Source organism: Acrocarpospora macrocephala (genome assembly GCF_009687865.1).
Taxonomy (GTDB): Bacteria; Actinomycetota; Actinomycetes; order Streptosporangiales; family Streptosporangiaceae; genus Acrocarpospora; species Acrocarpospora macrocephala.
Map to the genome: position 1 here is coordinate 137713 of NZ_BLAE01000008.1, position 57671 is coordinate 195383.

The following is a 57671-nucleotide window of genomic DNA, read 5'->3' on the forward strand; positions in this document are numbered from 1 at the left end:
ATCGCGACAACAGGACCTTCGGGACGATGATCCCGATACTGCCCATAACGCGCCACCAACCGCGCAATCCACTCCCCCCGGGTCACCTCGTCCTCAACGATCGACGCACGCCCATCCGCTCGCACCCACCACAGCCGCGTCCAGTCATCCTCATAGTGATCGACCAGCAGACAGACCCGCTCATTACTCACAATGTTCCGCAACCGACGAAGATCCATCGTCCGCTTCGGCTTGTGATCGACCGCGAACGCGATCACATCCCCCTCAACCGCGAACACGATGGGCACAAGATGAGGACTCCCCGTAACATCCACAGTGGCCAACTTCGCCGACCGCGCCGCCACAAACCTCTCCCGAGCCACACGTTCATCCACAGAGCTAGACCTACCCTCCCCCAGCCGGACGCCGCCCTTCACCAACTCAACCAAGCTCGACCGACGCCCTAGCTGCCTCGACGACCCGGAACACCAACTCCGACCAACATCAGAGTTCGTCGTCGCCCAGAACTCAGATTGATGGGCGATCATCCGTTTGATGGGTCCCGGACCGTCTCCTGGTGGTGGCGTCGCGATACCGAGTGGCGCGATGACCTACGCTGTTGCTACGGTGTACGAGCCGGACAGAGCCGCGGCCAGCTCTAAACATGCAGGTCAGCGACTAGATTCACGGGGCCTTAGCTCAGCTGGCAGAGCGCCTGCTTTGCAAGCAGGATGTCAGCGGTTCGAATCCGCTAGGCTCCACCAGCCAAAACGCCCCGCTCTCGATCACGAGAACGGGGCGTGGGTGTCTAACTGGGTGACTAAGCCTCCCGTTCGTCTCCGAAGAGGTCATCCATGGCCATGGCTCCCTCCTGCATCACCGGGCGGATCTGGAGACGGTAGACGGTTTCGGTGACCACGGTGTTGGCGTGGCCCACCAGGCGAGAGATGTGTTCGATCGGGACGCCCGAGGCTGAGAGCAGCGACACGAAGCTGTGGCGCATTTCCCTGGGTGTCCAGTCCTTGTCGATCAGACCGGCATCCTTGAGGACCCTCCGGAAGTCGCGCCGGACGTTGCCAGCGCTCAATGCCGTTCCGTTCTTCGTGCAGAACACCAATCTGCTTCCGACGTCAGCGGGCTTTTGCCCGTCGTCTTCCCAGAGCTGTTGGAGTGCTTCGACGCACTTTTGAGGCAGCTTGAGGGTTCGCCGAGACTTGACGGTCTTCGTGTCGCCGCTGCGCCGTACCGACCGCCAGACGTAGATGGCGTATTCGGTGTGATCCCAGCCCGCTTCCTCGACGGAAACCCACTCCTTGCGCGTGTCATCGAACGCCACCAGGTGCGACCAGTTCAGCTCTCGGAGTTCCTCAGTGCGCGCTCCCGTTAGCAGCGACAGAACGACGTAGCAGCGCATACGCACGTTCGCCCGATCAGCAGCGGCCATAACAGCCACGGCCTGGGCCAACGTGAGTGCCTTCGATTTGCGACCCGCACGACCTTCCGGGACCTCGCAAAGATCCACGACGTTCCTCTTGACCTTGTCGCGAATCATGGCGTTCTTCACCGAACGGTTGAGAATGCCGTGGATCATCTTGAGAGTGCGCGTGCTGAGCCCTTGGGCTTTGCCCGCCAGCCACCGGTCAACATCTTCCACTGAGAGGTCACGGAGCTTGCGCGCACCGAGCGCAGAGATGACGTGATTCTCGGCGAACTCGGTATAAAGGGCGACCGTGTTGCTTCCCCGCCCCTTCAGGCCATGCTGAAGCCAATACCTGACGGCATCAGCCACGGTGTAGCCGCTCGACTCGACAGCCAAGCCGTCTTCGTAGTCACGAATGATCTTTTTGAGCTTGGTATTGGCCTCGGTCTTGGTCTCCCCGCTGGCCTTCTTAACGATCCGCTTTCCGGCTGGGGTGTAGCCAACAGTGACCGAGGCGATCCACCGCTGACGCTTTTCGTCCCAGTGCAGGCCGCCGTCTCCCCTGCTACGTCGCTTGGTCATCAGGCAGTCCTTCCTTCTTGTTCGAGCAGCGCGACGTAGTCAGCGATCGCCGACGCGGGGATGAGACGTACGCGACCTTCCTTGACGGAGCGAAGCCGCTTCCCGCGGATCAGCTCGTATACCTTGCTCCGCCCCAAGCCGAGGACCTGAGTGGCTTCGGCGACGCGGTACATCTGGCGATTCATGAGCATCAGGCCTCCTCATTGGTGATCTCGTATCGGTCTGAGCCATCAGGCGAGACCGACGCGAGAGACGGGCATTCAGGGGACGGATCGTGGGACAGGCCACTGGAGAGGCCGGAAGCCAAGGCGAATTCGCCCGGCGTGTAGCCCTGGCCCGCGAACTTCCAGTGCGCGAGAACGAGCGTGGTGCCAGGGTCGAAAGCTCGCTCATGGTCGGCCCGCTGGGTAAGGCGGTAGTCGACACGGGCTTGGCGCAGGGCGCCCAGGGTTGTGGAGTAAGCGCGAGATCGGGTCGAGAAGTGGCCTCGGAAGCCGAGCATGTGAGCCCAGTCGCGGAGCCGGAGGTGGGCGAGGTCAGGTCGGGCGAGGGCGTTGCCGAGCCGCCAAGCTGTGCGGATAAGCCGGATGGTGTGGTCGGGGATGCCCATCGTGTGGAGTCGGGGTATCTCGTGTATCTTGATGGCCCGGTCGAGGGTGCCCGATGTTTCAGCCGATTTTGTGGCGTATTTGGCCACGTATCCGGCCACGGCTCGTTCGCTGAGCGCGGTTCCTTGGCCAAGTGCGCCGGGGCTGATCGTGGCGACGTCGACTTGCTGGCCCCAGGTGAGTGGCCCGTACTCGGGCACATCGACCCGCACGGCCGCGACCGCTGACCTGATGGCACCGCTCAGCAACTCGACCGTGGCCCAAGCGGGCGGAGAGACGAGCATGCCGCCGCAGGACCGGCCGTCGAGGCGGATCACAGCGTGGAAGTGGACGACTCCGCGTGTCTGGTATTCGGCGACCTTGGCGAAGGAGAGCCGTACGAGGTTGTTGAAGGCTTTGCGGGTGAGCCCTGCGGCGGCGGCCATGTGCCGCCGGAGGTAGATGGTGAAGCGTCGCCATAGGTCGCCTGCGTGGGCGTTCCACAGGACGTGCCCGGCGTAGTCGTACGTCTCTTGGTCCAGGGGTTGGCCGATGCGCTGGTCGCCGGTCTTGTGCCAGGTGAAGCAGGCCGGGCCGGTCCGGCGGGGATGGCAGACGATGGTCTTGCCGTCCTTGCCGGGGCCACGGTGGACCGGCCCGAAGGAGGGCGCGGTGAGGGTGGCCAGGACGCGCGGGTGCGCCCGCACGCTTTCCGGCACGCCCTTGTCTCCGCCGAGGAGTCCGGAGCGGATCAGGTGGAAGGTGTCGCGCCGGTAGGTCTCGGCGCAGGCCGGGCAGCGGGAGGCGCGGCGGTTGCCGCAGCGGATGAGAAGTTGCCCGTGCGGTTCGGCCTTGGTGCTGTACCGCGTGAGCACCTCGCCGGTGTTGCCGTCGATGGTCGTTCTATGGCCGGTGAGCCGGAGGGGCTCGCGGCAGCCGCCCAGCCGGTGGACCTGGTCGAGCCAGCGGGTCAGATCGCGGCCGGAACGCCGGGCCAGGTCGCGGATGACCGGGCCGACGAGGTCGCCGACCGGGACGGGAAAGTCGGTGGCGTGGGTCATCGGGCCACCGTTCCCGTGCCGACGCAGACCGGGCACTGGACGCAGACGAGGGCGCGGGAATCGGTGTCGCGGATGACGACGGCGGCGAAGCCGTCGCATTCCGGGCAGAGGCGAAGCAGAACAGGCGTAGCCATAGTGATTCTCCAGGTGAGCGATATGGGATACAGCCGGGCGAGGCGGGGAGCTGGCAGGCGTGAGACCGCCTCGCACGGGTTGAGTTAGAAGGTGTGGCCGGTGCCGTCACAGTCAGGGCAGGTGACGGCGTCGCCCTGGTCGTCGTTGATCAGGCCGGTTCCGCCGCAGGTGCAGCACCGGTAGCGGATGATCACAGGAGGGTTCACCTCCCCTCCGGGGTGTGGCCGGTGCCGTCGCAGTCGAAGCAAAACGCCCACGTGTCCAGGCGGGTGGCGTTCTTGCCGCGACCGACGATCAGGAAAGCTTCGGTCTGGCCCTCACCGGCGCAGGTCGGGCAGACCGGTGGTGAGGGCGGGAGCTTCTTGGTTCGGGCCATGAGGCTTCTCCTTGATCAGGCTTGGAGTTGAGTGAGGAGGTCGGCGGCGAGATCGGGCGTGACGCGCAGACGCTTGCTCAGTGCTTCGCGGGTGATCGGCTTGCCGTGCGTGGCCGCGTGCTCGTTGGCCACGTGCCGGGCGAACGCGATGAGCGGGTCATCGCTCCTAGGAGTCGGGTGGTTGGCGGGCTCGGCCGGAGCTGGTTCCGCGGCTGGTTCCTCAGGCGTGCGTACGGGAGCGTGGCCGTGGCCGGCGCGGCGTTCCAGCATCGACACCGCGACGAGGAACGCTACGGCCGGGGTCGCGGCGGTGATCCATCCCCAGGGGGAGGGTTCGGCCTGGGCGAGGTTGGCGGCCAAGGTCAAGACGATCCCGCCCGCCAGGACCAGACCGGGCCAGGAGACCAGGCCACGCCGGGGACGGCCGGTCCTCTTGTCGCGTTGGAGTTCGCGGGCGGCCATCACGCACATCAGGTCGATGCACACCGCGACGGCCCAGGCTTGCCAGCCGTCCTGGCCGTGGTCGGCGGCGAGTGAGCTGATGTGGGTGAAGGAGCCGACGGCGGCGATCAGGGCCAGGACGAGCACGGGGCCGGAGTCCAGCGGCCGGAGGCGTTGGCGGCGCATCAGGTTCCCCCTGTGAGGGTCGATGGACGTGACGGGGTAGGGACGTGGCGTGATGTGGGCTCACGCCAGCCCGGGGACCGGGTGGTCAGGACACGTCGGGCTCGAACTGCTCGAACTCGGTGTCGGTGACCGGCTCCACGCTGACGGTCGTGATCTGCGCCCAGGTCGGCCGCAGGTGCGCGTTCGCGGTCGCGGCGGCCTCGGCCTGCTTCTCCGGGACGTACGCCGAGCGCGCCCGATACCAGCGCCCGTCGGAGGCGGCGAAGATGGCGGCGCCGGGCATGTCGGCGGGGATCAGCCGGGCCGCCTGGAGGGCGGCGGGGTCCATGTCGCCCAGGGTCATGTTCGCGGTCTCGGGATCGTTGACGCGGTGGCAGATCCGGCCCGACAGCTGGGCGCGCAGGGCGGTGACGCCGGGACCGAGGTCAGAGCCCACCCGCTGCCCGCACACCAGCAGATACAGCCCGAACGCCCGCCCGAGCTGGGCGAGCCGGATCAGCTGCACGGCTGTCGCGGAGATCTCCTCCTTCTCGGACTTGTCGGCCATCAGGAACAGCTCGGCCACCTCGTCGACCAGCAGCACGACCGGCATCGGCCGGGCGTTGTCCGGAAGCTTCCAGATGTCGCGGACGTGGTGGGCCCGGCACAACGCCATCCGGAGTTTGATCTCGGTGATCAGCTTGTTCAGCACGGCCACGCAGTGGCCGCGTTCGGTGGCCAGCTCAGTCAGCCGCGCCGCATACGGCGTCAGTTCGACGCCGCCCTTCAGGTCGAACCCGATCAACGCCACCGGCTGTGCTGCCAGGCCGGTGATGAGCGCGTTGAGCAGGGTGGACTTGCCGGACTGGGTCGCGCCGGTGATGAGCCAGTGCGGGATGGTGGTGAAGTCGATGACCCAGGGCGCGGCCGTCTCCAACTGGCCCACCTGGACCCGGAGCAGGCCGTCATCCTTGACGGGTGTGGTGATGCGGTTGAGCGGATCACGCACGGTGGCCTGCAACCTGAGGCGGCCGGGCTTCCAGTCCAGGACGCGCACGGAGTGGACCCGCCAGGCGTGGGAGAGATTGACCAGCTTGGCGGCGTAGTGGTCGGGGGTCTGGCCGTCGTCGAGCCGTACCGCCATCCGGAAGCCTGTCGCCAGCGGGCGGATCAGGCCGAGCCGGGGTGGTGTGTCCACGGTGACGCGGCGCAGCTTGCGCGTGGGCGGGATGACATGCGTGGTGGTGATCAGCGCCGGGCCGAGAACGGGAACCCCGTCCAGGGTGAGCCGCCAGCGGCGCCGCTTGCGGGCCAGGCCGCAGCCCGCCGACACATTGGTCCAGGTGAGGTAGACCGCCAGGGCCTTGTACGGGAAGCCGACCGTCAGCCAGAACGAGACCGGGTGAAGCCGGTTCCATACGGCCAGGGTGGCGGCGAATGCGGTGAGAATGCCCAGGTAAGGGGCGAGGGTAAGAAGCAGGTGAGTCATACTGGTGTCTCTCTTCGTGAGCGAAGGGAAGGCCCCGGAAGCGGCGGAGCTGGCAGGCGTTGAGGCCGCTCCCGGGGCGCTAACGTGCGGGTGGATCAGGCGGCGGCGCGCGTCTGCGCCGGAACGATCGCCTCGGCGCGAAAGCCGAGCCCCGCGCGGCCGTTCATCTGCCAGAAGAACGCCGCCAGTCCAACGGGCCGGACCTGAACGCCTTCCGGGATGGACGGGAAGTTCTCGGACGGGAAGGTCACCACGATCACCGGGTTGCGGCGGTCGTCGTTTGGCTTGGGAAGCAGCGGGATCGTGTACAGGTCCCGCCCTTCGGCGTCCTTCTTGACCTCGCCGGTGGCGCGGTCAACGATCTTCGGCTCGGGCTCACCGGCGACGATGAAGGCCAGGGCGGACAGATCAACAGGAATGTTGCGCATGGTCGAACTCCTTGAGTTGGCTATGTTGCCTAGACAACTTCTGATGAGTTGATGTTGCCTGGGTTGGCTAGCCAAGTCAAGAACATCGGAACAACTAGCCTAGCCAGCCTAGGTGCCCTAACCTGATTCGTATGAGTCTCGACCCAGATGACCCCCGCCCGCCGTACCAGCAGGTGGCCAACGCCCTCCGCGCGGCGATCCTCACCAAGAAGTTCGAACCCGGCCAGAAACTCCCGTCCGGCGTCGAACTGGCCAAGACCTACGGCGTCGCCCGAATGACCGTTCAGCAAGCGATTCGCATATTGCGAGATGAAGGCCTGATCGTGTCCCGCCAGGGGAGCGGCGTCTACGTCCGGGAACGCACCGAACGCCCGGTCGAGCTACGCCCGCACATCGAGCATGCCTTCGAGAAGCCGAACGTCGGCATCGACTTCGCAGGCTTCTCCGGCGAAACCCTGAACGGCATGCTGCAAGAGCCGCTGGACAAGATCCGCATCGGACGGCTCACGCCCGAATCGATCACCATCCGCATCCTGGTCCCCGACATGACCCAGTCCCTCGCGCTTCCCGTCAGCGCCGAGGACGGCAGCCACGACCCGGCCATCAGAGAACGCGCCCGCCGCATCATGCGCCGCAGCATCGGAGCCATTCAGGACGCCGTCCACGAACTGGCCGACCTGGGTCTGGTCAAGTCCACGACAGTTGAAGTACGCGCCTACCCCGGCACCCCAATGTTCAAGATGTACGCGATCAACGCCGAGCACGTGTTCTTCGGCTTCTACCCCGTGGTTAAACACGCGGTACGGATCAAGGGGGAGCCTCACGAGGTGTACGACGTGATGGGCAAGGACGCCGTCCTGTTCCATCACGCCGCCAACGAGGACACCGGCTCAATGGCATCACAGTTCGTCGACCAGGCGCGGATGTGGTTCGACAGCGTGTGGAACACGATCAGCCACGAGGTAGAACTGTGAACCTGAATGAGCGGTTGATCGACCTCTTGAACGAGGCGAAGGCGCTGTTCCTCGACTTCGACGGACCGGTGTGCGACATCTTCTCCGGGCTGCCGGCTCCGGTGGTGGCCGAGCGGCTCAAGTCGTTGCTTGTCGCAGCAGGGGCGCAGTTGCCACCTGAGGTGGCCGAGCTGGACGATCCGCTCAAGGTTCTCCGCCGAACGCCGGACTTCGCACCTGACCTCCTCGATGTTGTTGAGCGCGCGTTCATGGCGCACGAGCTTGAGGCTTCCGAGAGCGCCCGCATCACGCCGGGTGTGGATCAGGTCATCAAGGAGTCGGTGGACAGCGGGCGGCCTGTCGTCATCGTGAGCAACAACTCCGAACCCGCCATCAAGGCGGTATGCGAGCGCGCGGGATTCGCTGACAAGCTCAGCGGCATCGTGGGCCGCCCGATCGGCTACCCCGGCCTGATGAAGCCCCATCCGAGGCCGATCTTCGCCGCGTGCGGGATCGTGGGCGTTGATCCATCCGAGACCGTCCTCATCGGAGATTCGGACTTCGACATGCGGTCCGCGGCTGACGCCGGTGCCCCCTCAGTCGGCCTGGCCCACTCACCCCAGAAGGCCGAGGCGCTGAAGTCCACAGGCGCCGCCGAGCTGATCGGCGACATGAACGAGCTGGCCCGGTCGCTGACCCAGGTTTCCGATTGGTAGCCCGATCAGGCTCGTCTACTAGCGCGGTGGTTACAAACTCCTTTACGGGTTCAAGCCGCCGCCCTGCGGGCGACGGCGGCGCGACGCGGCCAGTCGCGGCCGGGCGTGCGGCCTCTTCGGGCCGGTCCCGGCCGCGCCGCCGCTCACCGCGCCCAACCAGGACGACGACCAGATCACGTCAGGACATAGACCAGGTCGAACGACAACGCCGAGCGGAGCGCGGCGGGGAGCCCAGCGAGCGGCCTGCCCAACGATCAGGGCTTTGTTGCCTCCGGCGGGGGATTCCGGCCCCGAGGTGATCCCGGCTGCAAGACGCGCGGACCGTAGGGGGTGGCGGGGGCTGATCACCCCGCACACCGTCGCCCCAGGCAAGCCCAGCAGACCGGCTCCTCCGGCTCAAGCCCGGCCTGTGCACGTAGGGCAACCAGCTCGTGCGGAAGGTCACCGGGCACATGTACACGCAAGGCCGGGCTTGCCCCTCCGTCCCCGGCCCGCTGCCCCTCCGGGGTGGGACGACGGCGCACGAGGTGATCAGGGCTCAACCGTGCAGGCTGCGACAAGACCCCGGCTCAGACAAAGGTGATCAACAACAAGCCGCTTTCGTTGGAAATGAAGATTCCAACAACCACCAACATTCGGGAACCGAGAATGCCGAAACCCTCCCAACCCGTTCAGCCAAGCGAATCACCATGGCATCTCCTGGGCGCGGCCATCCGGCATTGGCGCGAAGACGTTAGGTGCATCAGCCTGAGAACAACCGCCCAACGGATCTACGCCGACCCGTCGGACCTGTCCAGATGGGAACGGGGCCTTACCCACCCGCACATCAGCGCCGTTCAACGCCTCGATGACGCATTGGATGCCAAGGGCCAATTGGCGGCGCTCCATGATGCTGTTTCGGATCTGGATCGTCTGCGTACCCTGGAAGGAAATGCAGCGCTGACCGAGGAGACCGCCACGGAACGTCGTCGCTTGATCCAACTGGCGGGCAGCCTCGCTCTGGGAGCTGTCGGCGGATCTGAAACTGTCCGGCAAGCGCTCGACCACGAGCCCGGCCGCAGCGTCGAGGAGTGGGAGGTCACCTGTGCCGACCATCTCCACGCACTGCGTACGCGCCCGCCCACCCAGGTAATCGCTGATCTCACCGTCGATGTGCTGGCTCTGCGGCGCCAGGCACAGTCCACGGCACCTGCCGATCTCACGGAAGTGCAGCGCACCACAGCAGCGCTTTCGGCCATCTTCGCCAACGCGCTCACCCGATTGTCCGATCATGGGGCCGCTATTCGGTGGTGGCGCACTGCGAGGCAGGCCGCTGATGCGTCCGGTGACCTGTCATTGAGCTTGCTGATTCGAGGAGAGGAAGCCGGGCACGGGCTTTATGGTCAGCGCAGCCCAGAGACCGTCCTCAATCTGGTGAACGCAGCTCAACACCTCGCGAAAGGGCCGAGCGTGGACCTGATGACCACCGAAGCCAAGGCACTCAGCCTGCTCGGCCGCCACCAGGAGGCAGTCAACGTGATTCGTCGGGCAATGGCTCAGGCTGGAACGGTGAAGGGTGATTCGCTGGGGTTCTGGAGCCCCGATATTCTCCGCTTCGCGGCTTCGTGGATCTTCTCCGCCGTAGGCGAGGAGAACCAAGCCAGCGAGTCGGGAACAACCGTTCTGGCCTCGACACGTGATTACGTATATCGCACGAACATCGTGCTGCACCGATCATTGTGCACGGTCGTCAACGGCGGAGTCACCGAAGGCACACAGCAGGCCGCAGCGGTGATCGCCGAAGTGCCACCGGCATATCGCAGCGGTCATGTCCTGGCAACCGGCCGTATGGTTCTGCAAGCCGTCCCCCTCGACCAGCGCGACCATGCAGGTGTGGACGATCTCAGAGAGCAACTGAAACTCGTCTAGCCCACCCCCGAACCAACGGCTCCTCCACTCCCACATGTGGGAGATGTCAACCACGGGCTCTTCCCCACATCAATTCCTTAGATTCGCCGCCAGTTCTCTCCAATATGAGATGAGAACTCGATGAAACCTGAGCACAGGTGATCATCAAAGCGGATCTCTGGATTTGAGGGTGAGGACTGGGCCTATGTCACGGATTAACGGCGCCGGAGGGTCGCCGACTTCCCTGCGGAAAAACGGCGACCCCAGATCGACCGGACCAGGAAGAGCGAAGTTCCTTTCGCGGGAATCCGCACAGCCCGTGGACGAGACCAGGGCACGCTATAAGGAAATCGCTAAGACGCTGGCCAGCCAGATCAAGAGCGGCGACTTCGCACCCGGCGCGCCCTTCCTGCACCAATGGGAATTAATGCGGAACTACCGCATAGACAGCAGCACAGCCGCGCTGGTTTGCATGGAGCTCAAGAAGCAAGGTCTCATTCGCCATTGGAACGGCCGCGCCTACATTGTCAACCTCCACGCGAAGGCCAGGGACGCCGCCCCTATCGTCGCCGCCATCATCGAGAAGATCCAGTCGGGGGCGATCGGCCCGCACCAGCGGGTTCCCAGCCTGACAATCGTGCAGAAGGAATACAGCACAACGATCTGGACCGCCCGCAGGGCAATAAACGCCCTGATCGAAAGCGGCTGGGCATACCGAATTCCTTACCGGGGCACATTCTCTGTGCCCGAGCACCTGTGGCCGGCCAAGAGCACGTACGGGATCTCTCCCGGAAAGCCGGATCTCTCTGACTGCCACGGCATAGCCGACCTCGAAAATCGGCTTGCGGTGCATCTGGGCTTCCCTGAGGCACACGAAAGACGCTCGTAGAAGCCGCACCCAAGGCTGGGCATTCGCTCCCTCCTTCGCCTGCTGCTCTCCGGATGGACAACGGCGTACGAGGTGATCAGCGGCCTACTGTGCGAGCGCTCTCCATGACCTCCAAAGCCCCACCCCGGATTCCGCACGAATGCATGGTTCGAAACCAAGATCCAACAAGCATCGACAACCTGGAGACCGAACATGTTGAACACCCCCGATCAAGCCCACCCCGCCAAAACGCCGACCACCGAGCCGCCACCTCTGACCTTGGACTCGACCAGCACGATGCTGGGCACCATCGAACTCCCCGGGAACCTCGCCGCGGCTTCCAACGCTCGCACCTTCGTTCACGGCCTGCTCACCGGGTGGGCCGATGACCGGCTCGAAGACGCGCTCCTGCTGGTTACCGAACTCGTCTCCAACGCCGCCCTCCACTCCGACTCCGGCCGCGACCCGAACGGGACGACAACGCTCCAGGTCACCAACACCGACGGGTTTATCCATATCCAGGTGACCGACCAGGGGTCAGCGCGCAGCCTGCCCTACCTGGTCCCCGACCCTGAACAACGAGGCAGCGGATTTGGGCTACGGCTGGTGGACCAGATCGCCTCCGAATGGGGACACGATTACGAATACGAAGGCAAACGCGGGGTGTGGTTCACCCTGGCCCCGCCCCCCGAAGACGGCGAGAGCGCAGGTGGTCAGAGGCTGACTTGGACCGAGCTGATGTGCCAGCGCGCAGGCGACCAACTCGATCTCTACGTGGACGCCGGACTCATCAGCCTGCCTCCCGGCATGCGCCCCACCCCACCCGCCAAGCAAAGAAGGCCACACCGAAGCGAGCAGGCAGCACACTGGGAACAGATCGCGGAGAGCCTGGCGAACCGGATCACCAGCGGTGAACTCGCCCAGGGAACACCGATCCCCACTCTTCACACCCTGATGGACGAACACGAGATCTCACTAAGGCTGGCCTCACAGATTCAGCGTTCACTGCGGGATCGGGGCCTGGTCCGCCTGATCCCTGGCCACGGCTACGTAGCCGGTCCCCCCGGCCCACCACCCCAACCCCAGCGTCCTCCGGTGCGGGAACAGATCGTCCACGTCGCCGCCGTGCTGGTAAGGAAGATCCGCCGCGGAGACATCGCCCCGCACGCACGCGTCGCCACATTCCCGGAACTGGCAAGGGAGCACGGCCTATCCAAGCACGCGGCCTGGGACGCGCTATGCCTGGTCCGCTCCCGCGGCTACGCCTACGACACCAAGCACAAAGGCACCAGAGCCACCACCTTCGACAAATGGCCCCCCGAAGACACATCCCTGGAGAGACGCAACCCGCCCCCCAACCACGTACGCGAGCCCCGCCGCCGAAAGCCACAACTGGCACTCGTTCCCAACGATTCGGGAGTTGAGTCGCGTGAATGGGTGAATAACAGCGAGCAAGGCCACCGTATCGAAGTCGGCTCCTAGCCCGTCAGCACGCACTGTACCTATGGAGTGCCGTGGCCACGCAGATGTTCGCGAACTCGTTGAAATCCTTGAGAGTGACCCGTCGACGATGCAACGGTGACGTAGACAGACGTGTCGGCATGCGGATCTCGCCCGCGATCATCCCGTCAACGCACGGATGCCAGGATAGGCCGATGGCTCCTGAGGGAGATAGTCCACCCTTCTCGCCTAAGTCGATGCTGACACAGGGGACTGGTTTCGAATAGTAAGAACGCACGCCTCCTTACTTTGCATTGCGAATAATGAAAAATAGGAAGCCGGCGATAGATGTTGCAGTGCCCAGCACGGTAACGAAAGTCTGCAGCCATGTCGACCCAAAGAAGGCCTGTATCACTAGGACGGAGAGGGCAACGCCCGCTGTTACAAAGGAGAGCTGGCGAAGTGTCAGAAAGTTTGCCAGCATTCGCTTTCGGGCGATTTCAACATGTCGACTGTCGCCCAGGCTGCGGTATGTGAATTCCGATTCATCAAGTGCATGAATTAGGTCGGACTCGTCATAGTTGGGGGACTTGAGGAGCTCGAAGTTGTAGACGCGAATGCAGCCGCGTGAAAGAAGTAGCGAGACAACATCAACCAAGAGGTTCTTTTTCAGGCTCGTCACATCAAAGATGGATGATCCTGTAGTAGAGAAGATCTTCAGCTTCTCATCTAATTCGACCCAGGGAATAACCTCATTGCTAGTAGAGATCGAATCGAGCTTGTCTAGGCACTTCTCATAAACTGCGGCCGCAGGCTTATCGTCAGCAGCTAAACGATCTCTAAGGCTGTGGAGATATGCATGGATTCCTGCAGTGATCGAAATAAGCCGATCATTCACCTGTTCTGCTGAATATCCGTGTTCCCGAATGGAAATATAGTGAACGGAGGATATGGGGCGAGTCCGGAGGACGTGAGCAAGAACATTAACGTAAGGATCGGGACGCGCCGACGTCACGAAAATGTAAAGCTCTTGCCCGTCCGTCCGGGTACTTCCGCCGATCATTCTGCTGCCTCAACGGGAAGGACGACCTGATTTTTGCCCATCAGTTTGGCTCTGTGTAGATTTTCGGCGGCTTCTCTAGGTGATCTCCCAATACCGACGCTCATAGTTCGCCCCGACAATCGATGGAAATCTGCCGCTATCTCATTGATTGTTTTCAACGATATAGACCCTCGTGGCCAAGAGACGATTAGATCGTCGCCGCCACAAGCTATGACATCGCTAACACCCGCCGCCTCTAGCATCTCTCGAACTCGATTGAGAGCCTTGCTAACGGAGAGACTGTACGTCCGTGCTTCCTCGATCTCATTGTCAAGGAGCCGTAGCTCAAGCTGAGGGCCAACATCGTCGCCGTCGAAGTACGCGTAGATCACCTGGGCGGAGTGACTTAGCTGAGCCATAATGATCAGCCTAGAGGAAGCTCAAGCGCTCTCGAGCCCGCGCGGTGGGGACTGCCGACATCGACATGATGATCAACTATCTAGACGTCTTAATGTGGGCCACGGGATTCGTGGAGCGGTACCGCCCGCGTTCATCTGGTAGCAGGTGACCTCGGGCCAGTTACTCGGCGACGCTGACCTAGGAGCACCATTTGTGTGCACCCGGCGACACTTCTGCCCCTCGCCGACCCAGCTCGCCCTTACAGAAGCCGCAGGGGTCAGAACCCATGCGGGCCTCGGTTCTCACCGTCGCGGTAGCCGGGTGGAGCGCCCCGCGAGGCGCCGCAGGAGCAGAAGTAGACGTAGGTGCCGACGCCCGGGTAGAACATACGGTCGCGCCGCACCGAGTGGCCGAGGCGGAAGATGTGCCAAAGGGCCCAGATCACAGATGCCACCTTAGGCGACCACGACAGCTCGGTCGAGCAGCTTATCCAAACGACCAGCGCCAGCGCCCGGCACTGCGTGCCTCCCCCGGGAACGCGTGGAGGGGCGGGTGAACGCCTGCGTCGACGTCTTCCTGAGAGTGGCTGAAGGTAGGACGCGGACGGGTGCACGGCACGCCCTCGGCACTGAGGTCGCCATGGCGACTGCTGGCTGCTGGCGAAGGCACTCATCTGCCGCGAAGAGGGCACTGCACGCGGGCGCTGGTTACCGCTACGGCGAAACATCCCGGCGACAGCTTGAGCATGGCTGGAGGTTATCGGTCAGGACATATCACAACGTTGATGTGCACCTGCAATGACGTCCCGTGCTCACGACCAGTGACGCGTAACAGTCGAGGACGCGGACACCTCAGCGGTGGAGGCCAAGCTGCGGAAGCGGCTGTAGGCGCCGGTCGCGGGCTAGATCATGATCGGCAGGAGTGGCGGCGGAACCGGCAGGCGAGTACGGCATACGGGGCCGCCCCAGGTCGTACCGCCGCCCGTCCACTCGCGGCCCTGAATCTGGACAGGTAAGGGGGCTACCCGCGCCGCCAGAGACTCCGTCAGGGCACATCGGAGGACCATAACCATGGCGTGGGTGACGAAGTGGGTGACAACGGGGGCGGACACCGCTGGACGTGTTTGGATGTTGGCGGGCCGTTCTCGCAGCTCAGCACACATAAGACCGCAGACAGGCCGACCATGATCCTTGCTTTGCAAGCAGGATGTCAGCGGTTCGAATCCGCTAGGCTCCACTCACACAAAAGCCCAGGTCAGGGACGATTCCCTAACCTGGGCGTTGATCTTTTTTCGGGCTTCTCCCGCTTCCGTGCCCGATCCCTTTGAGAGCGCCCCTTCGATGAGATCACCGAGCTGTGCCAGCGGGGTGACCGTTCGGTCGGGCAGGTGGTTAAGGACTTCGATCTGACCGAGACCGCGGTGCGGAACTGGGTCCGCCAGGCCGAATTTGCATCACGGATCATGCCAACCGCGTCCAGCAGATGCTACGAGTTGCCGTGTTCGGCCACCTGTCCGGGCGTCCGGGAACCGGCCAGCGCCGTGAGCTGGGCCATGTCCACCCCGTCGCAGGTGAGCTCCGTCGATGCGAGCGTGGCGCGGATGACGGGATCAGCGGGTCCCGGCACGGCCACCGTCGCGGTCTGCATCGCCGCCCAGTCGCGGAGCGCGTCGATCGACGGCTGCGGCAGCTGCGGCGAGTACTGGACGATCAAGGCGTTGTCCCGGACGAGGAGGTGCTCCAGGCTGCCGCCGGTGGGCACATCCTGGTCGGCCGGGGCGTAGAAGGACTGGTCGGGGTGGCGCCACTCGGTTTCGCCGGGCGCAGCCAGAGCCGTACGCGGCCCTGATTCGCAGGTGACCGCCCCCGGCGGAGAACCGTCCTGTGCGCCGCACGCGGCGCACAGGACGAGCGCGGCCACGGCCGGGATGAGAGAGCGGCGCATCAATCCACTCCTGATTGGTCGCCAGGCCGGTGGCCCGAAGCACTCGGGCCACCGGCGGTGAGACGGACGGGTCAGTTGACCCGCAGGACCGCCGAGCGCGAGATGATCTCGCCGGTCGGGTCCGACGCGCGGACCCGATACTCGGAGCCGGCCAGTTCCGGCGTCGCGGTGACGGCGATCGCGAACGAGGTCTGACCGGGCACGTCCGCCCAGTCGGCCGAGCCCGGTGCCTTGACCTGCCACTGGTAGGCGACGTTCTGGCCGTCGGCGGGCGCCGCGAAGACCGCGTCGTCACCGGGCTGGTGGATGGCCGGCACCGGCTCGGACAGGAAGCGCAGGATGACGGCGTCGTCGGCGAGCACCTTCATCCACTCGGCGAGTTCCTTGGCGCGCTCCCGGATCGGGGTGTTGTCGGGCCCGGCCAGGTTGGCCTTGACCTCCCGGCGGACGACCTTGGCCTGCTCCATGGCCTCGATGTAGTCCTTGACCAGGTACGCGTTGTACGAGGCGTCGATCGCGCCGTTCAGCGTGGCGGCCAGACCGGCCCCGACGGACCCGTCCGCCACTCCGGCCGCGACCAGCCCGCGCATCTCGATGTGGGTGGAGCAGTTCCCGGAGGACGCGCCGGCGGCCCACTTGATGCCTTCCAGGATGTTCTTCTGGAAGATCGGGTCGGCGGTGTTCTGCCAGTTGTGCAGGAGCGCCTGGGTGAAGGAACGCCCGCCGTCGTAGTTGGCGCACCACGAGATCGGGTGGTCGGGACCCTCGATCCGGCCTGCGCTGCTGCCGATGCCGCCCGCGTAGGTGGACTCGGTCAGCGTCTGCAGAACGTGCACCTTCTCGCGGGGAAGGAATCCCCGCCAGTTGTAGAGCTCGTCCGAGATCGTCATCTTCTTGGCAAAGTGACGGGTGGCCGGGTGGGTGTTGTCCTCGGTGACCAGTTCGCCGACGACGCAGCCGCCACAGGTGTTTTGGATGCCACCGCCGTTGGAGCCGTGGTTGTCGAACTCGCCGCCGACCAGGTTCTTGTACCAGTCCCAGTTGTGCATGGAGTCGGTGGCGCCGTGGATGGCGACGAAGCCGCCGCCGTTGCGGATGTAGGTCTGCAGCGCGGCCTGCTCGTTGACCGTGACGGCGGGGTTGTCCGTCGAGGGGCGGTTGGTGACGAACACGTCGTTGCCGACGCTGGAGACGCCGACCAGGGCGTCGTACTGGGACAGGCGCTCGGCGCTCTCGAACGGGTTGCCCGGAACGGACACCTCGGGGCTGAGGTAGTCGTAGACGTCGACGTCGAAGGAGTTGGCCCGGCCGAGGTCCTGGATCACCGCCATCGTCAGCGGGATGTGCTCGTGCCGGAAGGCGCCCGGCCGGTTGCCGAACAGCAGGATCTTGAACTTGGGCCGCTTGTTCCGTACGGCCTCGCCCGGAGCCCGGAACGGGTAGCGGTCCATGCCCTTGCCCGCGCTCACCGCGACACCGGTGACGACGTCGGGGTGGTCGACGCCCTGCAGTTCCTCCACCAGGTAGGCGGCGTCCTTGACCAGCGAGTCCCGCATGTAGCCGGCGGGCGTCACCTTCGCGGCCAGCGTGCCGAAATTGACCAGCGCCGACTCGGCGGCGCCGCCTTCGGCCTCGGTGAGCAGCGCCAGCAGGCGAGCACCGTTGGGCGAGGAGACCTTCCCTGCGGTCACGTACCGCTGGACCAGGGCGCGCAGGTCCGGGATCGAGGTGGTGATCTCGAAGGTCAGCGTGTACTTGGCGCCGTTGCCGGCGGAGTCGCCGATGTTGACGGCCCAGGTGTGCTCGCCGACGGCGAGGGTGGCCAGGTCCAGCGGCATCGGGTAGGTCCAGACGCCGTCGATCCACATGTCCCGCACCGCCGCGCCGCCCGAGCCGGGGGTGGGGTCGGTACGGGTCGGTGTGATGGCACTGGCGAGCGCGCTGTGCGCGACCTTGCCGTTGGCGATGCCCGGCCAGGCCGCCACCGGCACCTTGGTGTCGATCCGTACGGTGATAGTCCGGGCGGCCGAGGCGTTGCCGGCCGCGTCGACGGCGACATAGCTCACATTGCTGTTGCGGTCACCGCTGATCACGTACGCGGCCGTGCCCCGGGTTCCGTTCTGCACGGCCGGCACGTTGACCGTGCTCCCCGCGATGGTCACCCGGAACAGGGCGACGGCGTCGTCGTCGGTCGCCGACAGGTTCAGCGTGACGTCGTTGCCGGTGAACCAGCCGCCGGCGCCGGTGGCGCTGGAGGTCACGTACGCGTTGTTCGCCACGCCGTTGTAGTTCAGGACGGGGTCCACCGGGGAGAGCGTGGCCACGTCGAGGACGGGCGGGGCTCCGGTCTCGGCGGCGATGGCCACCCCGGGCGTGCCGATCAGCAAGACAGGCACTGCGAGCAAGGCAGTGGTTAACGATCGTGTGGTGGGACGTGGGCGAGAGGACGGCATGTCGCTCCTCTTATCGGGTCGTACAGGGACTCCACCGCGCGTCTGGTGCCGACCCAATCCCTAACGCGATGAATGTCGGAAGTGTGAGCTTCGTCCCACCCATTTGTCAATGATCATACGAACTTGTGATTTTCATCGGCGAAAGTTTCCACCTAAAAGTTTCGTTCGATCATCCGCCGTACGCGGCCCCGGTCCACGCCCAGATGGTCGAGGGCTCCGCCCGGCATGGGATCCTGGCCTGGCCGCCTTGTGGGAGTGGTCTGGTGCGTATCGGCAAGATGATCCCTGCCGAACTCCTTGCCGTTGTGACCCGGCTGCTGGATTGGCCCTGGAAGTGGGTGATGGCTGACCGGGCGCGGCACGCTTACCCCTCGAAACGCGGGTCGGCACCGGGCCGCGGCGAGTTCGTACTCCTAGGCTCCACCAGCCAAGACGCCCCGCTCTCGACCATGAGAACGGGGCGTGAGTGTCTAGCTGGGTGGCTAAGGGCACCCTCCTGCATCACGGGGCGGATCTGAGGCGTGCTGCTTCCTCTGATCTTTTTGGCAGATCGAAGTTATTTGATGGCCTGGTGCAAGGGAGGAGCCGTGTGAACCCTGGGTTCCGCTCTGCTGTCCCGCTGCCAGGCGAGCAGTGCGATGACAACAATGCTCTGTACCGCCAGGATGAGTGCTTGCGTCAGAGGTGAACTCACGCCCAGCAGCGCCATTGTGGCGTTGACGCCGAAGTGAACTGCGATCGACGCGACCACACCGGCGCGTTCGTAGGCGTACCCAGTCAGCAGTGCCATCGGGATGACGCTGAGTGTGAACAGCAGGCCGCTCCAGCTGATCAGACCGAAATTGCTCTGGACGGTTCCGGAGATGAAGAACAGCGGCAGATGCCAAATTGCCCAGACGGCTCCCAGTACCAGACTGGCTTGAACGCGGTTGAGCGACGCGCGTAGGCGGGGATATGCGGTGCCGCGCCATCCGGGTTCCTCGGCCAACGGGCCGGCGACCAGCATGCTGACGACGAACGGCACGGGTCCGCCCATGGTCGCGATCAGGCTCTGCCCCGCGGTCAGGCTCACCGCAGGGTCGCCCAGGAGGTGTGCGAGCAGCGCACCGGCCAAGACGGTCGCCGGTGCCATCACCAGCAGGAGCGGCACCCAGAACAGGCGCGTGCTGAGCCGGAGTCTCACCGTATGAGCAGGGACGGATTGACGGAGGCGGGCCCGGCGTGCGCGGATCACGATTGCGCCGATCACGGGGCCGAAGCCGCCGAGGAGGTAGGGGATGACGGTGGGGAAACTCATTGGCGATCCACCGAGTGCGATCGCGGTAAGCCAGAATGCCCAGGTCGTAGCGAATGTGACAGTGAAGAAAAGAGCAAGGCCGCTTTTCTGGCCGGCGGGGGGTGTGGCGGTCACGCTTTTCCCTTTCATGGATACCGTGTGAAGGAATCTCCGATTCCATCCACAGCGGCGAGCGGAATCCGTAACTGAACCAAGAGCAACGAGGTCAGGGACTTTTGCTTTGCGCAGAAGGGTCCGTGAACTCTGTGGCGTGAATCTCCTGCGGCCGGAGTCGGTGGGCGAGCCAGGCGGCCACCTGCGTAAGCAGGTCGGGGTCGATCGGCTGGCGCAGTAGCCGAGGGTAAGAGCGCACCGAGGCGGGGCCGGGGTCACGACGCAACAGGTGGGTGAGGTCGGGGATCAAGTGGATCTCGACCGCACCGGGCACTAGTCTGCGGATCTCCGCCAAGTCCGCGGGGTCGACCTGGATGTCCTTGCCGCCGGTGATCGCCAGGACGGGGGCCTTGATGGCCGCCAGGTCCGGGCGGGGGTCATGGACGAGCAGCTCGCGCATCCACCGCGCGTTCACTGGCAGCCCGGCGACGCGGGCCACGTCTGTGCGGGTCGTCTTGATCCGAGCCAGGCACCGGGCGGCGAGGGCTCGCAGAGCCGGCATAAGCGGTTTCAGGATCGCCGGGAGATCGCGGGCGAGCATGCCGGCCTGCCAGCGCAGGGCGCTCTCGCCCGGGCGGGCGAACCCGGCCAGCAGCACTACCGCTGCGACCTCAGAGTGGGTCCCGAGGGACATGGCGTGGAGCGCACCTTCGCTGTGCCCGACCACGCCGATGGCGTCGGCCCGGATGTCGGGTCGTGCGGCCAGGGCGCGTAGAGCTGCGGCGGCGTCGCGGCGGTTGTCGGCGAATCCGGTCGCACGCCAGTTGCCGGGTGTGGCGCCGACGCCACGCCGGTCATAGCGCAGCGTGGCGATCCCGTGGTCCGCGATCGCGGCGGCCAGCGGTGGTCCGAGCGCCATGCGGAGCCGGTCGGTGTTGGCGTCGCGGTCCAGCCGGCCGGATCCCTGCAGGAGCAGGACGGCCGGGTGCGGGCCTGGCCCCGCGGGCAGGGTCAACGTGCCGGCCAGCGGCAGTCCGTCGGCTGCGATGGCTGTCATGTCGACATCCCGCATGTCTCGCTCACCATCCCTCTCATTTTTGGTGACGTTCTCAATATTGAGAACGTTATCGTATGTGAGAGAATTCGCCTATGGCAACCGCAGACCTTCTCCTGCACCCCGTACGGATGCGCATCCTGCAAGCGCTGTTCGACGCCGATCCGCTGACTACCAACCAACTGCGTGACCGCCTGCCGGACATCGCACCGGCGACGATGTACCGGCACATCGCCCTGTTGACCGACGCGGGGGTGCTGGAGGTGGCGGGCGAGACACGCGTGCGCGGCATCGTGGTGCGCAGTTACCGGGTTCGCGCGGAGAAGGCGGTGGTCGACCCGGCGGCGCGGGCAGCCATGACACAGGATGATCACAGACGGGCGTTCACCGCGTTCGTCGCCTCGTTGCTGACGGATTTCGAGCGCTACCTTGGGCTCGAAGACGCCGATCCCACCTCGGACGGCGTGGTCTACCGGCAGGCGGCGGTGTACCTGACCGACGACGAATTCGCCGCGATGATCGAGGAGATCGAGCGGGCGGTCGTCACCCGGGTCGGTCATGCCCCGGGTGACGGCCGCACACGTCGCATCGTCAGCCTCGTTGTCCTGCCGGACAAGAGCGCAACGGAGCCTCGGCCGGCGAGCGTTGCCGAGTGACCAGGGGTCAGTGGCGCGGCAGGGTGGCCAGCACCAGGTTGGGGTCGGTGGCGGTGAGGTAGGCGGCGCTGAGCACGTAGAGGGTCCGGCCGCGTACGGCTACCGAGGTGGGGTTCTGCAGTCCGGCGATGGGAAGCGTGTTGGAGTGGCCGTCCGCATCGATTCGTACCACCTTGTTCGGCGCGTTGAGGGTCGCGATGACCTGATCGTCCGGGGTTCCGGCGAAGGCGATGTCGTCGATACCGGCCAGCCCGGCGGCCTTGACCTGTACGGGTCCGGGGCGGCCTTGCCTGATCGGGATCCGCAGCAGGGTGCCCAGGTCGAGATTGGTGGCCCAGACCGCGCCATGCCGTACCTTGATGCCGTTGGCACCGAGGAATCCGGTTGCGGCGAGTTCAGGTGCCGACGACCAGACCCTGGCGTTGCCGCCGTTAAGGGGCACCGTGGAGATGGAACCGAGAACCGAGTCGGTGAGGTAGAAGGTCTTCGCCGGTTCGTCGTACGCCAGGCCGTTGGGCAGCCCGGTGGCCGGCAGCGCGGCGATGCGCTGTGGCTGCTGCCCCGGACGCAGCCGGTAGAGGCCGGTGGTCGCGGCGTCGCCACTGGCGTACAGGAAGTAGAGCGTGCCGTCGGCAGTACGGACGATGCCGGTGGTGAGCGCGAACCCCAGGGCCGGAGTGTCGGCACCCCCGTCGGCGGGCGCAGCAAGGGTCGCCAGGATCCGAATGGCGCCGGCTGGGCTGATCGCGGCAACCTGGCGGGCGGCCGCGAAGGTGACGTACGCCGTACCGTCCGGACCGAGCGCAACATTTTCCGGCAGTTGCCCCTTGGCCAGGTCGAAGTGCACCGCGATCCGTGATGTCACCGACGGGCGGGCCTGCGCCGCGTTCGACGTCGGTACGGTCACCAGTCCGATCCCGGCGGCGACCGCGAGGGCGAGCATTCTGTTGCGCATTTCTGGTCCTTTCTGCATGGCTTCGCGAACGTGGAGTTCATGGGCGCGCGACATGGGACGCTCCGTTCGGAGCGTCTGGGAAACGTGGGGAAGGAGTCAGCCGGTCATTTCCGCGTCGGCGCATCGCGCCGAGGGTCCTGAGCGGAGGCACGCCCGGTGACCACGCTGTGGACGAGCAGTGTCATCGCGGAGTGTGAGGGCGAGTCGGGTTCGGTGGTCGCGACGACCACCGCCTGGTCGTCGGCGGTCCGCAGTGTCTGCTGGGTCACCTTCATGGTGCCCACCAGCGGGTGCCGCATCTCGTAGATCGCGTCGCCGCCGGCCTTGACGCGGTGGTCGGCCCACATCGCGGCGAATTCCGGGCTCTTGACCGTCAACTCCCCGATCAGCGCGGCCAGCAGCGGGTCGTCCGGGTGGCGCCCGGAGGCCATCCGCAGGGTCGCCACCACGCCCTGTGCTTTGGCGGCCCAGTCGGCGTACAGGTCACGGGTGTGCGCGTCCAGAAACACCAGGCGCGCCATGTTGGGCCGCCGCTGCGGTGTGTCCGGGCCGTCCGGGTCCAGATGGCCGGCGTATAAGGCATGGCCCAGGGTGTTCCACGCCAGCACATCGCTGCGCCGGCCGAGCACCACCATGGGCACATCGCCGAGCACCGTGATCAGCTGACGTGTCACCGGGCTGACCCGTTCGGGAACGGGTCGGCGCCTGGCGCCCCGGCGGCGGCCGCCGGAGGCCAGTTCATGCAGGTGGCGACGCTCCGCATCGTCCAGGCGCAGCGCTCGGGCCAGCGCATCCAGTACCTCGGGCGAGGCATTGGAGGCCTGACCCTGCTCCAGCCGTGAGTAGTATGACGCGCTCACCCCGGCCAGCAGCGCCAGTTCCTCTCGACGCAGCCCGGGGACCCGGCGTTGGCCACCGTACGTGGCCACCCCCACGTCCTCAGGTCGCAGCTGAGAGCGCCTTGTTTGAAGGAACTCCCCGAGCTGCCGTCTCGTGTTCATGGCTCACAGTATTCGCGGCCGGTTCACGACTCAGCCACACTCTGCCAGTGATAGGCACGGCAGGACCTTCTGTCGAGCCCCGATCGGGGAGGTCAGGCATCTTCCGGCAGCGGTTCGCCGGTCTCCAGCAGCGACTTCAGGCTCGCCACCACGTTCGGCCAGCCGTGGCTGACCATCTCGGCCAGGCTCGATCCGGGCTCGAAGCTGTCGTGCACGACGGTGAGCTTCACGACCTGCGCGGCGGCCTCCTCAATCGTGAAGGTGACCTTCGAGCGGGCCTCGCCGGACAGCCGGGTGAGCAGCTCCTCGTCCCAGCCGAAGCGCTTGGCGAGCTCCGGGGTGATGGCGTGCCAGGTGTAGGAGAGCCGACTGTAGGGTTCGGCCTCCAGCACGACCTGCTCCGGGTCGCTGATCAGCACGCCGTGGTTGTCCCAGGTCATCGGCGAGCCGACGGACCAGTCCGTGGTGAACTCCGTGGCCCAGTAGCGGCGGGTGAAGGCGGGCTCGGTCAGCGCCTGCCAGAGCTTCTGCGGGGTGGTGCGGATGTAGGTGGTGTAGACGAAGGTCGGCGCGTCCATCGGGGTCTCCTCCAAGGCGAGTTTCAGGTCCGCCAGGGCTTGGACCCTGGCCTGGTCGTAGCGGCTGATCCACCGGTGGGCGATCTCGTGCACGGGCGCGGCGTTGAGGTAGTGCAGCTTCTCCCGGCCCCGCCGCACCGTGGCGACGAGCCCGGCCTCCTCCAACACCGCGAGGTGCTTGCTGACGGACTGCCTGGCCATGTCGAGTCCGGCGCACAGCTCGCGCAGCGTCTGCCCGTTGCGGGCGTTGAGCGAGTCGAGCAGCGCGCGCCGGCTCGGATCGGCCAGCGCCTTGAACACCTCGTCCATGCCCGCCCCCGTACCCAGGTTGCCGCCTGTCGATATGCAGCCTTTCGGCTGCCTTTAATTTAGGCAGCCAAATGGCTGCCTGTCAAGAAGTGCGGCTACGGGTCCGGCGCAAAAGGACTCTACCCAATGAGTATACTCGCCAGGTATAGTCGTCGGCATGTCCGTTCCGTACACGCTGCTGGGGCTGATCGAAGAGAACGCTCGCCACGGCTATGACCTGAAGCAGTCCTACGACCGCCGATTCGGCGATGCCAAGCCAATTAGGTTCGGCCAGATCTACCGCATCCTCGCCCAGTTGGTACGCGATGGGCGGGCCGAGGTCGTCGGTGTGGAACCGGGCGCGGGACCGGACCGCAAGCGGTATGCGATCACTCCGGATGGTGTGGCCGATTTGGACCGCTGGCTGGCCGAGCCGGAGGATCCGCAGCCCCAGCTCCAGAACGTGCTGTTCGCCAAGGTCGTGCTGGCGCTGATCTCCGGCCGCTCCGCCGAGGGATTTCTCGACGCTCAGCGGGAGCGCCACATGGCCAGAATGCGTGAGCTGACCAAGCTGCGGCGCGAGGCGACGGAGACGCACGCCGCGCTGCTCGCCGACTACCAGCTCTTTCACATCGAGGCCGACCTGCGCTGGATCGACCACGCGGCCGGTCGGCTGGGCGCGCTCGCAGCGGAGGTGCGGTGATGATGGACGCGCTGGCCTGCCGCGACCTGCACAAGAGTTTCGGCCTCACCCACGCATTGCGCGGCGCCAACCTCTCGGTGAGTGCCGGGGAGGTGCTGGCGGTCATGGGCCCCAGCGGATCCGGCAAGTCGACGCTGCTGCAGTGCCTGGCGGGCATTCTCACCCCCGACTCCGGCGAGGTGAGCCTCGACGGCATGCGGGTCGACCTGCTGGGTGACGACCGGCGCACCCGGCTGCGACGGACGATCTTCGGTTTCGTCTTCCAGTTCGGGCAGCTGGTGGCCGAGCTGCCGGTGGCGGAGAACATCGCGCTGCCGCTGCTGCTGGCCGGGGACCGCCGCCGGGCCGCGCTCTCCGCCGCCCGGGATTGGCTGCCGCGGCTGGGTCTGGACGGGCTCCACGACCGGCTGCCCGGCGACCTGTCGGGAGGGCAGGCGCAGCGGGTGGCGATCGCCCGGGCGCTGATCGCGGGTCCCCGGGTGCTGTTCGCCGATGAGCCGACCGGGGCGCTGGACTCTGTGGCGGCTGACCAGGTCATGGAGGTGCTGATGGACGAGGTTCGGGCGCAGGGCACCTGCGTGGTCATGGTGACCCACGAACCGCGGGTCGCCGCCTATGCCGATCGGACGGTCACCGTACGAGACGGACGGGTCGTCCACCCCGCCAGGGAGTGGGAGTCTGTGTGATGAGTGCGCTGCTCGGGTTGAGGATGGCGCTTACCGGCGGGCGAAGGAGCCTGCCCGGGCTGGTGCTGACGGCTGTCGGCGTCGCTGCCGGGGTCATGCTGCTCCTGTTCGGTCTGGCTGCCCAGTCCGCGCTCCAGGGGCGGCTGGAAAGGTCGGCGTGGCAGGACACGGAGGCCTCGACCGAGGCGACGGCGCCCGATCCGGCGCTGTGGCTCGCGGTCAGCGATCATTACGCGGACAGGCCACTGCACCGCGTCCATGTGGCGGCGCTTGGGCCGCGTCCCCCTGTCCCGCCAGGACTGGATCGGCTGCCATCGGCGGGCGAGGTCGCCGTCTCACCCGCGATGCATGACCTTCTCGCGGCCACGCCGGACGATCAACTCGACGACCGTATCCCCGGCCGGGTCACCATGATCATCGGTGCTGCTGGGCTCCGCCATCCGGATCACCTCGTGGCGGTTATCGGCCATACGCCCGAGGAACTGCGCCGGCTCGGCGGAGCCCAGGTGGTGCACGGGATAGAGACGCAGTCTCTCGACCTCCTCGACTTCCTCAAAGCCGGCCTCATGATGGCGACGATCCTCATGCTCTTCCCGATCCTGATCTTCATGATCATGGTCGCCAGGCTCGCCGCCGCCCGCCACGAGCAGCGCCTCGCCACGATGCGCATGGTCGGGGCGACCAGGCTGCAGACCGCGGCGATGGCAGCCGCGGAGACCGGGCTGGGCGCCGTGGCCGGCACCATCGCCGGATTGCTGGGCTATCTGACGGCGCGGCCGATCCTGGCGAACATCGTGGAGTACGGCGGCTATCAGGGAGGTCACTTCTTCCCCGCCGATCTCGTCGTGCCGCTCGCCCAGCTGATCGTCGTCCTTGCCGGTGTGCCGGTGTTGGCGACGCTCACCACGGTCCTCTCGCTGCGCCGGGTGCAGATCACCCCGCTGAGAGTCGGCAGCCGCGTATCCCGGAGGCCGCCCACGGCCTGGCGGGCGCTGCCGCTGGCAGTGGGTGTCGCCGGGTTTGCCGTCGACTCCGTCGTGCTGCACAACTGGCCCGACCTCATGGCCGCGAACGACTGGGTCATCAACGCCCTGCTGCTGTGCAGCCTGACAGGTGCCGTCGTGATCGGGCCGTGGGCGTGCCTGGTCGTCGGCCGGGCCATGGTCCGGTACGGCCGGCGAGCCACCACCCTCATCGCGGCACGGCGCATTGCGGGTGACCCATGGGCGGCCTACCGGTCGGTCGGCGGTGTTGCCGTGGCTGTGTTCGTCACCACGTTGGTGGCCAGCTTCCCCGGTATCGGTTCCACTGGGGCGGCTGGCGTGTCGTCCGATGTACGGCTCCGCCCCGGCGTGGTGGAGATCTACGCGGGCGGCCAGCCCGCCACCGCGCTGGCACCGCTGATGTCCAGCGGGGTGGTCGTGGCAGGTGCCGTACCCGGTGGCGGTGTTGCCGTGGCCTGTGCCGAGCTGGCCCGGGTCGTCCGCGTGACCTGCCCGCTGCCGTCGGAATTCCAGATGCCCAACACCGCCGCCATGGGGATGTGGGTCACGAGTGGGCGGGTGGTCGAGCCCGGGCCCGATGCCGCCGGCCTGCCGGTGCACGCCCTGTACGTGCAGACCGACGGCAGTGTCGCCGCCGAGGAACGCATCCGTACGCAGGCATCGTCCCTGCTGCCGCGGGCGATCGTCAGCACCAGCCGTGACGTCTTCCGCCAGACCGTCGAGTTCCGCGTCTTCTCCGACATAGGCACCGGGATGCGCGTCGCCATGCTCTTCGTCCTCCTGGTGGCGGGCTGCAGCCTGACGATCTCTCTCATCGGCGGGCTGACCGAACGGCGCCGGCCCTTCGCGCTGCTCCGTGCCGCCGGGCTCGGCCTCGGCGAGCTGCGCCGCATCGCGCTGCTGGAGACGACCGTGCCTCTGGTATCCATGGTGCTCCTGGCGGTCGGGCTGGCGTCGGTGCCTCCTGTGGCGATCTCGATCATCGCGGCGCAGCCGTACGCAGCGCCCGGCTGGGATTTCGCCGCGCTCCTCGGCGGCGGCGTACTGGCGGCCTTGGCCATGACGACGCTGACGCTACCCCTGATCGATAGCGCCACCAGGCATGACGCCGTGCGCTTCGAGTAGAGAAGGCCCTAAGGGCAAGAGCCGCAACCTGGTCGAGCGCTGCTTCGCCAAACTCAAGCAGTGGCGCGCCATCGCCACCCGCTTCGACAAGCTCGCCAGCCGCATCTCGCGGGCGCTGTCATCGCGTCCTTGATGCACTGGCTCCGGGTGGCAGACCCTCCCCGGCCTGACCCCCGCCCTGCCCAGACACGAAGCCCGATGGACGCAATAGATATAAACAAATAATGACTTCCTATTTCCATCTATGCGTGATTAAAAATTTATCTTCGTATGATATGATGTCCACCAGATCAAATTTATGCGAATAGCATCGTCATTCAAACGGCTAGAGAACTGCGAAAGGGAATCAGCCGATGAATGACGAAGAGCCGAGCCAGAGCGCGCTCATGGCGGCGGCGGGCCGCGCGGCCCATCTGATCGTGGACCGGGAACCCTTCATCTTCGAGGACACCGTCGCCCACGCCCTGCTCGGCGATCAGGCCGAGGAACTGATGGGCTACCACAAGGCCTACGGCGACCACCCGATCCTATCCGGCGTCCGCGCACAGGTCACCGCCCGAAGTCATTACACCGAACACCGCCTGGCCGAACTCGCCGTCCAGGGCCTGACTCAGTACGTGATCCTCGGCGCCGGACTGGACACCTTCGCCTACCGCTCCCCCTTGGTCGGCCAGGTCACCGTCTACGAAGTCGACCACCCAACCACCCAGCACTGGAAGCGCGCCCTCCTGGCATCCGCGGGAATCACCCCGCCAGACAATCTGTCCTTCGTCGGAATCGACTTCGAAACCGACACCCTCCCCGACCGCCTCACCGCCCACGGATTCGACCCCAACAAGCCCGCCCTGGTCAGCTGGCTGGGCGTCAGCATGTATCTGACCACCCCAGCCATCACCACCACCCTTACCGCGATCGGCCACCTCGCCCCCACCACCGAACTGATCATGGAGTACGCCCTGCCCCCCGCCCAGCGCGACGAAAAGGGCGCCGCCTACGCCGACATCGCCATGACTGCCACAGCCGAGCGAGGCGAGCCCTGGCTGACCTTCTTCACCCCCGAGGAACTGTCGGCAACACTGGCCGACCACGCCTTGGACGTAGCCGAACACATCCGCCAGCAACAGGCGATACCTTCCACACTCTGGCAACGCCATGACCCACTGGTACCCGTCGACGTCTGCCGCCTGGTCCGCGCAGCGGTGAGGGCCAAGCCATAGTCCCCACCACATCGCACAAAAGCCGAGCCGGGGAACTGCCGACTCAGATGGCGATGAAGAATTCCAGCAGTTCTGGGGCGAGGGACTGAGGGGCCACATTATGCGTCTGGCCCTCCAGGATTCTGTGCACCGCTCGGGGTACGGTTGCAGCGACCGCCTTTCCCGCGTTGGTCATCCACGCAGGGCTGTTCTCGCCGATCAGCACGAGCGTGGGCTGCGTGATCGAGGTGAGAAGTTCGGTGGGCAGGGCGTTGCCCGGCCCCATGAGAGCAGCCTCGTACGCCAGGGTGTGAGCGATCGCTTCCACTCCTGACCAGGAGGAGTGGGCGCGCATCGCGGTCACCGTCTCGACGGGGACCTCGGCAGCCTCGACCATGAACAGCTCGACCGCCTCCGCCCGCAGGCCCTGTTTGACCAGGATTTCCAGTCGCGATGCGAAGTCGTACGACAGACTGGGTGCGCTGTCGTCAACGTGGTACGGAGGCTCCCACACGGCGAGTCTCGAGATGGCCGGGTTCCGGGCCGTGGCCTCCAGCGCCAGGGCGGCGCCGGAGGACCCACCGAAAACCATGGCCGACCCGCCCGCCGCCTCGATGAGGGCGGACAGGTCCTCGATCTCACGCTCAACGGCATACGGCTGGGTGTCGCCGCTTTCGCCGCGGCCACGACGGTCATAGTTGAAAACCGTGAACCATGGGGCCAGGGCGGCCGCTACGCCGTACAGCGTGGGATGGGTCTTGTCGGTGAACGCGCCGTGCACCAGGACGACCGCCGGCCCGACGCCGGATCGGTCGTACGCGATGGAGGTCCCGTCGGCCGAGGTCACCCTTCCGGTCATCATCTCGTTCATGGCGCGCATTCCTTCAGCCTGCCGGTGCCACCAGGCACAGGGCCTCCCAGTGGTGGCCGTCGAGGTCGGTGAAACCGCGCTGGTACCGGTAGCCGTCATTCCTCAGATCGCCGACGGGGGCGGCACCCGCCGCGAGGGCCTTGTCGAACAACTCGTCGACCTGAGCGGGGTTCTCGACGCCCATGACCAGGATCACCTGGGTGCTCTTGGTGGCGTCGGCGACATCCGTGGCCGCATACGTGGCGAACGTCGGCTCGGTCAGCAGCATGACCTGCGCGTGCTCATTGATCACCACGGACGCCATGTCGTCGGCCATGCCGAAGAGCGTGAAGCCGAGGTCGGTGAAGAACGTCTTCGACCTTTCCAGGTCTCTGACCGGCAGATTGACGAACAGTACGGTGGACATCGCTGGAGCCTTTCCTGATGGTTGTTCTCGCCGGTTGGTGCGAACACCTTTATCCTGCGGATCCCGGCCCGCCGGGGCTTGGCTCTCGGTGCCAGCCGATTGACTTTCCGTGCCAGGCCCTCAGCCCGGTGGCATGAGGCAGGTGCGGCGGTACTCGGTGGGAGGCAATCCGTACGTGCGCCGGAACAGCCGGCTGAAGTGAGCCGAGTCCGGAAGGGCGTACCTGGACGCGATGACCCCGACGGGTACGTTGTGGAAGGCCGGGTCGGCCAGGTCTTTGCGACAGCGTTCGAGCCGCCGGTGCCGTATCCACGCGGCCACGGTGGTGTCCTGTGTCTCGAACAGTCGGTGCAGGTAACGCAAGGAGACATGGTGCGCGGCCGCGATGGTGCCCGGGGCCAGATCGGGTTCGCCCAGATGCTGCTCGATGAAGGTGTGGATGCGCAGCAGCAGCGTTCGTGACCGTGACTCCTCCGAGAGCGTCTCGGTCTGCTCGACGCGCTCGGCGATGGCCATGGTGACCAGGTCCATCACCACTGTGGACAGCCGGGCCACGTTCGCGGGCTGGTAGGTCTCGAGATCCAGGGCCACCCTGCGAAGCAGGGGGGCCGCGAGGGCGCCGGCCCCGCTATCTGGTGTGATCGGGACCGCGGTGAGCTTGGCGATGGAATCGAAGGGCAGGGCCAGCATCGTACGGGGAAAGCCGAAAATCGCCAGATCCACCGCCGAGTCATAGGCCAGCTCGTACGGCCGGCCGAAGTCGTAGATTGCGAACTCTCCGCGTTTGAGCTGCGTGGACCTGCCGTCTTGCATCAAGGCGGGGCGTCCCGAGATCGCCAGCACCACCCGATAGAGGTCGGGGTTGTCGCGGCGGATCAGACCAGGTGTCCGGTGGACGCTGTGTGGCGTGGAGGTCTGCACCCTGCCGACACCCAATGGGCCGAGTTGCCCCGCGCTGATCTCACCCCGTAACGGTGCGTCCCCCTCGATCCGGAAATCGAGAGGACCGAGCGTGTCACAGACGATGCTTCGCCATTCGTCATATCGGCGCGCGGCGGGCACGTCACGAGTGCGGATCAGGATGCCCATCCTCATTGCCCTCCGTTGCGGCTTATGGTCGAGTCTCTATCCGATTGTCCCGTACCGAGATCTCAAACGCGACGAGCACCCCATGAGGCGGTTGACTGGCTGATCGCTCTCGACCGTGCCAGCTGGTCGTAGGGGAAGAGAGCGTTCTCGAAGTTGAGGCGGGCTGTCGGCGCGGGTCAAGATCGGCGCAACGTGGCCCGAGTCAGCCGCTCCCACCGTCGCCGCGCCTCGAGAACGGATCCATCATGATCAGACCCCATGCCCGGTCACAGGCTCGTCGAAGAACCGTCGCGGTGCTGGCGGGCTTCGTATTACTGGCGGGTGCTGCCGCCGGAGTTCCCAGCGCCGAGGCCGCCAAAGGCACTCACCAGCCGGTGATCGGAAAACCTAGCCTGGATGACGACGGCTGCGCTCGTATTGAGCGGAGGCTGCCCACGCTCGCCGAATGGCCGAAAGTCAAGAGCCAGGTCGAGCAGAACCGAGCCGACGAGAAACGGGTGGTGAAGATCCTCGCCGGCATGACGCTCGCCGAGAAGGTCGGGCAGATGACACAGCCCGAGATCGGCGCCATCACGCCAGAGGAGGTCAAGCAGTACGGCATCGGCTCGGTGCTCAACGGCGGCGGATCATGGCCAGGCGGTGACAAGCACGCCTCGGCCAAGGCATGGCTCGACCTCGCTGACGCCTACTGGACGGCGTCCGTCAGCACGAGGACGAAGATCCCGATCATCTGGGGCATCGACGCCGTTCACGGCAACAACAACGTCTACAGCGCGACGCTCTTCCCGCACAATATCGGCCTGGGAGCCGCGCAGGACCCCTGCCTGATCCGTGACATCGGATCGGCGACCGCCGCGCAGGTCCGCGCGACCGGGCAGGACTGGGCATTTGCGCCCTCGGTGGCCGTGGTCAGGGACGACCGGTGGGGTCGCACGTACGAGGGCTACTCCGAGGACCCACGGATCACCCGCGCCTACGCATACGAGGCCGTCAAGGGTCTGCAGGGCAAGCTCGGGAACCGTGGCGGCGTCATCGGGACCGCGAAGCACTTCATCGGTGACGGCGGCACCGTCAAGGGGCAGGACCAGGGAGTCAACCCGTCCTCCGAGGCCCAGATGATCAACATCCACGGGCAGGGCTATTACGGCGCGCTGGCGGCCGGCGCCCAGACCGTGATCGCGTCCTTCAACAGCTGGACCAACGCGGACCTCGGCATCAACGAGGGCAAAATACACGGCAGCAAGCGCGTCATCACCGACATCCTCAAGCAGAAGATGGGCTTCGACGGCGTCGTGGTCTCCGACTGGAACGCCATCGGCCAGGTCGCCGGATGCACCGCCTCCAGTTGCGCGAGGGCCATCAACGCCGGGATCGACGTCGTGATGGTGCCGTACGCCTGGAAGGCATTGATCGCCAACACCATCGCGCAGGTCAGGAGCGGCGAGATCCCGATGTCGCGCATCGACGACGCGGTGACGCGCATCCTGCGGGTGAAACTGCGCGCCGGCGTGTTCGACGCGCCGAAGCCCTCTGCCCGCGCCTTGGCCGGGTCCGCCAAAGCACTGCAGGCGAAGGCGCTCGCCCGCAGGGCCGTCCGGGAGTCGCAGGTTCTGCTCAAGAACAACAACAAGGTCCTGCCGCTCGCACCCGGCTCCAGGGTCCTCGTCGTGGGCAAGAGCGCGGACAGCATGCAGAACCAGACCGGCGGCTGGACCCTCACCTGGCAGGGCACCGACAACACCAACGCCGACTTCCCGAACGGTACGACGATCCTCGGCGGACTCAAAGAGGTGCTGGGCACCGCCAACGTCACGTTCAGCGAGACGGCTGACGGCGTCGACTCCTCGGCGTACGACGCCGTCATCGCGGTGATCGGCGAGACTCCGTACGCGGAGTTCCTCGGTGACCTCGGCCGGCGCTCACTGGAGGCGCACAAGCTCTATCCCGGTGACCTCGCCGTCCTGGAGAAGGTCAGCGGCAAGGGGACGCCGGTCGTCACCGTGTACGTCACGGGCCGCCCGCTGTGGGTCAACAAGGAGCTCAACCGTTCCGACGCGTTCGTCGTCGCGTGGCTCCCTGGCACGGAGGGCGGTGGCGTGGCGGACCTGCTCGTGCGCGGCTCGCACAGAGGTGTGGGTTACACCGGCAAGCTGTCTTACTCCTGGCCGAAGACCGCGTGCCAGACCCTGCTCAACCAGGGTGACGACGGCTACGACCCGCTCTTCCCACTCGGGTACGGCCTGCGTTACGGGCAGACCGGATCGGTCGGGACGCTCGACGAGACCACCCCGGCCTGCGGCCCGACGGGTGGCGGCGGCACCGCCACGGAGGATCTCGAGATCTACAACCGGATGGATGTCGCGCCGTACAAGAGCTTCATCAACTCCGCCGACACCGACACCGAGATCGGCGTCGATGGCGAGGCGGCGCATTCGGAGATCAACGTGGTGCCGTCCGACGTGAACGTGCAGCGGGACGGCCTCAAGGTGACCTGGACGGGCAGCGGGCAGGGTGTGATCTACATGCAGGATCCGGCGGGCGGTAGCGACCTGCGGAGCCACCTCAACGCCGACAGCGCCCTGGTCTTCGATACCGTCGTTCACCAGCCTCCGGCCGCGAGAACCGTGATCGGCGCCCAGTGCGTCTTCCCCTGCTTCGGCGAGTTGGCCGCGACCTCGATGTTCCAGAAGCTCCCGGTTGGGAGCAAGACGACGATCAAGATCCCGATCGCCTGCTTCGCGGCTGCGGGCCTCGACATGGAGAACGTGAACATGCCCTTCTTCGTTCTCGCCGAGGGGGCGTTCTCCGTGTCGTTCGCGAACGTCCGCTGGGTGCCGAAGGCGGCCAAGGACGCGGACGCCCAGAGCTGCGCCAGTCTGGCGTAGCCACGGGGACCTCCGGCGTGGCGTGAGCCGTCCGCGACTCGCGCCACCTGGAGTTCCGCCGCGAACGCAGCACCCAGCTGGGATTTCGCCGCGGCCATGGCGATCACGTGCCGCATGTTCGCCCGGGCATTCCAAGCAGGCGACCCGCACACGGGAGGGCACTGAGGCGCCATCCCCGCCGTGCACGGCAATGACCGCCCGGCGGCGAGTGGCGTACTTCCATCCGCGTTCGCCACACAAAGAGCACGACGGCGCAGCGGATGCGGTAGCTGTGGTGGCGTGGCTGATCATGCATCCAGCCTCGGCCAGTTCCTTACAGCGTTCCCATCCCGCCCCGATATCCCTTGACGGGGTGGGCTACGGGCACTGCACGATGAGCAGGCGCCTACACCCCGTGGTCGAACACGAAGGGAAGACCATCCCCGTGAAGCCCGACATCCCCGGTTCACTGTGGGAGCGCCCCGACACTATCGCCGCCCTGCGCGCCCGCGACATCGGCCGCCTGTTTCATCTCCTGCGCCAGTACGCCGGACTCTCCCAGACCATCATCGGCAGCCATACCAACCTGTCCCAGGGCAAGGTCAGCGACATCATGAACGGCCGCCAGAAGGTCGTCGTCTTCGAGGTCATCGAACGCATCGCAAACGGCTTGTCCATGCCCGACCCAGCCCGCATGGCCCTCGGCCTGGCCCCCCGCAACGTCACCGCCCTGCTCATCCCACGAAAGGATGACGCCCAGGGATTCGCCCCCCAGCAGGCAGCTTCTAGCGTGGAGGTGGTCCGGGCCTCAGACGAGGGGGAATCTGTGCGACGCCGTCAATTCGTTGGTCTCACCGGAGCCGCTCTGTTCAACGCCGTAATCGGACGTGGCCCTGTCGGTCAAGACCCTCAAGAGGGATCCAGCGGAGTCGAGGACCTAGCGGCCGTCCTGGCCGAACCAGCACCCGCGCTCCTCAGCGAAGCGCCGGACATCGCGGCTCTTGCCGGTGCAGTGGTCGCGGCCAAAGAGGCATACCAGGCGTGCCACTACACCGAAGTCCTGGCCCTTCTCCCGCCGCTCCTCCGCACGCTGCGCATCGCTCCCAGCGTGATGGACGGCGATCAACGGCGAGGGGTTCACGCGCTCTCGGCGGAAGCGCACCACGTGGCCGCATCGATCCTGCTCAAACAGGACGACAAGGGCCTGGCCTGGCTTGCCGCCGACCGGAGCGTACAAGCTGCCCATGCGTCCGAGAGCCCGCTCATGATCGCATCCAGCGCCCGGATCATCACCCACGCCCTCATGGACGGCACCCACCACCGCGCCGCCTACACCAACGCAGCGACAACCGCGGAACGCATGGCCGCCACCTTCACCCAGCCGACCCCCAACGACCTGTCGGTCTACGGCTCCCTGCTACTTCGGGGAGCCATCGCCGCCGCCCAGCACGGCAACCGCGCCACCACCGCCGAACTCCTGGACGAAGCCGACCAAGCCGGGCAACGCCTCGGCCACGAAGGCAACCACATGTGGACCGCGTTCGGCCCTGGCAACGTGCTGTGCCACCGGGTGAACATCGCCCTCAGCATGGGAGACGCCGGAACCGCCATCGAAGCCGCCCGCCGCATCGACATCGATTCCCTGCCGATCAACGAACGCAAGGCCACGCTTCTCCTGGACACCAGCCGCGCGTTTCTCATCTGGGGCAAGCACGAACAAGCTCTCCACGTCCTGCGGGCAGCTGGGCAGATAGCCCCCGAAGAGATCACCGGCCGACCGGCCACCCTGCGCCTGGTGCGCGACCTCATCGAAACCGCACCGATTAGCACGCGCCGGGAAACCCGCGAATACGCCGAAACCCTCGGAGTCACCCCGTGACCACCCCGCACGGCAAGGTCCTCTACATCATCGTGTGTGCCGCCGGCCCAGCCGCAGACGTCGGCAAACTCGTCACCATGGCCCAACGCCAGCAGTGGACTGTTCAGATCATTGCCACTCCACCCGCGCTGACCTTCATCGACGTCCAGCAGCTGGAGGCCCAGACCGGCCGCCCCGTCCGCAGCCAGTACCGCACGCCAGGCGAACCCAAATCCCCCCGAGCCGACGCCATCATCGTCGCCCCCGCCACCTACAACACCATCAACAAATTCGTCCAGGGAATCGCCGACACCTACGCCCTCGGCCTCCTCGCCGAAGCCCCCGGCCTAGGCATCCCCGTGATCATCCTGCCCTTCGTCAACAGCGCACTCGCCCAACGCACACCCTTCCAGCACGCCGTGGACACCCTGCGCACCGAAGGCGTACACATCCTCCTCGGCCCCGGAGAATTTCAACCGCATCCGCCCAGCTCAGGCGGCGATCGCCTGGACGCCTACCCGTGGGAACAGACGCTCAAGGTTCTTGCCGAATTGCGCTCATAGAGGATCAAGACGGCACCGTGCCGCGCCGCCGTACCCGGCCCTCTGCCGACCGGGCGTGCGGCGTGGGCCCGTCCACCAACCGGCGCGACCGCCGTTGCCGAACGCACTCGCCGACCATAGCGCCACGCCGCCATTGGCCCTCTCGCATGACATTTCCAGGGCGGCATGGGCGCGGCCCCAAGATCGGTGCTCAGGCACCCGACATATCCGAGGGTCAGGGCGTAACCCACCTTCGCCCACTGCCCCTTTCGGCCATTTAGAAGTCAGCGATCTTTGACGGATGTATTCACTTCTCCCGCAACGAGCGATTCGTGAACACCGTACGGACGCATGCCGAAACCTGTAATATTTGACTCATGAGCGTGGCAACCGTTACCTACGATTTCCCCGTTGAGGATCTGTGGATCGATGGCCGCTTGCTTGGCTATAGAGGCTCTGTCGAATACGGTGAAGTCACATGCACCCTTTGCTTCCCGTCGGCTGAATTCGCTTTCGGTGACAAGAAATGGCCGTGGAATTCAACTCTTATTGAAGGGTATCGCAAAAACGAAGAGGGTGAGATGGTCGAAGCATGCATACAGGTTGTTCGGGTAGAGGTCGACGTTCCACCAAGTCTTCTCGCAAGGTTTCCCGTAGATCAATCCACGGGCGTCGTCAATATGGACATTCTCAGGATGGTCGAAAACGCCGCTCGCGACTTTGTTGCTCATTATATTGGCCTAATTCGGATAACTACTGGTCAATACTGGCTTCTTGCAAGTTCAAGTCGCATCCAGTCGCAATGGGACGAAGATATTCGCGACAGCGATGGTAAGCGAATCAACTCCGGATTCCACACGATGGAGTTGCCCGCACATTTTCTGCAGCCGAAGCCCAGTCTTATGTTGGCGCAGCACGAATCCTGTCTGGCCTCGATCGCAAACGAGGAGCACCCATCACTCGCCGATACACTATTGGCCGACGCCGGATATGCGAACTCTAGAGTTCACCCCGACTACCGCATATGCGTTTTGCTCGCGGCCGTTGCCTGTGAAGTCAAGATCAAGGATACCCTTCAAGTACTTGCCAGGCCGGAGCAGAAGGACCTTGTAGACCTGATTCTCGACAAGCCGCGCGACGTATCGATTGCCGCGTCCTTCTTGTTTGATTCGGGGCTGAAAGCAGTTTGTGGACGCTCAATGAAGGAGGAGAATAGAGGACTTTGGAAGGATGTGGACAAGCTCTTCCAGGTCCGCAATAAAGTTGCCCATGTTGGCGGGCAAGGACTACCCCCCGACATGTTGAGAGGCAAGGTAGAGATTGCAGTTCAGGCTTTCGAGTGGCTCAACCAGGTCATTCAAGAGGCTAGATCAACACAATGATGGAGCAGAGCTGCGGCACCCGCCTAATCGATTGAGATCATCCTAGATCGCGCGGTTCGGTCTCAAGAGCTTCGGTGAGGCCGATAGCGCCCGCCTCGGACAGAGCATCGATGATGTCCAGGCACCGGCGCCGCACGTCAAGGGTGCCTTGCCGGTAGAGGCGCGTCACGAGTGAGACAAGGTGGAATCCAGTAGCGGCGTTGCTGGTCCTGATATCGCCAATCTCATTACCAGCAAGTTCAACTACTCGGGCGCACACATCGATTGTCGTCTTCGGCAAGATCCCGGGGTGTCCGTCCAGCGCGGTCACCAAGTCCTGGACTCCCGCAGAGAAGGCCGGGTTACCAAGGGCGGCTGTAATGAGCGTGTTTGCGTCATTTTCGTTGAGTCCGGCTATGCCACCTAGGGCGGCCAACGCCGCTGTGCGCACAACATCATCGGGGTCATCGAGCAGTTCGATCAGCGGCTGTACTGCATACGAGGGCTGAGTGGCAAACGCTGCGGCTGCCCCCTGCCGCGCGGTGGTGGGAAGGGCGTGAACCACTGTGGGAAGTTCAGGGCTTAGGATTCCTCGCACCGATGCGATCGCCCAGACCCCACCCGCTTCATGGGCCACCGGTGCTGGCCCATGAAGCGCTCGGGCAAGCTCCGCACCGAAGCGCTCAGGTGCGCGAATGAGAGCCTCGATGAGAAGTCGGTTCGTGGTTATCGTGTTGTGCACTCGTACGTCGGGGTGGGACAAAAGTTGTTCGGCGAGATCCAGGGCAGTGTCCTTGTCGTGGTGCATCATGGCTCGGACGGCTTCGGCCGCACAGGCGCGCACAGCAAGGACGGAATCCGTGGCCAGCGAGGTGATGATCGGCGTGGCCGCAACCAGATGCCGGTCACCTTGAAACAGTAGAGCCGCGAGGGCCAGCCCAGCCTGTCCACGCGTCGAGTTCATTCCGGCTGTGAGGATGGCCTCCGCATCCTCACGTTCAAGTGCGGTGTCGGATTCCGGGTGAGGATCTCGTGCAATGCGATCGAGAACGTCGATAAGTACAGGATGAACACGGGAGGGCGCGGCCTGGATTGCTCGGCAGATCGTTTCGGATGCGGGGGACCCAACCAGCTGAAATGCTCGCAAGATTAGGACCGCTAGACGTTCTTCGTCGAGTAAGGGCGCTGTCTTGTCGAGAATCGCCATGAGGTAGTCGGACAGCTCAGAGTCGAGTGTGAGCGCGAGCGCGAAGAAGCGCTCGGGATCACTCTCAGCGCGACGTGCCAGGACTTGGGCAAGCTCATATGCGCCGCCCACGCCGATGCGGCGCTCGTGGCGCGCTCGCGTGTACTTAATCAGCGCGCGTCTCCACTGCTCGTCGGTCATGTGTGAGGCCGCGTCTTCGCTGATTGGAGAGCGAACCGTCCCTATGACTACTGTTGGGCTCGGTCGCCCTGAAATCGGGCCGGGAAACTTGCGTTCCCATCCCGCGACTCTGCGGCGGACCTGCCCGTCACGGCGGGGTGGTGCGATCGCTGATAGCAGCTCGTACTGGGACCAGCCCCATGTACTGTATTCCCCCCTCTGCCGCTGGAGTTCCCAGGCCGGGTAATGCACGAGAAGGGTGTCGGACAGGCGCCGAATCATGTCGTCCGTGCATCCTGGGCTGGCAGCCTCGATGACCTGTCGGCTTGCCCAGCGGTTGCCGGGCCACCCTAGGTTCAGGTTGCCCGTGTCAGAAAGCAACCATTGCATTGCACGGTCGGGCTGATTGATCGTGGAGTAGATGCCAGCCGCGAGAATTTGCAGTTCCTGTATGGGCGCATCTGCGAGCTGGGAGAGTGCATTCTCAGTCATCAGAGGGTCGGAGGTAGCAAGAGTCCGCAGCGCTTGGTCGAGTCCCGCATACAGCGTGGCGGCGGTCGTCTTGCTGCCGATAGCCATGTACGCCCAACGGCCACATGGAAACGGGTCAGTGGTGGATGGTCGCGCAGTGGCCCGGGCCACCTCGATCACGAAGGGAAGCACCTCGCTGACAAAGGAGTGCGGCGCACCTGCTGCCCCTTGCGAGATCACTGTGTGCGCGGTCTGCGAGTGGTCACTTAACCGGCCCGACTCGAACGGATCGTCGGAACCGGTCGCTTGAGCAATCTCCAGATTCCGCCGCAGGAACGCTCCCATGATCCGGACTGCCGCAGCAGGAGCCGATCCGGCAATCTCGTATAGCAAACTCCAGAAGTCGCTATTGATGGCGATCGGACCACGGACTCCGTCCACATGCCCGCCGGCGACGAGGTCGACGGCAAGGTCTGCCAGGTCCTCGGTCAGGGACCAGGCCAGCAGCGCGGACAACCGCCCCCGCCATCCGAAGTCGACGCCCACGTACGGCCGGACGAGTTGCTCGACGCGGCCGCCCCGTTGCCGCCCGGCATAAACAAGTTGTTGGAAGGCGAGATCAACGGTTTGAGGATCGGCCAGCCATCGTTCCCATCTACCCCCGTGATCGGCAGCGTCAAACCACGCCGGATGTGCCAGCAGCCCTCGAACCTTGGGGGCCATACGGGATTCGCTCCACGCGATCGCTTCGATCGCCAGCCAGTCCTCTGTACTCGGCTGAATCTGTCGCAAGACCGAGACAACAACATCCTTGAGATGTGAGCGGATTTCTTTGGAGCTGATGAGTTGTGCTGCCGTCACCCCGAAAAGTTCGGGGTCCCTTGCGTGCAGGTATTCAAGGATCTGCCGCGTCTGTGCTCTCCGAAACAGGAGTTGGCCGGACTCTATGAGGAATCTGTGAAGGTCGCGTCTGCTCGTGACGAACGCTTGGGCGAACAGGAAGTCGAAGTAGGACTCGTGGAAGAAACCGATCCGGTGCCCGTCCCGCACCAAGACTCCATCGGATACCAGTGCCTCAACCTGCTCGGGAGGAATACTGTGCAGGATCTCGGCGGGAGCCGTCAGGGTCTCGCGGCTATTCATGTGGTCGATCAGAGCGTTCGTGATGCCCACCCAGTCCAAACCAGAGACTCTGCGAGCAACATCCATCCGGCGCTCGCTGGTGTACTGCTCGTACAGATCTTGCAGCGTGCTGTACGCCGTCGCGCGATTGGCGGGGGCCAGGCGACTAAAAACAGACAAATGCAGCGGAACAGTCAGCAGTTCGACCGTACTCTTCGTTAGGTTGCTCGGGTTGATTACGCCGTTAGACAAGATCGCTCTGACCGCCTGCTCATCTAGCTTTTCTAGCGGGAAGCGTGTGACTCGGGTCTCGCGCGTCAGCGCCACCAGGCGCGGGTCCTTCTCGATATCCACAGTCCGCGCGACTAGCAGCACCTTGATGTTCGGCGCAGTCAGCAACTGCTCCAGCACATCCGCGACCGATTCATACGCCTCCGACATCCGTCCTGAATAGTGACTGACCGCGTCCAATTGGTCGATCACAAGGATTCCGGGGCCTCCATTAGCGACACCCGCGAGCAAGATGGCCGGCGACTCTGCCAGGTTCATGTGTCTGCCCAATGCGGCGGCGGTCTGCGTGCTCACTTCCACCGAATCCATCCGCACGGCAGCACTGGTCCAGCCCGCTGCGGTGAGCATCGATAAGACCTCGGCCGCCACAGTGGACTTGCCCATGCCCGCGCTACTCTCGCAAATCACTACCTGTGGCCCATGCTGAGACTCCAGCAAGATTCTTAGGTGGGCGGCGTGTGAACGCGAGACTAGGCCAAAGCTAGGGACGGCCTGCTTGATACGGCGGGAGAACCGCTCGGCTGTCGCAGCCAAGGCCGTGAGCGTGTTGGAATCGCCTGCCAATAGACGTCGGCGGATGCCTTTCGCTGCAAGGTGCTGCCAGATCTGCGGCCCAGTGACCCGCTGGTGGATGTGGTCGACGAAGAATCCGTGCAGGACGTCGACCGCGGTTTCCGGATCTCCTTCTACGAGGGTTTCAAAGGTCACCGAGACGATGCGACGCAATGATTCCGAAGGGTGATGCTCCACGTGGATCAGTTGGAGGTAGCGCCATCCGATCTCCTTGCTCACTGACCAGCCATCTGTATACGAGCCAAATACCGGCTGCTGCGTCTTGGTTAGGACACCTTCGAACTCGGCCAAGCTTTCAGCGGCACGGGCCCTGTAGGTCAGCTCATGGAGTTCATCCGAGCCCGTCGAGAGAACCAGCCGGACATTCTTGCCCTCGGCCAGATGCCCGCTGACTGCCGCGAGAACGGGTTTGAGGCGTGCTAACGTCCAAGGGCCAGAGGCGCGAGCGTCCTTGACCTGCTCACGCCACACACCATCGGGTCCCTCAACTTCGAACTCGATACCGCTGCCTGCTGGTCCGAGCGGTTCAAATCGCATGTTGAACGCCCGACCACGCAGAAGATCTGCTGCGCGCAGCGCAGTCCACCAGTCCTCATATCGGTTGCCCAGCTTGTCAGCGGCTCCGCCTGGCAGCGGCATGCGAAACCCCCTTGCTCAATCTTGACGTCCAGTATCTAGCGCATCTGAGGGTTGCTCGGCCTGAACTTAGCCCATCCGCTGGCAGGTCGGGAGCGTGCCCGCTGCGTGGCCGTCAGGGCTTGACCTGCGCCGAAGCACGCGGGGCAAGATCGTGCGCAATATTCCAACCTGGTGGTTAATGTCGTATCAGTACGGCCCTGGCGATCGCCTGACTGTGGCTGGCGTCGTGGATGGTTGGGGCAATCGATGTTCGCGGACCGTTCTCGCAGCTCAGCGCACGCAGGACCACAGATCCGCGAAGCGCGATCGTTGTTTTGCAAGCAGGGTGTCAGGAGTTCGAATCTCCTAAGCTCCACTCAAGTAGAAGGCCACGTCCTCAGGTCAGGAAGTGGCCTTTTCGATCTTGTGTGGCTTGGGTCGGGTTGCTGTCGGCAGCTGCACCAGTGCGATTGACGTCAATGAGGCCTTGCCGGATGGTGGCGAGGATGCGGTGTATTGATGAGACGCCGATGTCATCGGTGACCGACGGCCGCCGTGCGTATCATCCCGGCATGTTGCTGAACCAGGAGCTGCGGCTCAGCCGGCGGGCCGTGTTCCTGGCCGCTGGCGGGCTGCTCGTCGGTTGCTCTCAGCAGCCTGAGGTCGACAAGGTCCAGCTGCGACTGGCCACTGGGCCGGCGGGGGCGGTATATCGGCGCATTGGTGGTGCGCTGGCTGAACACATTTCCCAGCAGGTGCCGGGTGTGACGGTGATCACTGTGCCGAGTGGGGCGTCCACCGACAACATCCGGATGTTGCGGGGCGGTGAGGTGCACCTTGGGCTGACGAGCCTGGATGCGCTGATCACGACCGATGGTAGCGCGCCCGAGGGGCTTTCGGCGATATGCCGGCTCTACGACAGTCACCTGCATCTTGTGGTCATGGCCGGGTCAGCGATCGACGAATTCCGGGACCTGGAGGGCAAGCGCATATCGCTTGGTGCGCGTGACTCGGGCACGGAGTTCACGTCGCTGCGGGTTCTGGAGCTCGGCCTGGTGAATGCCGATGGTCGGTATATCAGCCAGGCCGAATCGGCGGCGGCACTGCGCGATGGGGAGATCGACGCGATGTTCTCGCTGACCGGCGTCCCGACACCCGCCATCACGGAGCTGGCGCAGCGGCACTCGATCCGGCTGATCCCGTTGGATGAACAGGCAGACGCGCTCTTCACGGCGTTTCCAGGTCCCTACACGCCGGCCATGATCCCCGCAACTGCCTACGCTGGCGTCCCGGCCGTCCGCACCGTCGCTGTGCCGAACGTGTTTCTTGTACGCAACGACCTGCCCGATGACCTGGTCTACGCCATCACCGACACAATTTTCACGCACACCGGCACGATCACCTCCGCCAGCCGCGACGACGCCGAAGCTGAAGCCGTTCCCGAAGCGTGGCGGATCAACGTGCGTACCGGGATCTCCACCGCGTCGATCCCGCTCCATCCGGGCGCGGCCGCCTGGTTCCGCGACCGCAAGCGCTGACCCGGGGCCTCAGGTCGGCGACGGAGCCGCCACCTGCGGAGCGGTCGGCAGCGCAACCACCGCGGCGAATCCGTGCCCGGACTCGTCCGGACGCGGCAGGCCCTCCTCCAGCCGCAGCTCGCCCCCGGCCGCCGCGACCAGGTCGGCGCAGATGGCCAGCCCCAGGCCGGTCCCGGACACGTTCTGATGCCGCGGCGATCGCCAGAACCGTCGGAGCGCCTGGGCCCGCTCGGACGCGTCGATCCCCTGGCCGTCGTCACGGACTGCGATCGTGACAACGCCTCCGGTGTCCGTACCACCGGGGACGACTCGGGCGGTCACCTCCACCACCTGCGCGTCCGATAGCCGTAACGCGTTGCTGATCAGCTCGTCCAGGATGCTGCCCAGTCCGCCCGGCGGCTCCAGCAACCGCAGCCCGGGCGGCACGTCGACCGTCAGTGTCTGCCCCGCCGTCGCCGTCAACGCTCGCCACCGGTCCACCCGGGTCGCCAGCACCGCGTCGAGATCCACCGGCGACGCCGTCCGTATGCTCTCCATTCGCGCGCTGGCCTGCAACGAGTTCAGCATCCGCTGCATCGCCTTCAGCTCGTCGACCGCGACGTCGTACACCTGCCGCCCGTTACCGTCCGCGCGCAGATGCGGCTCCAGACTCTCCACCGCGAGCCGGAGGCTGGTCAGCGGGTTGCGTAACTGATGCGACGCGTCGGACACGAACGCCCGCTGCCGCTGCACGGCGTTCTCGACCGCGTCCATCATGGTGTTGAACGACTCTGCCAGCCGTCGCAGCTCGACCGGGCCGGCCTCGGCGTCCGCCCGAATGGTGAGGTCGCCCTGGGAGATCCGCGAGCTCGCCGCGTCCAGCTCCCGCACCGGCCGCAGCACCCACGCCGATACCGGCCAGGCGACGGCCACCAGCGCGATCAATGGCAGCAGTCCGAGCCCGGCGAGCTGGGCCCATCGCACGAGGATGCGATAGCGCGTCTTCGACAGGTCGGAAATCGTCACGACGGCGCCGACGACTTCGCTGTCGCGGCCCACCGGCTCCGCGACCACGAGTGCGGAGTCGTCCCACGGCGCCCATTCGCCGGACGGTTCGGACCTCGCCCCGGCCAGCGCCGCGGTCACGATCCGGGGCAACGCCGACTCGGCCCGCGCCGCCTCCTGGTACGTACCGGCTGGTCCGAGCAGCACCCGGCCCGAGGTGTCGATCACCGCGACCGGGATGCCGTACAGCTCCTGGTAGCGCGCCAGTTCCTGGTGGAGCGCCTCGGTCCGCCCGGTTGACAGCGCGGTCTCGGCCAGCGGCGCGAACCGGCCGACGTCGTTGAGCCGGTCGACGTACGTCTCCTGCATCTCCCGCTCGGCCACCGTGACGCTGAGCGGCACCCCGAGCGCCGCGATGAGCAGCACCGCGAGGGGCACCAGGACGACGAGCAGGCGGCGGTGCACGGCGCGTCAGCCGATCAGCTCCGGCTGGTCGGCCTGGAGCCGATAGCCGACCCCGTGGATCGTACGGATGAGCACGGCCGGCCCGAGCTCGTGCCGCAACGCCGCGATGTGGGTGTCCAGGGTGCGACTCGAGGACTCCCAGGTCGCGCCCCAGATCTGGTCGAGGATGACGTCGCGGCTCACCACGTTCGGCGCCCGCCGGGCCAGCAGCAGGAGCAGCTCGAACTCCTTGCGGGTCAAGGTCACAGGCATGCTGTCGACGGTGACCTCGCGGGTGCCGAAGCAGATCCGCATCGGGCCGAGGACGAGCGGCTCGTCCGGGTGGCTCAGGGCACGAGCCACCCGGGTGCGCCGCAGGACGGCGTCGATCCGGGCCAGCAGCTCCGGAATGCCGAACGGTTTCACGATGTAGTCGTCGGCGCCGGCACGTAAGCCACGGACCCGCTCGTGCTCCTCCGATCGTGCTGTCACGGCGATGACGGCGGTCTCCGGGCGGTCACGCAGCTTGCGGATCACGTCGAGTCCGTCGCCGTCGGGCAGGCCCAGGTCGACGAGGACCACATCGGATGGGGAGGCACGCACGGCCTCTGCGGCGGTGGCGATGCGGTGGACCTCGAAACCCGCCTGGGTCAGGACGGTCACCAGACCCCGGGCCACGGCTCGGGACGGCGGTCGGCGTGCTGCCCGGCATCGGGCCGACGGCGACGGTGGCGATGCTGCTGCCGATCACGTTCAGCTTCGAGCCGGTGACGGCGCTGATCATGCTGGCCGGCATCTATTACGGCGCACAGTACGGCGGCTCGACGACCGCCATCCTGATCAACCTGCCCGGTGAGTCGTCGGCGGCGGTCACCGCGCTGGACGGGCACGAGATGGCCCGGCAGGGCCGGGCCGGCGCGGCGCTGGCCGCCGCCGCGGTCGGGTCCTTCATCGCGGGTACGGCGGCCACCGTCGTCCTGGCCGTCGCGGCTCCACCGTTGGCCCGCGTCGCGTTGCGGTTCGGGCCGGCTGAATACTTCTCGCTGGTGGTGCTCGGTCTGGTCGTGTCGATCGCGCTGGCGCGTGGCACGGCGCTCAAGGCACTGGCGATGATCGCGCTCGGCGTCCTGTTCGGCACGGTCGGCCAGGACATCTACACCGGTATGCCCAGGTTCGTGTTCGACCAGCGCGAGCTGTACGGCGGCATCGACTTCGTGTCGGTCGCCGTCGGCATGTTCGGGGTGGCCGAGATCCTGCGCAACCTGGAGAACGAGCAGACCCGCACGGCGGTCATCAGCAAGGTGAAGAACCTCTGGCCGACCCGCGAGGACCGGCGCCGGATCGTCGGCCCGATCCTGCGGGGGACCGGTATCGGCGCCGCACTCGGCGTCCTGCCCGGCGGTGGCCACGTGCTGGCCTCGTTCACCTCGTACGCCGTCGAGAAGCGGATCTCGAAGCGGCAGCAGGAGTTCGGGCGCGGCGCGATCGAGGGCGTCGCCGGCCCCGAGTCGGCGAACAACGCCGCCGCGCAGACGTCGTTCATCCCGCTGCTCACCCTAGGTCTGCCCGCCCATCCGGTCATGGCGCTGATGGTCGGCGCGTTCATCGTCCACGGCATAACCCCCGGCCCGAACGTCATCACCGACGAACCGGCGCTGTTCTGGGGCCTGATCGCGTCGATGTGGATCGGCAACGTGCTGCTCGTGCTGCTGAACCTGCCGCTGATCGGCTTATGGGTGCGCATGCTGCGCATCCCGTACCAGGTGCTGTTCCCGATGATCATCCTGTTCGCCGCGATCGGCACATACTCCCTGGGGTTCAACGCGTACGACGTCTACGCGATCGTATTCTTCGGGATCCTGGGCTACATCCTGATCAAGTGCGGCTGCGAGCCGGCGCCGCTGCTGCTTGGCTTCGTCCTCGGGCCCTTGGTTGAGGAGAATCTGCGGCGGGCGCTCATCATCTCCCGCGGCGACGCGTCGGTTTTCCTGACCCGACCGATCTCCGCGGTGCTCCTGGCCCTGGCTGTGGCGGCGCTCGTCGTAACCGTCCTCCCGACAATTCGCAAGCGCCGCGAGACCGTGTTCACCGAGGAGGAGTAGAGACCCAATCCGCGGGTCCGGCTGATCGCGTCCCCGCCGGGTCACACGGACTCGGCGGGTACGGCTTCGATCAGTAGTAGCCGGTGATGACGGCGGAGTCGAAGCTGCGCGTTCCGGTGCGAGGGTCGGCCAGCACGATGCGGCCGAACAGTTCATCGACGTAGCCGTCGAAGAATCCCTCATCCTCGTTGAGTTGGGCGAAGGTCGCTAGCCGGTCGAATTCGGCCGACAGCCCGCCTTCCCAGGCGGCGCTCCAGGTGACCGGCACCGACACCAGGCTGTTGTCGTAGACGGGGTCGTCGCCGATGATTTTCGCGGAGAACTCCTCGCCGGGGTGGTCGATGATGGCCTGGGCGTCCGCGCGGCTCATGGCCACGTCGATGCCGAGGTGGACGGCGATGTTCCCGTCGTTGAGCCGGTCGAGGCTGAAGCAGACCGTGTAACCGCTGCCGCTCTTGCACTTGTTCACAGGCTCGGCCGACGCGGGGCCTGCCAGGCCGACGGCGGCAACGACCACCGCCGTGAGGACGATCAGCATCCGGCCGACCCGGGTGAACCTCCGGTGGCTCGGGGGACGGGGGAGGGAACTGTGGTCGGTGTCCATGGGGGGCTCCTTGAGTAGGGCGACCCGAGGTCGCTGTTCCATCTACCTCTTCTGCGTTCCATCCCGTTCCATCTGGACTCGCCCCGTTGAGCCCTTTGGATATTTGTGCTCATGCGCCGCGTGCAGGGGCACGGGACGTCTCCGGCGAGGATTCAGCTTCGGGTGATCACGAAAAGGCTCAGGCAGGTAGCACTAGACGGCGTGAACCCGATCTTCCTGCCCGCCACACTGCGCGCTCGGTCCCCCAAACACTCGCGCGCTGAGTTATGGGTACTCAGCTAGGGCTGAGTAGACGGACTCTGGTGCGCCGAACGGTTGCAGAAGAGCATCACGGTATGCGAGAGATGTCCACATGGGCAGTGGTCGGCAGGGGCGCGTTGGTGGGCCTGGCCGTCGGCATTGTGATGGCCGTCATCTGGGTGGATGGGCTGAATCGCGAGCTCGACGGGATCTTCCACTATTTCGCGATGTTCATCGTCCCCTTCCCCTTCGGCGCGATACTGACCTGGCTGCTCCAGCTACCGCGTTTGTGGGTCGTGGCGCTCGTCGGCGCGTTCGCCACCATCGCGCTGACCCAGGCCATATTCCGGGTGGCCCCGGTCCCGAACCTTTATGGCTTCGACGACGTGCTCCTCGCCGGGATCCACTTGCTCGCCGGAGTGCTCGGCTACGTTGCCGCAGCGTGGGTTGCGAGCGACGCTAGTGGTTGGTGGTCCCGGGTGGCGGTCGTGGTCTCGATCGTCGTCCTCTACGCGGTTTCGGGCCAGGTTCAGGAACCGGCCCGCCGCTGGCACCAAGTGCGTGGTTTCGAGCAGCAAATGCGCGGCATCGAGCGGCTTGGCGTCCCGCTGGTAGCACCGGACATTCCGGATCATTCGCTCAGTGTAAGGATAAGGCGGGACAATACCGGCCCAGCGCTTGTCTTCAGGCTCTGGGCGGATTACGAGCTTTTCGTCCTCCCGGGAGGAATCGCCAGTCTCGAAGCCGCGTGCGCCAATCCGTACCCGTCGATGTTCCACCCTTCCTGGAGCAGTCAGGGTGAGCCTTGCCGCCCCATCGCCGGTGGCCGCTGGCTCCGTGGGAGCGAATCGGACCCCGGGATCGCGATATTCGCCCGGTATGGGGACGCGCTGATCCAGCTTGAGAGCCAGAACAGGGGCGAAAGACATCTGCTCCCCATCCTTGATGGGCTTCGTCCGGTCTCCGCCAGGTGGCTCGCTGAACGTACCCAATAGGAAGGGCTGTTTGATGAGAGCACCGCACATGACGCAGGCGTTCTCGTTGGAGAGGACTGCCTTGCGGGTGAGCGACGGCGACGGGATGATCCCATCGCATGGGCTGCACTTCACTTCGCCCGCTTGCAGCTAGTCCGCCGTCGCTCTCCGGACGGATCGCGGTGCCGGCACCGTTGAGGTATTCGCGGCGGGCCGACCTCGACCGTCCTGGTGACCAGCCGGGCCAGGCTCACCACCCTGGACGCGACCACCCGTCTCCACCTGGACACGCTCGGCGAACGCGAGGCGATCTGGCTGCACAGACCTAGGGTGGCGATATGGGTACTTTCGCGCCAGGTGAGACCTTGTTGATCACTGATGGTGGTTTGGCGACTGAGCTTGAGGCGCGTGGGCATGATCTTTCGGACCCGTTGTGGTCGGCGCGGTTGCTGGTGGACGCACCCGAGGAGATCAAAGCGGCTCACCTGACGTTCTTTGGCGCGGGTGCCGTGATCGCCACGACGGCGAGCTATCAAGCGTCGTTCGATGGGTTCGCGGCGCGGGGGATCGGGCGGAAGGACGCTGTGCGGTTGATACGGCGGAGTGTCGAGTTGGCGCAGGCTGCTCGTGCCGAGATGGCCGGTGACGGGCGGGAGCGGTGGGTGGCGGCCTCTGTCGGGCCGTACGGGGCGGCTTTGGCGGATGGGTCGGAGTATCGGGGGCGCTACGGGCTGAGCGTGGCCGAGCTGGTGGCGTGGCACCGGCCCCGGGTGGAGGTGCTGGTCGATGCGAAGCCGGACGTGCTGGCGTTGGAAACGGTGCCGGACATCGATGAGGCGGAGGCGCTGATGACGGTGGTTTCCAGGATGGGAGTGCCGGCGTGGTTGACGTACAGCGTTGCTGGGGATCGCACTCGTGCCGGGCAACCCATCGCCCAGGCGTTCGCGGTCGCCAGGGATGTGCGGCAGGTCGTGGCTGTGGGCGTCAACTGCTGTGCGCCGTCCGATGTGCCGCAGGCCATCGCCGTCGCGCGTGAGGTCACCGGAAAACCGGTGATCGTCTATCCGAACAGCGGCGAGGGTTGGGACGCGCAGCGGAGGACGTGGGCAGGAGCATCGCGCTACTCCGCCGAGCAAGCCCGGCACTGGGTGGCCGCCGGGGCGCGGATCGTGGGCGGGTGCTGCCGGGTGAGTCCCGCCGATATCGCGGAAATCGCTAGCCAATACACCCGCCCCTGAACCGGCCGAGAAGGGCGACGCTGCTCGTCCGGGCTGGCCACGCTTGGTGGTCACGTCCATAAGGCTCCAGGCTCGTTGCCGGCGGCGCAGGGTCATGTCGCTTTCGCGAGCGACTGGGCCTTGCGCAACGATTCACGGTCCTTTACGCTCCCGGTCAAATTAGGAAACCTTCCTAACGATCCGTCCCTTACCTCTCGTCAGGAGCGCCAATGTTACGTGCGGAGCACCCACCGCCCCCCACGCAAGACCGCCCCAGACGCCGCCGCTCGCTTGTGGCGGCCGCGGTAACAGTGCTCACGTTCGCCGTACCGTCCATGATCGCGACCCCGGCGACCGCCGCTCGCGCGATCGGCGTCAGCGCCGCGATCACCGCGCCCGTCCAGCTCATCTCCAGGGGAAAGCCGGCCACGGCCTCGTCGATCGAGGGCGCGGGATTCGAGGCGGGTTTGGCGGTGGATGGGAACACCGCCAGCCGGTGGGCTTCGGCTGAGGGTATAGACCCGCAGTGGATTCGGATCGACCTGGGCGGCTCGTACTCGATTTCCCGGGTGCGGTTGAACTGGGAGGTGGCTTACGGATCGGCGTACCGGATCGAGGTCTCCCCCAACGGCAGCAGCTGGACCAGCGTCTATTCCACCAGCTCGGCCGACGGAGCCATCGACGACCTGACCGTCTCGGGGACCGGCCGCTATGTGCGCGTGTACGGCACCGCGCGGGGCACCCAATGGGGCTACTCCCTGTGGGAGCTCGACGTCTACGGCACTCCAGCCGCAGGTGGTGACACCACTGCCCCCAGCGTGCCCGGCAACCTGCGCTCGACGGGCACGACCTCCAGCAGCGTGTCACTGGCCTGGGACGCCGCCACCGACAACGTCGGCGTCACCGGCTACGAGGTCTACCGGGGCGCCACCCAGGTGGCCACGGTCACCGGCACCAGCCACACCGACACCGGCCTGACCGCCGCCACGTCCTACACGTACACCGTCCGTGCCCGTGACGCAGCCGGCAACCGTTCGGGGGCCAGCACCGCGGTCACCGTACAGACCGGAAGCGGCGGCGGAAGCACCCCGGCCGCGGCCAACGGGCAGCTCCGGGTGTGTGGCACCAAGCTGTGCAACGAGGCCGGCAAGCAGATCCAGCTACGCGGCATGAGCAGCCACGGCATCCAATGGTACGACCAGTGTCTCAACAACGCCTCGCTCGACGCCCTGGCCAATGACTGGAAGGCCGACATCCTCCGGATCTCGATGTACATCCAGGAAGGCGGCTACGAGACCAACCCCCGCGCGTTCACCGACCGGGTTCACCAGCTGATCGAGATGGCCACCGCGCGCGGCATGTACGCCCTGGTGGACTGGCACATGCTCACCCCCGGCGACCCGAACTACAACCTCAGCCGGGCCAGGACGTTCTTCACCGAGATCGCCCAGCGGCACAACGCCAAGAAGAACGTGCTCTACGAGATCGCCAACGAGCCGAACGGCGACTCCGTCACCTGGTCCGTCATCCGCAACTACGCCAACCAGCTCGTCCCGGTGATCCGCCAGTACGACCCCGACGCCCCGATCCTCGTCGGCACTCCCGCCTGGTCCTCGCTCGGCATCTCCGGCCCCGGCGACCAGACCGACACCATCCGCAGCAACCCGGTCAGCGGGACGAACATCATGTACACCTTCCACTTCTACGCGGCCTCACACGGCACCGCGTACCTGAACGCGCTGTCCCGCGCAGCCGACCTCCTGCCCATGTTCGTGAGCGAGTTCGGCACCCAGACCGCCTCCGGCGACGGCGCCAACAATTTCACCAGGTCTCAGCAGTACATCGATCTGATGGCACAGAAGAAGATCAGCTGGGTGAACTGGAACTACTCCGACGACTTCCGCACCGGCGCGGCCTTCACCACCGGCACCTGCCCGAACGGCCCCTACGCGGGGACAAGCAGGTTGAAAGAGGCCGGCGTCTGGGTCCGCGACCGAATCCGCACCGCCGACGACTTCTGACCAAGGAGCCCCACGGAACGCGCGAGGACGCATCCCTTGGCGGATGCGCCCTCGCGCGAACCACCCGTACATACCGGTAATTGACCGTCCAAACGAATTTCGACTGCAGTGCGCAGTACGACCCGCGCGCTTACGGCATCCCGGAAGAATCGGAATAGTCGTGACGAAATGCATTGCGAGACGGCAGCCTGACCAGGATCCACTCTAGCGGCGAAGCCACGAGCGAACCGCTGAGACGAAAACTGGGGCTCCGCAGTTCTCCAGCGAGGCCAGTACGTCTTCAAGGGTCATCGAGCGATGAGGCGGCTTGCCGGTCGATGAAGCTTGTTCCCGCAACACGTTGAGGATGACAGCCGGAGCCAGCTCGAGCTCGTACAACAGAAATGTGTCCGGGTGCTGGACCTCGACATCCCACGGTTCACAAGCAGCGCTCGTGAAATCACGGAGATTGGAGGTAACGATCACATCGGCGTGCCCGCGAACTGCGGCAGCGAGAACATGCCGATCCTTGACATGGTTGCCCATCGAGTCCTCTAAGGGCTCCCAGCCCTCCACCATCGCTTCGGGGAACGCGGCCCGTACAAAGGACAAGGTGCGATCTACGTTCAGTTCGGGGAGCCCGTTTCGTAGCAGAGCTCCCCGAACTTCCGCCAGTATCCGCTCACTCCATAGGGGCTGGTAGATACCAGCCTCAGCGACTCTTAGAAGAGTGTCACGCAGGGCGTTCGGGTACAGCACGCAGGCGTCCAGTACGGCAGAGAATGGCACCGCACCAGCATAAGCTTCTCAGAATTCGTTGGCGGGCTTGTCGTACATGCCCGTACCTACGGATTCTGCGGTTAGCTCATCTAGGAGTCGGCGCCGCTCAAGGCGGCGTTTCTCTCTGTACGCCATGACATCTTGCAACTTCACCCGCCGGTGCGCCCCAGGGCGGTCCGTGGCACGTTGGTAGGGGATCTCATTGCTCTCAAGAAGTTTGACGAGAGTAGGTCGAGAGACTCCCAGCAATTCAGCGGCCTCGTAGGTTGACATCGTCATGTGCTGCGGTGCGACCGTAACGGCTAGGCCCTGCGATAGAGCCTCTGCCACCTGCAGCAACGCCTCATAAACAGGCAACGGCAAAGGCAGTCGCGGAGACCCGTCTGGGCCTGTGAGGAGGGCAGGACAGTCAGCGACTGCTCGCCCTCGCTTGCGTAGCTCCGTAACTAGATCAACTATGGCGGCCTGGGTCTGAGGATCCTCTTCTGGCAGGAAAGTCCTAGCATCCGCGGCGGCCAACGACGTGTTGCCCATCCGAGTCCTCCATCACCGCATGTCCGTGTACCCGAACTGTACCTCGAAACGAAACTAACGAAAACCCTCTTCGTTCCAAGGGTCGCCAACACTGCGTCAAGATCTCATGTCGGGTCAGCCCTTGACCTGGGACTTCGCAAGTCATGCGGCCTGCAACGGTGCGAGTGAGGTAGCGGCCGAAGTCCCTTACGTTCGGCTCCAGGCGAGCGCTCACGTATCCCGGTAAGGGGCGCCCCCGTGATGCCGTGCCACGCGCGTGCAAGTGTGGGCGGCCAACGAGGCACCGATCGGTGGCGAGGTTCAGGAGAGAGAAGCTTCTCCGGGGGATCTTCCAGTCGTCCACTCCCGCCGTCTCATCGGCGGATGGGAGCGCGATGTCGGTCTCGGCGCCTCAGCCGGTCAGGCCGGCATCGACAACATGTACATGATCGCATCCAGGCGGGGTACGGACCAGATCGCGCATGGATGGCTGTGTCACCGGGTGAGGGCATCAAGGAAGAGGCGCTCGATTTCGTTGGGGCGGTCAAGAACGGTTTCGACGATGCGCATGGCTTCGTCGACCGTGTTCGCCACGTGTACGTCGGGACGATCGGCCATTTGCTGGCCCCAGCTTGTCCGATCGATCACCGTGCTCATCAGGATGACGGGTCTACCGTGTTCGACCGCTTTGCGAGCCTGAATTCGCGTCCCGCTGTGTTCGCTGGCCTCGACGATGATCGTCGCTATGGCGTATCCGGACATGGTGCCGTTGCGCATGGGGAAGGTGAGCTTGTTCGCCTGTTGGTCGGGCCAGAACTGGGAGAAGACAGTTCCGTGGTCGGCGATCACTCGGTGTAGCTCTTGATTCTCCGGTGGATACGCGCGCCTGATACCGGTCCCGATGACGGCGACGGTACGACCGCCGGCTCGAAGCGCGCCCTGATGCGCTGCGGTGTCCACCCCGGCCGCCAGGCCCGAAACGACCGTGAGTTCGCGTTCGACGAGACGGGTGGCGAGTTCGGAGGCGATTCGGCGGCCGTTGTCGGAAACATGGCGTGATCCGATCACCGCTACTCCCTGGTCGTCCGCCCAGACTGTGCCTCGCGCGAAAAGTAGCGGTGGCTTGTCGAACACGTCGCGTAAGCGGTGGGGGTACAGATCATCCCCCATGGTGAGGACCTGGATGCCATCTTGTTCCCACGAAACGATCTCAAGCCGCGCTTCTTCCAGGGCGGCATCGATTGGGTCGGAGAAGAGATCTGCCGGGCCGAGGCGTTCGCGAAGGAATGTCTGGACCGAACCCTCTTCGGTGACACGCTGGACGAGCTCCCGTTGATCCCCCTCCGAGGGAGCACGGTGCAGTGCCGCGACGAGCTCAGCACGTTTCCGGCTGTCCCAACGAGCCATGTGGCCAAACTAGTACCAGGTCGTCGACCGCGCAGCTCGATATCGAACGTGCATGCTAATCACGACGAAACTGTCCGAGATCTGTCACCAAGCGAAGCTCTGTGACGGATCGACGTGACTCCTGGCACTTTCGGCGAGTTCACCATCTCGGCGTACGCGGTCGGAGGAGGCACCGTCCTGGCCGAGACCGGATGGGCGACCCGCTACGGCTGCGCGAACTCACCTCTGTCGTAGGCGCGGTCGTAAGGATCGTAGAGATCGTCGTTGACGTGGTGATCCATGTCTTCGCGATACTTCTTGTCGTCCAGACGAGGCATACCTCGGGAAACGGTCGCGAACTCCGCCCGAGAGACAGCCCGGCGCCGACGACGGATGGGCACCAGGTCGCCGATGTGGTGCCCATTGCGGGTTACGGCGTATCGCTCTCCCCGTTCCAAGCCGTCCAGGATCTCGGCTGACCGGTTGCGAAGGTCACGCTGGGAAATCTGGTGCGAGGGGTCGGGAGCACTCATTCCTCAAGTTTCCAGCGGGTGTGCCATCGAGTGCCACGTGGTAGCGCAAGATGCGCGGTCAGAATGTGTACGCGGGATAGAAGGCCAGCATCCACACGCCGAACGCGATCTTCAGGAGGCTGTCCGACAGGAAGAACGGCTTGATCGGTGTCTTGGTGAAGAGGCCGATGGTGGCGTTGATCGCGGTCAGGATGCCCAGTGCGGCGATCAGTGGGCCGTGGGCCAGGCCCATGATCACGAAGTGCAGGCCTACCACGAGCATGATGCTCAGGGTGAGGCGTCGCTCGTCACTGTCGCCGATCTTCTTGACCAGGTAGACGATCACGGCTGCCTCGAACGCGACGGCGACCACGAGGGCGGCGATGTTGAGAATGGAGGGGGTGCCGAGTGAGGGCAGGAGTGCGCTCAGCCCCGAGCCGGTGAAGCCGACGATGAACCCGCCAGCGGCCAGGGGAATCCACCGGCGCGGGAAGAACAGCCCGAGGAAGAAGCCAAGGCCTACGCAGATGAGAAAGATGCCACCGCCCCGAATCAGCGGGTAGGGATGGGTCAGGGCGGCTAACGATGCGGTCATGGCCTCTTCTCTCGGCGGAGTGAGGCGACATTATTGCCTACTGGGCATGTTTTGGACAAATCACCACTTATCGACCAGCGTCGCCCCCGTCTCAGAGCGGTCGATCAGAAAAGGGTTGGGGGTTCGGCTGGCATTGGGTCGGGGAGTGGGTCGAGGGCAGGTAGCCGGGTGCGTACGTCGTCGTGAAAACGGCGGGCGAGTATCAAGGCATCCGCGTTGTCTGGCGTGTGGATGAACACGGTTGGCGAGCGCCCTTCGCGCAGCCACGTGATAACAGTGTCGATCCAGGGTTGCCAGCCCTCGACTGTACGGGCTGTGGAGTCACGACCGAGATAACGGACGATAGGGCGGTCGGTAAGGGCCCGCATGCGACGAGCCACGCGAGGCTTCCTCATCCAGGCTTCACGTTCGGCATTAGTGGTCGGCGGACTCTCAAACAGAGTCGTCGTATCGAAAGGAATCCACTCCGCGTTGGCGTTGACGAGCACCCTTTCGAGAAGCTGCGCGGACCGCGGGTCATCGAAGAAAGCACGATGGCGGACCTCGACGGCGTAGCGCTGTGAGCGAGGAAGACGGTGCAGGAAAGCCGCCAGCGCGCCAAGATCGGCGGGCGCGAACGACCCCGGAAGCTGCACCCAGAGCGTGTGCATCCGCGGACCGAGTGGCTCGATCGCCTCCAGGAATGCCCCCAGGTCCTCGTCGGTATCGGCGAGCCGCCGCTCATGCGTGATCACCTTGGGCAGCTTGACCACGAAACGAAACTCCGGAGCGGTCTGCTGGGACCACGACTCCACGGTGCTCCGCGCGGGCGTCGCATAGAAGGTCGTGTTGCCCTCAACCGCATCGCACCAGGTCGCGTACGCCTTCAGCCGCTCCTTGGGCGAAAGCGGATGCGGCAGGAAGCGCCCCTGCCAAGGCGCGTGAGTCCACATCGCGCAACCCACGTGCAATTCATAGCACGGGTTCATGAGTCTAGAAGATCGAGAACAGCCACGAAGACACCGTAGCGTGGCCAGAATCAGGGCGTCCGAAGCGCCCACAATGACTATGGCCGTATCGAGATCGATCAGAACGACCTTTGGCCCAGCACGTACGAGAGTAAAACCTAAGATGTTCGAGGGCGCGCGGCCGCAGGGAGCTGGCCTCAGAGCTGGATCAGCAGCTTCCCGACGTGTACTCCCCGGAACAAACTCACGAAGGCGCGGGGCACGCTGTCGATCCCCTTCAGGATGGTGACCCGATCCCGCAGACGTCCGTCGCGGATCAGTTTCGCCATCTCCGCTTGAACCGTGGGCAGGAGTTCGGCGTAGGACCTGGTCAGATAGCCTTTCACCGACAGTTCCTTGGCG

The 57671-nt window shown here is 65.4% G+C and carries 53 protein-coding genes, 1 tRNA gene and 1 pseudogene (2 of these 55 only partly in view); 21 read left to right on the forward strand and 34 right to left on the reverse strand.

What is annotated here, in order from left to right:
• Positions 1–416: the 5' portion of a TIGR03668 family PPOX class F420-dependent oxidoreductase gene (locus Amac_RS07610; protein WP_373869809.1), read on the reverse strand. The gene continues 40 nt to the left of window position 1, outside the view; only the first 416 of its 456 coding nucleotides appear in the window; the start codon lies at positions 414–416; the stop codon falls past the left edge of the window.
• A 251-nt stretch (positions 417–667) separates the two neighbouring features.
• Between Amac_RS07610 and Amac_RS07615 the strand changes: the two genes are divergently transcribed.
• Positions 668–743 (forward strand) — tRNA-Ala (locus Amac_RS07615).
• 56 nt (positions 744–799) lie between these two features.
• On the opposite strand, the gene Amac_RS07620 is transcribed toward Amac_RS07615, so the two are convergent.
• From Amac_RS07620 to Amac_RS07650, 9 genes are all read right to left on the reverse strand, one after another.
• A complete protein-coding gene (locus Amac_RS07620; RefSeq protein ID WP_155353599.1) occupies positions 800–1981 on the reverse strand; it encodes a tyrosine-type recombinase/integrase in 1182 nt (393 codons plus the stop codon).
• Positions 1981–2172, reverse strand: a complete 192-nt coding sequence (locus Amac_RS07625; protein WP_155353600.1) for a helix-turn-helix domain-containing protein — start codon at positions 2170–2172, stop codon at positions 1981–1983. Before Amac_RS07625 ends, Amac_RS07620 begins: the two co-directional genes overlap by 1 nt.
• Positions 2172–3629, reverse strand: a complete 1458-nt coding sequence (locus Amac_RS07630; RefSeq protein WP_155353601.1) for a replication initiator — start codon at positions 3627–3629, stop codon at positions 2172–2174. The genes Amac_RS07625 and Amac_RS07630 overlap by 1 nt, the downstream gene beginning before the upstream one ends.
• The gene (locus tag Amac_RS53545; protein WP_170322372.1) at positions 3626–3763 is read right to left on the reverse strand and encodes a hypothetical protein; all 138 of its coding nucleotides are present in this window, start codon (positions 3761–3763) and stop codon (positions 3626–3628) included. Before Amac_RS53545 ends, Amac_RS07630 begins: the two co-directional genes overlap by 4 nt.
• Positions 3764–3847: 84 nt before the next feature.
• Positions 3848–3970 carry a hypothetical protein gene (locus Amac_RS57200; RefSeq protein ID WP_281356252.1) on the reverse strand — a complete coding sequence of 41 codons (123 nt, stop codon included), beginning with the start codon at positions 3968–3970 and terminating at the stop codon, positions 3848–3850.
• Complete coding sequence (locus Amac_RS07635) at positions 3967–4140, reverse strand: hypothetical protein (RefSeq protein WP_155353602.1); 174 nt, start codon at positions 4138–4140, stop codon at positions 3967–3969. The genes Amac_RS57200 and Amac_RS07635 overlap by 4 nt, the downstream gene beginning before the upstream one ends.
• 15 nt (positions 4141–4155) lie before the next feature.
• Positions 4156–4767 carry a DUF2637 domain-containing protein gene (locus tag Amac_RS07640; RefSeq protein WP_155353603.1) on the reverse strand — a complete coding sequence of 204 codons (612 nt, stop codon included), beginning with the start codon at positions 4765–4767 and terminating at the stop codon, positions 4156–4158.
• Positions 4768–4852: 85 nt separating this feature from the next.
• On the reverse strand, positions 4853–6235 hold the full coding sequence (locus Amac_RS07645; protein ID WP_155353604.1) for an FtsK/SpoIIIE domain-containing protein: 1383 nt from the start codon (positions 6233–6235) through the stop codon (positions 4853–4855).
• Positions 6236–6330: 95 nt separating this feature from the next.
• Positions 6331–6663 (reverse strand): SCO3933 family regulatory protein, encoded by a 333-nt coding sequence (locus tag Amac_RS07650; RefSeq protein ID WP_155353605.1) that lies wholly within the window; start codon positions 6661–6663, stop codon positions 6331–6333.
• Between the two features lie 131 nt (positions 6664–6794).
• Between Amac_RS07650 and Amac_RS07655 the strand changes: the two genes are divergently transcribed.
• The 5 genes from Amac_RS07655 (at position 6795) to Amac_RS07675 (ending at position 12569) form a co-directional block, all read left to right on the forward strand.
• Positions 6795–7637, forward strand: a complete 843-nt coding sequence (locus Amac_RS07655) for a GntR family transcriptional regulator (protein ID WP_155353606.1) — start codon at positions 6795–6797, stop codon at positions 7635–7637.
• Positions 7634–8332 (forward strand): HAD family hydrolase, encoded by a 699-nt coding sequence (locus Amac_RS07660; protein WP_170322373.1) that lies wholly within the window; start codon positions 7634–7636, stop codon positions 8330–8332. Before Amac_RS07655 ends, Amac_RS07660 begins: the two co-directional genes overlap by 4 nt.
• Before the next feature lie 579 nt (positions 8333–8911).
• Entirely contained in the window at positions 8912–10240 is a 1329-nt protein-coding gene (locus tag Amac_RS07665; protein WP_155353608.1) for a helix-turn-helix domain-containing protein, read from the forward strand.
• 298 nt (positions 10241–10538) lie between these two features.
• On the forward strand, positions 10539–11108 hold the full coding sequence (locus Amac_RS07670; RefSeq protein ID WP_170322374.1) for a GntR family transcriptional regulator: 570 nt from the start codon (positions 10539–10541) through the stop codon (positions 11106–11108).
• Positions 11109–11300: 192 nt separating this feature from the next.
• Positions 11301–12569, forward strand: coding sequence for an ATP-binding protein (locus Amac_RS07675; protein ID WP_155353610.1), 1269 nt, complete (start codon positions 11301–11303; stop codon positions 12567–12569).
• 262 nt (positions 12570–12831) lie between these two features.
• On the opposite strand, the gene Amac_RS07680 is transcribed toward Amac_RS07675, so the two are convergent.
• The 7 genes from Amac_RS07680 to Amac_RS07710 all read right to left on the reverse strand — a co-directional run bounded on the left by Amac_RS07680 (position 12832) and on the right by Amac_RS07710 (position 20812).
• A complete protein-coding gene (locus Amac_RS07680) occupies positions 12832–13590 on the reverse strand; it encodes a hypothetical protein (RefSeq protein WP_155353611.1) in 759 nt (252 codons plus the stop codon).
• Positions 13587–13988 (reverse strand): mCpol domain-containing protein, encoded by a 402-nt coding sequence (locus Amac_RS57860; RefSeq protein WP_155353612.1) that lies wholly within the window; start codon positions 13986–13988, stop codon positions 13587–13589. Before Amac_RS57860 ends, Amac_RS07680 begins: the two co-directional genes overlap by 4 nt.
• 257 nt (positions 13989–14245) lie before the next feature.
• A complete protein-coding gene (locus Amac_RS07690; protein ID WP_155353613.1) occupies positions 14246–14413 on the reverse strand; it encodes a hypothetical protein in 168 nt (55 codons plus the stop codon).
• Between the two features lie 1040 nt (positions 14414–15453).
• Positions 15454–15912 (reverse strand): hypothetical protein, encoded by a 459-nt coding sequence (locus Amac_RS07695; protein ID WP_155353614.1) that lies wholly within the window; start codon positions 15910–15912, stop codon positions 15454–15456.
• Positions 15913–15983: 71 nt separating this feature from the next.
• A complete protein-coding gene (locus Amac_RS07700) occupies positions 15984–18308 on the reverse strand; it encodes a ThuA domain-containing protein (RefSeq protein ID WP_170322376.1) in 2325 nt (774 codons plus the stop codon).
• A 613-nt stretch (positions 18309–18921) separates the two neighbouring features.
• Positions 18922–19776 carry a CPBP family intramembrane glutamic endopeptidase gene (locus tag Amac_RS07705; RefSeq protein WP_218040921.1) on the reverse strand — a complete coding sequence of 285 codons (855 nt, stop codon included), beginning with the start codon at positions 19774–19776 and terminating at the stop codon, positions 18922–18924.
• A gap of 91 nt (positions 19777–19867) precedes the next feature.
• Positions 19868–20812: an alpha/beta hydrolase family protein gene (locus Amac_RS07710; RefSeq protein ID WP_218040922.1), complete on the reverse strand. Its 945-nt coding sequence runs from the start codon at positions 20810–20812 to the stop codon at positions 19868–19870.
• 92 nt (positions 20813–20904) lie between these two features.
• On the opposite strand from Amac_RS07710, the gene Amac_RS07715 reads away from it, so the two are divergent.
• Positions 20905–21465 carry a helix-turn-helix domain-containing protein gene (locus tag Amac_RS07715; protein WP_155353618.1) on the forward strand — a complete coding sequence of 187 codons (561 nt, stop codon included), beginning with the start codon at positions 20905–20907 and terminating at the stop codon, positions 21463–21465.
• Positions 21466–21472: 7 nt separating this feature from the next.
• Here Amac_RS07715 and Amac_RS07720 read toward each other — a convergent pair whose 3' ends face one another.
• From Amac_RS07720 to Amac_RS07730, 3 genes are all read right to left on the reverse strand, one after another.
• Positions 21473–22420 carry an NHL repeat-containing protein gene (locus tag Amac_RS07720; RefSeq protein ID WP_155353619.1) on the reverse strand — a complete coding sequence of 316 codons (948 nt, stop codon included), beginning with the start codon at positions 22418–22420 and terminating at the stop codon, positions 21473–21475.
• Positions 22421–22524: 104 nt separating this feature from the next.
• A complete protein-coding gene (locus tag Amac_RS07725; protein ID WP_155353620.1) occupies positions 22525–23421 on the reverse strand; it encodes a helix-turn-helix transcriptional regulator in 897 nt (298 codons plus the stop codon).
• A gap of 92 nt (positions 23422–23513) precedes the next feature.
• Entirely contained in the window at positions 23514–24308 is a 795-nt protein-coding gene (locus Amac_RS07730) for an ArsR/SmtB family transcription factor (RefSeq protein ID WP_155353621.1), read from the reverse strand.
• Between the two features lie 157 nt (positions 24309–24465).
• On the opposite strand from Amac_RS07730, the gene Amac_RS07735 reads away from it, so the two are divergent.
• From Amac_RS07735 to Amac_RS07755, 5 genes and pseudogenes are all read left to right on the forward strand, one after another.
• Positions 24466–24990 (forward strand): PadR family transcriptional regulator, encoded by a 525-nt coding sequence (locus Amac_RS07735; RefSeq protein WP_155353622.1) that lies wholly within the window; start codon positions 24466–24468, stop codon positions 24988–24990.
• Positions 24990–25676 carry an ABC transporter ATP-binding protein gene (locus tag Amac_RS07740; RefSeq protein ID WP_155353623.1) on the forward strand — a complete coding sequence of 229 codons (687 nt, stop codon included), beginning with the start codon at positions 24990–24992 and terminating at the stop codon, positions 25674–25676. Before Amac_RS07735 ends, Amac_RS07740 begins: the two co-directional genes overlap by 1 nt.
• Positions 25676–27805: an FtsX-like permease family protein gene (locus tag Amac_RS07745; RefSeq protein WP_155353624.1), complete on the forward strand. Its 2130-nt coding sequence runs from the start codon at positions 25676–25678 to the stop codon at positions 27803–27805. The genes Amac_RS07740 and Amac_RS07745 overlap by 1 nt, the downstream gene beginning before the upstream one ends.
• Positions 27806–27821: 16 nt before the next feature.
• Positions 27822–27938 (forward strand): annotated as a pseudogene (locus Amac_RS07750) (IS5/IS1182 family transposase); the annotation flags it as partial.
• A gap of 220 nt (positions 27939–28158) precedes the next feature.
• A complete protein-coding gene (locus tag Amac_RS07755) occupies positions 28159–29022 on the forward strand; it encodes a class I SAM-dependent methyltransferase (protein ID WP_218040923.1) in 864 nt (287 codons plus the stop codon).
• Positions 29023–29065: 43 nt separating this feature from the next.
• On the opposite strand, the gene Amac_RS07760 is transcribed toward Amac_RS07755, so the two are convergent.
• The 3 genes from Amac_RS07760 to Amac_RS07770 form a co-directional block, all read right to left on the reverse strand.
• Entirely contained in the window at positions 29066–29872 is an 807-nt protein-coding gene (locus Amac_RS07760; RefSeq protein ID WP_155353625.1) for an alpha/beta fold hydrolase, read from the reverse strand.
• A gap of 13 nt (positions 29873–29885) precedes the next feature.
• Positions 29886–30278, reverse strand: coding sequence for a VOC family protein (locus Amac_RS07765; protein WP_155353626.1), 393 nt, complete (start codon positions 30276–30278; stop codon positions 29886–29888).
• A gap of 120 nt (positions 30279–30398) precedes the next feature.
• Entirely contained in the window at positions 30399–31373 is a 975-nt protein-coding gene (locus Amac_RS07770; protein WP_155353627.1) for an AraC-like ligand-binding domain-containing protein, read from the reverse strand.
• Between the two features lie 239 nt (positions 31374–31612).
• Here Amac_RS07770 and Amac_RS07775 point away from each other — a divergent pair, with 239 nt between their 5' ends.
• From Amac_RS07775 to Amac_RS07790, 4 genes are all read left to right on the forward strand, one after another.
• Positions 31613–34252, forward strand: coding sequence for a glycoside hydrolase family 3 protein (locus Amac_RS07775; RefSeq protein WP_155353628.1), 2640 nt, complete (start codon positions 31613–31615; stop codon positions 34250–34252).
• A gap of 394 nt (positions 34253–34646) precedes the next feature.
• Positions 34647–36110 carry a helix-turn-helix domain-containing protein gene (locus Amac_RS07780; RefSeq protein ID WP_170322377.1) on the forward strand — a complete coding sequence of 488 codons (1464 nt, stop codon included), beginning with the start codon at positions 34647–34649 and terminating at the stop codon, positions 36108–36110.
• The gene (locus Amac_RS07785; protein ID WP_155353630.1) at positions 36107–36652 is read left to right on the forward strand and encodes a flavoprotein; all 546 of its coding nucleotides are present in this window, start codon (positions 36107–36109) and stop codon (positions 36650–36652) included. Before Amac_RS07780 ends, Amac_RS07785 begins: the two co-directional genes overlap by 4 nt.
• Before the next feature lie 356 nt (positions 36653–37008).
• On the forward strand, positions 37009–38013 hold the full coding sequence (locus Amac_RS07790) for a hypothetical protein (protein ID WP_155353631.1): 1005 nt from the start codon (positions 37009–37011) through the stop codon (positions 38011–38013).
• Positions 38014–38050: 37 nt separating this feature from the next.
• Here the strand turns inward: Amac_RS07790 and Amac_RS54725 are convergent, their stop codons facing one another.
• The gene (locus Amac_RS54725; RefSeq protein ID WP_218040925.1) at positions 38051–42454 is read right to left on the reverse strand and encodes an NACHT domain-containing protein; all 4404 of its coding nucleotides are present in this window, start codon (positions 42452–42454) and stop codon (positions 38051–38053) included.
• A 551-nt stretch (positions 42455–43005) separates the two neighbouring features.
• On the opposite strand from Amac_RS54725, the gene Amac_RS07800 reads away from it, so the two are divergent.
• The gene (locus tag Amac_RS07800; RefSeq protein ID WP_155353632.1) at positions 43006–43971 is read left to right on the forward strand and encodes a TAXI family TRAP transporter solute-binding subunit; all 966 of its coding nucleotides are present in this window, start codon (positions 43006–43008) and stop codon (positions 43969–43971) included.
• Between the two features lie 9 nt (positions 43972–43980).
• On the opposite strand, the gene Amac_RS07805 is transcribed toward Amac_RS07800, so the two are convergent.
• Both Amac_RS07805 and Amac_RS07810 read right to left on the reverse strand, forming a co-directional pair.
• On the reverse strand, positions 43981–45420 hold the full coding sequence (locus Amac_RS07805; protein ID WP_155353633.1) for a sensor histidine kinase: 1440 nt from the start codon (positions 45418–45420) through the stop codon (positions 43981–43983).
• A 6-nt stretch (positions 45421–45426) separates the two neighbouring features.
• Positions 45427–46062, reverse strand: a complete 636-nt coding sequence (locus Amac_RS07810) for a response regulator transcription factor (RefSeq protein ID WP_246268139.1) — start codon at positions 46060–46062, stop codon at positions 45427–45429.
• On the opposite strand from Amac_RS07810, the gene Amac_RS07815 reads away from it, so the two are divergent.
• Positions 45987–47501, forward strand: coding sequence for a tripartite tricarboxylate transporter permease (locus Amac_RS07815; protein WP_155353635.1), 1515 nt, complete (start codon positions 45987–45989; stop codon positions 47499–47501). The two genes, Amac_RS07810 and Amac_RS07815, sit on opposite strands and share 76 nt — an antisense overlap.
• Positions 47502–47571: 70 nt before the next feature.
• On the opposite strand, the gene Amac_RS07820 is transcribed toward Amac_RS07815, so the two are convergent.
• On the reverse strand, positions 47572–48105 hold the full coding sequence (locus Amac_RS07820) for a hypothetical protein (RefSeq protein ID WP_155353636.1): 534 nt from the start codon (positions 48103–48105) through the stop codon (positions 47572–47574).
• A gap of 335 nt (positions 48106–48440) precedes the next feature.
• On the opposite strand from Amac_RS07820, the gene Amac_RS07825 reads away from it, so the two are divergent.
• The 3 genes from Amac_RS07825 (at position 48441) to Amac_RS55910 (ending at position 52557) form a co-directional block, all read left to right on the forward strand.
• A complete protein-coding gene (locus Amac_RS07825; protein WP_155353637.1) occupies positions 48441–49340 on the forward strand; it encodes a hypothetical protein in 900 nt (299 codons plus the stop codon).
• A gap of 317 nt (positions 49341–49657) precedes the next feature.
• A complete protein-coding gene (gene mmuM, locus Amac_RS07830) occupies positions 49658–50557 on the forward strand; it encodes a homocysteine S-methyltransferase (protein ID WP_155353638.1) in 900 nt (299 codons plus the stop codon).
• A 314-nt stretch (positions 50558–50871) separates the two neighbouring features.
• Positions 50872–52557, forward strand: a complete 1686-nt coding sequence (locus tag Amac_RS55910) for a cellulase family glycosylhydrolase (protein ID WP_174900147.1) — start codon at positions 50872–50874, stop codon at positions 52555–52557.
• Between the two features lie 204 nt (positions 52558–52761).
• Here Amac_RS55910 and Amac_RS07845 read toward each other — a convergent pair whose 3' ends face one another.
• The 7 genes from Amac_RS07845 to Amac_RS07875 all read right to left on the reverse strand — a co-directional run.
• Entirely contained in the window at positions 52762–53325 is a 564-nt protein-coding gene (locus Amac_RS07845; RefSeq protein WP_155353639.1) for a PIN domain-containing protein, read from the reverse strand.
• 18 nt (positions 53326–53343) lie between these two features.
• Positions 53344–53850 (reverse strand): helix-turn-helix domain-containing protein, encoded by a 507-nt coding sequence (locus tag Amac_RS57865; RefSeq protein ID WP_155353640.1) that lies wholly within the window; start codon positions 53848–53850, stop codon positions 53344–53346.
• 474 nt (positions 53851–54324) lie between these two features.
• Complete coding sequence (locus Amac_RS07855) at positions 54325–55236, reverse strand: DNA-processing protein DprA (protein WP_155353641.1); 912 nt, start codon at positions 55234–55236, stop codon at positions 54325–54327.
• A gap of 203 nt (positions 55237–55439) precedes the next feature.
• The gene (locus Amac_RS07860) at positions 55440–55748 is read right to left on the reverse strand and encodes a type II toxin-antitoxin system Phd/YefM family antitoxin (RefSeq protein WP_155353642.1); all 309 of its coding nucleotides are present in this window, start codon (positions 55746–55748) and stop codon (positions 55440–55442) included.
• Between the two features lie 58 nt (positions 55749–55806).
• Positions 55807–56322, reverse strand: coding sequence for a DUF6609 family protein (locus Amac_RS07865; protein ID WP_155353643.1), 516 nt, complete (start codon positions 56320–56322; stop codon positions 55807–55809).
• A gap of 104 nt (positions 56323–56426) precedes the next feature.
• Complete coding sequence (locus tag Amac_RS07870) at positions 56427–57290, reverse strand: DUF72 domain-containing protein (protein ID WP_507762639.1); 864 nt, start codon at positions 57288–57290, stop codon at positions 56427–56429.
• Between the two features lie 176 nt (positions 57291–57466).
• Positions 57467–57671 carry the 3' end of an MDR family NADP-dependent oxidoreductase gene (locus tag Amac_RS07875; protein ID WP_155353645.1) on the reverse strand. The gene runs 833 nt beyond the window's last position, so the window shows 205 of its 1038 coding nt (coding positions 834–1038); the start codon falls outside the window, past its right edge; it ends in the stop codon at positions 57467–57469.

Bases quoted from the DNA above. Each gene is read 5' to 3' on its own strand.
- Amac_RS07820 (WP_155353636.1), bottom strand. From the start codon at position 48,105: ATGGACACCGACCACAGTTCCCTCCCCCGTCCCCCGAGCCACCGGAGG.
- Amac_RS07860 (WP_155353642.1), bottom strand. From the start codon at position 55,748: ATGAGTGCTCCCGACCCCTCGCACCAGATTTCCCAGCGTGACCTTCGC.
- Amac_RS54725 (WP_218040925.1), bottom strand. From the start codon at position 42,454: ATGCCGCTGCCAGGCGGAGCCGCTGACAAGCTGGGCAACCGATATGAG.
- Amac_RS07695 (WP_155353614.1), bottom strand. From the start codon at position 15,912: ATGCGCCGCTCTCTCATCCCGGCCGTGGCCGCGCTCGTCCTGTGCGCC.
- Amac_RS57865 (WP_155353640.1), bottom strand. From the start codon at position 53,850: ATGGGCAACACGTCGTTGGCCGCCGCGGATGCTAGGACTTTCCTGCCA.
- Amac_RS07800 (WP_155353632.1), top strand. From the start codon at position 43,006: ATGTTGCTGAACCAGGAGCTGCGGCTCAGCCGGCGGGCCGTGTTCCTG.
- Amac_RS53545 (WP_170322372.1), bottom strand. From the start codon at position 3,763: ATGGCTACGCCTGTTCTGCTTCGCCTCTGCCCGGAATGCGACGGCTTC.
- Amac_RS07755 (WP_218040923.1), top strand. From the start codon at position 28,159: ATGAATGACGAAGAGCCGAGCCAGAGCGCGCTCATGGCGGCGGCGGGC.
- Amac_RS07630 (WP_155353601.1), bottom strand. From the start codon at position 3,629: ATGACCCACGCCACCGACTTTCCCGTCCCGGTCGGCGACCTCGTCGGC.
- Amac_RS07770 (WP_155353627.1), bottom strand. From the start codon at position 31,373: ATGAGGATGGGCATCCTGATCCGCACTCGTGACGTGCCCGCCGCGCGC.
- Amac_RS07680 (WP_155353611.1), bottom strand. From the start codon at position 13,590: ATGATCGGCGGAAGTACCCGGACGGACGGGCAAGAGCTTTACATTTTC.
- Amac_RS07870 (WP_507762639.1), bottom strand. From the start codon at position 57,290: ATGAACCCGTGCTATGAATTGCACGTGGGTTGCGCGATGTGGACTCAC.
- Amac_RS07730 (WP_155353621.1), bottom strand. From the start codon at position 24,308: ATGGACGAGGTGTTCAAGGCGCTGGCCGATCCGAGCCGGCGCGCGCTG.
- Amac_RS07620 (WP_155353599.1), bottom strand. From the start codon at position 1,981: ATGACCAAGCGACGTAGCAGGGGAGACGGCGGCCTGCACTGGGACGAA.
- Amac_RS07710 (WP_218040922.1), bottom strand. From the start codon at position 20,812: ATGACAGCCATCGCAGCCGACGGACTGCCGCTGGCCGGCACGTTGACC.
- Amac_RS07815 (WP_155353635.1), top strand. From the start codon at position 45,987: ATGGGGAGGCACGCACGGCCTCTGCGGCGGTGGCGATGCGGTGGACCT.
- Amac_RS07735 (WP_155353622.1), top strand. From the start codon at position 24,466: ATGTCCGTTCCGTACACGCTGCTGGGGCTGATCGAAGAGAACGCTCGC.
- Amac_RS57860 (WP_155353612.1), bottom strand. From the start codon at position 13,988: ATGGCTCAGCTAAGTCACTCCGCCCAGGTGATCTACGCGTACTTCGAC.
- Amac_RS07865 (WP_155353643.1), bottom strand. From the start codon at position 56,322: ATGACCGCATCGTTAGCCGCCCTGACCCATCCCTACCCGCTGATTCGG.
- Amac_RS55910 (WP_174900147.1), top strand. From the start codon at position 50,872: ATGATCGCGACCCCGGCGACCGCCGCTCGCGCGATCGGCGTCAGCGCC.
- Amac_RS07745 (WP_155353624.1), top strand. From the start codon at position 25,676: ATGAGTGCGCTGCTCGGGTTGAGGATGGCGCTTACCGGCGGGCGAAGG.
- Amac_RS07740 (WP_155353623.1), top strand. From the start codon at position 24,990: ATGATGGACGCGCTGGCCTGCCGCGACCTGCACAAGAGTTTCGGCCTC.
- Amac_RS07720 (WP_155353619.1), bottom strand. From the start codon at position 22,420: ATGCGCAACAGAATGCTCGCCCTCGCGGTCGCCGCCGGGATCGGACTG.
- Amac_RS07855 (WP_155353641.1), bottom strand. From the start codon at position 55,236: ATGGCTCGTTGGGACAGCCGGAAACGTGCTGAGCTCGTCGCGGCACTG.
- Amac_RS07760 (WP_155353625.1), bottom strand. From the start codon at position 29,872: ATGAACGAGATGATGACCGGAAGGGTGACCTCGGCCGACGGGACCTCC.
- Amac_RS07715 (WP_155353618.1), top strand. From the start codon at position 20,905: ATGGCAACCGCAGACCTTCTCCTGCACCCCGTACGGATGCGCATCCTG.
- Amac_RS07625 (WP_155353600.1), bottom strand. From the start codon at position 2,172: ATGCTCATGAATCGCCAGATGTACCGCGTCGCCGAAGCCACTCAGGTC.
- Amac_RS07640 (WP_155353603.1), bottom strand. From the start codon at position 4,767: ATGCGCCGCCAACGCCTCCGGCCGCTGGACTCCGGCCCCGTGCTCGTC.
- Amac_RS07790 (WP_155353631.1), top strand. From the start codon at position 37,009: ATGAGCGTGGCAACCGTTACCTACGATTTCCCCGTTGAGGATCTGTGG.
- Amac_RS07725 (WP_155353620.1), bottom strand. From the start codon at position 23,421: ATGAACACGAGACGGCAGCTCGGGGAGTTCCTTCAAACAAGGCGCTCT.
- Amac_RS07635 (WP_155353602.1), bottom strand. From the start codon at position 4,140: ATGGCCCGAACCAAGAAGCTCCCGCCCTCACCACCGGTCTGCCCGACC.
- Amac_RS07825 (WP_155353637.1), top strand. From the start codon at position 48,441: ATGCGAGAGATGTCCACATGGGCAGTGGTCGGCAGGGGCGCGTTGGTG.
- Amac_RS07765 (WP_155353626.1), bottom strand. From the start codon at position 30,278: ATGTCCACCGTACTGTTCGTCAATCTGCCGGTCAGAGACCTGGAAAGG.
- Amac_RS07675 (WP_155353610.1), top strand. From the start codon at position 11,301: ATGTTGAACACCCCCGATCAAGCCCACCCCGCCAAAACGCCGACCACC.
- Amac_RS07645 (WP_155353604.1), bottom strand. From the start codon at position 6,235: ATGACTCACCTGCTTCTTACCCTCGCCCCTTACCTGGGCATTCTCACC.
- Amac_RS07655 (WP_155353606.1), top strand. From the start codon at position 6,795: ATGAGTCTCGACCCAGATGACCCCCGCCCGCCGTACCAGCAGGTGGCC.
- mmuM (WP_155353638.1), top strand. From the start codon at position 49,658: ATGGGTACTTTCGCGCCAGGTGAGACCTTGTTGATCACTGATGGTGGT.
- Amac_RS07775 (WP_155353628.1), top strand. From the start codon at position 31,613: ATGATCAGACCCCATGCCCGGTCACAGGCTCGTCGAAGAACCGTCGCG.
- Amac_RS07650 (WP_155353605.1), bottom strand. From the start codon at position 6,663: ATGCGCAACATTCCTGTTGATCTGTCCGCCCTGGCCTTCATCGTCGCC.